At 29.2% G+C, this 57,671-nt stretch carries 58 protein-coding genes (1 of these 58 running past the window's edge); 23 read left to right on the forward strand and 35 right to left on the reverse strand.

Annotated features, from left to right (window positions below; all coding sequences use genetic code 11):
* Positions 1-186 precede the first annotated feature (186 nt).
* On the forward strand, positions 187-690 hold the full coding sequence (locus Q0997_RS15555) for a hypothetical protein (RefSeq protein ID WP_299890440.1): 504 nt from the start codon (positions 187-189) through the stop codon (positions 688-690).
* On the opposite strand, the gene Q0997_RS15560 is transcribed toward Q0997_RS15555, so the two are convergent.
* The 11 genes from Q0997_RS15560 to trmD all read right to left on the reverse strand — a co-directional run bounded on the left by Q0997_RS15560 (position 677) and on the right by trmD (position 12,320).
* Entirely contained in the window at positions 677-931 is a 255-nt protein-coding gene (locus Q0997_RS15560) for a DUF6095 family protein (RefSeq protein WP_299890442.1), read from the reverse strand. The genes Q0997_RS15555 and Q0997_RS15560 overlap by 14 nt on opposite strands.
* The gene (gene murQ / locus Q0997_RS15565) at positions 915-1,736 is read right to left on the reverse strand and encodes an N-acetylmuramic acid 6-phosphate etherase (protein ID WP_299890443.1); all 822 of its coding nucleotides are present in this window, start codon (positions 1,734-1,736) and stop codon (positions 915-917) included. Before murQ ends, Q0997_RS15560 begins: the two co-directional genes overlap by 17 nt.
* Before the next feature lie 101 nt (positions 1,737-1,837).
* Positions 1,838-2,650, reverse strand: coding sequence for a DUF4249 domain-containing protein (locus Q0997_RS15570; RefSeq protein ID WP_299890445.1), 813 nt, complete (start codon positions 2,648-2,650; stop codon positions 1,838-1,840).
* A gap of 4 nt (positions 2,651-2,654) precedes the next feature.
* The gene (locus tag Q0997_RS15575; RefSeq protein ID WP_299890447.1) at positions 2,655-5,030 is read right to left on the reverse strand and encodes a TonB-dependent receptor; all 2,376 of its coding nucleotides are present in this window, start codon (positions 5,028-5,030) and stop codon (positions 2,655-2,657) included.
* Positions 5,031-5,166: 136 nt separating this feature from the next.
* The gene (locus tag Q0997_RS15580; protein ID WP_299890450.1) at positions 5,167-7,392 is read right to left on the reverse strand and encodes an NADP-dependent isocitrate dehydrogenase; all 2,226 of its coding nucleotides are present in this window, start codon (positions 7,390-7,392) and stop codon (positions 5,167-5,169) included.
* A gap of 152 nt (positions 7,393-7,544) precedes the next feature.
* Entirely contained in the window at positions 7,545-8,117 is a 573-nt protein-coding gene (locus Q0997_RS15585) for a pentapeptide repeat-containing protein (RefSeq protein ID WP_299890452.1), read from the reverse strand.
* A 115-nt stretch (positions 8,118-8,232) separates the two neighbouring features.
* Entirely contained in the window at positions 8,233-9,306 is a 1,074-nt protein-coding gene (locus Q0997_RS15590; RefSeq protein WP_299890454.1) for a YncE family protein, read from the reverse strand.
* Between the two features lie 879 nt (positions 9,307-10,185).
* Entirely contained in the window at positions 10,186-10,398 is a 213-nt protein-coding gene (locus Q0997_RS15595) for a hypothetical protein (protein WP_299890456.1), read from the reverse strand.
* Positions 10,399-10,567: 169 nt separating this feature from the next.
* Entirely contained in the window at positions 10,568-10,921 is a 354-nt protein-coding gene (rplS, locus tag Q0997_RS15600; RefSeq protein WP_299890457.1) for a 50S ribosomal protein L19, read from the reverse strand.
* A gap of 232 nt (positions 10,922-11,153) precedes the next feature.
* Positions 11,154-11,639 carry a GyrI-like domain-containing protein gene (locus tag Q0997_RS15605; protein ID WP_299890459.1) on the reverse strand — a complete coding sequence of 162 codons (486 nt, stop codon included), beginning with the start codon at positions 11,637-11,639 and terminating at the stop codon, positions 11,154-11,156.
* Positions 11,640-11,642: 3 nt separating this feature from the next.
* On the reverse strand, positions 11,643-12,320 hold the full coding sequence (trmD, locus tag Q0997_RS15610; RefSeq protein ID WP_299890461.1) for a tRNA (guanosine(37)-N1)-methyltransferase TrmD: 678 nt from the start codon (positions 12,318-12,320) through the stop codon (positions 11,643-11,645).
* 227 nt (positions 12,321-12,547) lie between these two features.
* Here trmD and Q0997_RS15615 point away from each other — a divergent pair, with 227 nt between their 5' ends.
* Positions 12,548-12,760, forward strand: coding sequence for a hypothetical protein (locus Q0997_RS15615; RefSeq protein ID WP_299890463.1), 213 nt, complete (start codon positions 12,548-12,550; stop codon positions 12,758-12,760).
* Positions 12,761-12,899: 139 nt separating this feature from the next.
* On the forward strand, positions 12,900-13,577 hold the full coding sequence (locus Q0997_RS15620) for a class I SAM-dependent methyltransferase (RefSeq protein ID WP_299890465.1): 678 nt from the start codon (positions 12,900-12,902) through the stop codon (positions 13,575-13,577).
* Here Q0997_RS15620 and Q0997_RS15625 read toward each other — a convergent pair.
* From Q0997_RS15625 to aceB, 5 genes are all read right to left on the reverse strand, one after another.
* Positions 13,574-14,209 (reverse strand): HAD family hydrolase, encoded by a 636-nt coding sequence (locus Q0997_RS15625; RefSeq protein WP_299890467.1) that lies wholly within the window; start codon positions 14,207-14,209, stop codon positions 13,574-13,576. The genes Q0997_RS15620 and Q0997_RS15625 overlap by 4 nt on opposite strands.
* A 4-nt stretch (positions 14,210-14,213) precedes the next feature.
* Positions 14,214-14,711 (reverse strand): DinB family protein, encoded by a 498-nt coding sequence (locus Q0997_RS15630; RefSeq protein ID WP_299890469.1) that lies wholly within the window; start codon positions 14,709-14,711, stop codon positions 14,214-14,216.
* An 11-nt stretch (positions 14,712-14,722) separates the two neighbouring features.
* Positions 14,723-15,325 carry a hypothetical protein gene (locus Q0997_RS15635; protein ID WP_299890470.1) on the reverse strand — a complete coding sequence of 201 codons (603 nt, stop codon included), beginning with the start codon at positions 15,323-15,325 and terminating at the stop codon, positions 14,723-14,725.
* A 313-nt stretch (positions 15,326-15,638) separates the two neighbouring features.
* Entirely contained in the window at positions 15,639-17,249 is a 1,611-nt protein-coding gene (locus Q0997_RS15640; protein ID WP_299890472.1) for an isocitrate lyase, read from the reverse strand.
* A 72-nt stretch (positions 17,250-17,321) separates the two neighbouring features.
* On the reverse strand, positions 17,322-18,920 hold the full coding sequence (aceB, locus tag Q0997_RS15645) for a malate synthase A (protein WP_299890474.1): 1,599 nt from the start codon (positions 18,918-18,920) through the stop codon (positions 17,322-17,324).
* 124 nt (positions 18,921-19,044) lie between these two features.
* On the opposite strand from aceB, the gene Q0997_RS15650 reads away from it, so the two are divergent.
* The gene (locus Q0997_RS15650) at positions 19,045-20,520 is read left to right on the forward strand and encodes a helix-turn-helix domain-containing protein (protein WP_299890476.1); all 1,476 of its coding nucleotides are present in this window, start codon (positions 19,045-19,047) and stop codon (positions 20,518-20,520) included.
* Between the two features lie 29 nt (positions 20,521-20,549).
* Here Q0997_RS15650 and Q0997_RS15655 read toward each other — a convergent pair whose 3' ends face one another.
* Genes Q0997_RS15655 through Q0997_RS15665 form a run of 3 tightly spaced genes read right to left on the reverse strand, consistent with a single transcriptional unit; the run spans position 20,550 to position 22,365 of the window.
* Positions 20,550-20,990: a GNAT family N-acetyltransferase gene (locus tag Q0997_RS15655; protein ID WP_299890478.1), complete on the reverse strand. Its 441-nt coding sequence runs from the start codon at positions 20,988-20,990 to the stop codon at positions 20,550-20,552.
* Positions 20,991-21,000: 10 nt separating this feature from the next.
* A complete protein-coding gene (locus tag Q0997_RS15660; RefSeq protein ID WP_299890480.1) occupies positions 21,001-21,810 on the reverse strand; it encodes a hypothetical protein in 810 nt (269 codons plus the stop codon).
* A complete protein-coding gene (locus Q0997_RS15665) occupies positions 21,811-22,365 on the reverse strand; it encodes a sigma-70 family RNA polymerase sigma factor (protein ID WP_299890482.1) in 555 nt (184 codons plus the stop codon). It lies immediately after the preceding gene.
* A 517-nt stretch (positions 22,366-22,882) separates the two neighbouring features.
* On the opposite strand from Q0997_RS15665, the gene Q0997_RS15670 reads away from it, so the two are divergent.
* The 6 genes from Q0997_RS15670 to Q0997_RS15695 all read left to right on the forward strand — a co-directional run bounded on the left by Q0997_RS15670 (position 22,883) and on the right by Q0997_RS15695 (position 31,815).
* Positions 22,883-24,220: a S8 family serine peptidase gene (locus Q0997_RS15670; RefSeq protein WP_299890484.1), complete on the forward strand. Its 1,338-nt coding sequence runs from the start codon at positions 22,883-22,885 to the stop codon at positions 24,218-24,220.
* A 77-nt stretch (positions 24,221-24,297) separates the two neighbouring features.
* Positions 24,298-27,051, forward strand: a complete 2,754-nt coding sequence (locus Q0997_RS15675) for a CHAT domain-containing protein (protein ID WP_299890486.1) — start codon at positions 24,298-24,300, stop codon at positions 27,049-27,051.
* Between the two features lie 135 nt (positions 27,052-27,186).
* Positions 27,187-29,103 (forward strand): T9SS type A sorting domain-containing protein, encoded by a 1,917-nt coding sequence (locus Q0997_RS15680; protein ID WP_299890487.1) that lies wholly within the window; start codon positions 27,187-27,189, stop codon positions 29,101-29,103.
* 411 nt (positions 29,104-29,514) lie between these two features.
* Entirely contained in the window at positions 29,515-30,135 is a 621-nt protein-coding gene (locus Q0997_RS15685) for a hypothetical protein (RefSeq protein WP_299890488.1), read from the forward strand.
* A 79-nt stretch (positions 30,136-30,214) separates the two neighbouring features.
* Positions 30,215-30,658, forward strand: coding sequence for a hypothetical protein (locus Q0997_RS15690; protein ID WP_299890489.1), 444 nt, complete (start codon positions 30,215-30,217; stop codon positions 30,656-30,658).
* A 2-nt stretch (positions 30,659-30,660) separates the two neighbouring features.
* The gene (locus Q0997_RS15695) at positions 30,661-31,815 is read left to right on the forward strand and encodes a hypothetical protein (RefSeq protein ID WP_299890490.1); all 1,155 of its coding nucleotides are present in this window, start codon (positions 30,661-30,663) and stop codon (positions 31,813-31,815) included.
* Between the two features lie 6 nt (positions 31,816-31,821).
* Here the strand turns inward: Q0997_RS15695 and Q0997_RS15700 are convergent, their stop codons facing one another.
* The 4 genes from Q0997_RS15700 to Q0997_RS15715 all read right to left on the reverse strand — a co-directional run bounded on the left by Q0997_RS15700 (position 31,822) and on the right by Q0997_RS15715 (position 35,936).
* Positions 31,822-32,451, reverse strand: coding sequence for a tRNA (guanine-N1)-methyltransferase (locus Q0997_RS15700; RefSeq protein ID WP_299890492.1), 630 nt, complete (start codon positions 32,449-32,451; stop codon positions 31,822-31,824).
* Positions 32,452-32,582: 131 nt separating this feature from the next.
* The gene (locus tag Q0997_RS15705; protein ID WP_299890494.1) at positions 32,583-34,031 is read right to left on the reverse strand and encodes a glyceraldehyde-3-phosphate dehydrogenase; all 1,449 of its coding nucleotides are present in this window, start codon (positions 34,029-34,031) and stop codon (positions 32,583-32,585) included.
* Between the two features lie 173 nt (positions 34,032-34,204).
* A complete protein-coding gene (locus Q0997_RS15710) occupies positions 34,205-34,480 on the reverse strand; it encodes a hypothetical protein (RefSeq protein ID WP_299890496.1) in 276 nt (91 codons plus the stop codon).
* A 46-nt stretch (positions 34,481-34,526) separates the two neighbouring features.
* On the reverse strand, positions 34,527-35,936 hold the full coding sequence (locus Q0997_RS15715; protein WP_299890498.1) for a trypsin-like peptidase domain-containing protein: 1,410 nt from the start codon (positions 35,934-35,936) through the stop codon (positions 34,527-34,529).
* 135 nt (positions 35,937-36,071) lie between these two features.
* Here Q0997_RS15715 and dapF point away from each other — a divergent pair, with 135 nt between their 5' ends.
* The 5 genes from dapF to Q0997_RS15740 all read left to right on the forward strand — a co-directional run bounded on the left by dapF (position 36,072) and on the right by Q0997_RS15740 (position 40,098).
* Positions 36,072-36,851, forward strand: coding sequence for a diaminopimelate epimerase (gene dapF / locus Q0997_RS15720; RefSeq protein ID WP_299890500.1), 780 nt, complete (start codon positions 36,072-36,074; stop codon positions 36,849-36,851).
* Positions 36,845-37,375, forward strand: coding sequence for a GNAT family protein (locus Q0997_RS15725; RefSeq protein WP_299890502.1), 531 nt, complete (start codon positions 36,845-36,847; stop codon positions 37,373-37,375). Before dapF ends, Q0997_RS15725 begins: the two co-directional genes overlap by 7 nt.
* On the forward strand, positions 37,365-38,408 hold the full coding sequence (gene mltG, locus Q0997_RS15730; RefSeq protein WP_299890504.1) for an endolytic transglycosylase MltG: 1,044 nt from the start codon (positions 37,365-37,367) through the stop codon (positions 38,406-38,408). Before Q0997_RS15725 ends, mltG begins: the two co-directional genes overlap by 11 nt.
* Entirely contained in the window at positions 38,408-39,319 is a 912-nt protein-coding gene (locus Q0997_RS15735; RefSeq protein ID WP_299890506.1) for a DUF2279 domain-containing protein, read from the forward strand. Before mltG ends, Q0997_RS15735 begins: the two co-directional genes overlap by 1 nt.
* Positions 39,320-39,426: 107 nt before the next feature.
* A complete protein-coding gene (locus Q0997_RS15740; RefSeq protein ID WP_299890508.1) occupies positions 39,427-40,098 on the forward strand; it encodes a peptidoglycan-binding protein LysM in 672 nt (223 codons plus the stop codon).
* Positions 40,099-40,102: 4 nt separating this feature from the next.
* On the opposite strand, the gene Q0997_RS15745 is transcribed toward Q0997_RS15740, so the two are convergent.
* The 4 genes from Q0997_RS15745 to dnaA are packed head-to-tail and all read right to left on the reverse strand — an operon-like array spanning position 40,103 to position 44,158.
* On the reverse strand, positions 40,103-40,819 hold the full coding sequence (locus Q0997_RS15745; protein ID WP_299890510.1) for an SAM-dependent methyltransferase: 717 nt from the start codon (positions 40,817-40,819) through the stop codon (positions 40,103-40,105).
* The gene (locus Q0997_RS15750) at positions 40,820-42,208 is read right to left on the reverse strand and encodes a PQQ-dependent sugar dehydrogenase (RefSeq protein ID WP_299890511.1); all 1,389 of its coding nucleotides are present in this window, start codon (positions 42,206-42,208) and stop codon (positions 40,820-40,822) included.
* Between the two features lie 55 nt (positions 42,209-42,263).
* Positions 42,264-42,719 carry a low molecular weight protein-tyrosine-phosphatase gene (locus tag Q0997_RS15755; protein ID WP_299890514.1) on the reverse strand — a complete coding sequence of 152 codons (456 nt, stop codon included), beginning with the start codon at positions 42,717-42,719 and terminating at the stop codon, positions 42,264-42,266.
* Positions 42,720-42,730: 11 nt separating this feature from the next.
* The gene (dnaA, locus tag Q0997_RS15760; protein ID WP_299890516.1) at positions 42,731-44,158 is read right to left on the reverse strand and encodes a chromosomal replication initiator protein DnaA; all 1,428 of its coding nucleotides are present in this window, start codon (positions 44,156-44,158) and stop codon (positions 42,731-42,733) included.
* A gap of 192 nt (positions 44,159-44,350) precedes the next feature.
* Between dnaA and Q0997_RS15765 the strand changes: the two genes are divergently transcribed.
* A complete protein-coding gene (locus tag Q0997_RS15765) occupies positions 44,351-44,749 on the forward strand; it encodes a thioesterase family protein (protein WP_299890518.1) in 399 nt (132 codons plus the stop codon).
* On the opposite strand, the gene Q0997_RS15770 is transcribed toward Q0997_RS15765, so the two are convergent.
* Genes Q0997_RS15770 through Q0997_RS15790 form a run of 5 tightly spaced genes read right to left on the reverse strand, consistent with a single transcriptional unit; the run spans position 44,746 to position 48,301 of the window.
* Positions 44,746-45,360 carry a YigZ family protein gene (locus Q0997_RS15770; protein WP_299890520.1) on the reverse strand — a complete coding sequence of 205 codons (615 nt, stop codon included), beginning with the start codon at positions 45,358-45,360 and terminating at the stop codon, positions 44,746-44,748. The genes Q0997_RS15765 and Q0997_RS15770 overlap by 4 nt on opposite strands.
* 1 nt (position 45,361) lies before the next feature.
* Complete coding sequence (locus Q0997_RS15775; protein ID WP_299890522.1) at positions 45,362-46,219, reverse strand: EamA family transporter; 858 nt, start codon at positions 46,217-46,219, stop codon at positions 45,362-45,364.
* Positions 46,216-46,827 (reverse strand): HAD family phosphatase, encoded by a 612-nt coding sequence (locus Q0997_RS15780; protein WP_299890524.1) that lies wholly within the window; start codon positions 46,825-46,827, stop codon positions 46,216-46,218. Before Q0997_RS15780 ends, Q0997_RS15775 begins: the two co-directional genes overlap by 4 nt.
* Positions 46,828-46,859: 32 nt before the next feature.
* Positions 46,860-47,843 (reverse strand): bifunctional diaminohydroxyphosphoribosylaminopyrimidine deaminase/5-amino-6-(5-phosphoribosylamino)uracil reductase RibD, encoded by a 984-nt coding sequence (gene ribD, locus Q0997_RS15785; protein WP_299890525.1) that lies wholly within the window; start codon positions 47,841-47,843, stop codon positions 46,860-46,862.
* 2 nt (positions 47,844-47,845) lie between these two features.
* A complete protein-coding gene (locus tag Q0997_RS15790; protein WP_299890527.1) occupies positions 47,846-48,301 on the reverse strand; it encodes an LEA type 2 family protein in 456 nt (151 codons plus the stop codon).
* 65 nt (positions 48,302-48,366) lie between these two features.
* On the opposite strand from Q0997_RS15790, the gene Q0997_RS15795 reads away from it, so the two are divergent.
* The 6 genes from Q0997_RS15795 (at position 48,367) to Q0997_RS15820 (ending at position 55,394) form a co-directional block, all read left to right on the forward strand.
* Entirely contained in the window at positions 48,367-48,858 is a 492-nt protein-coding gene (locus Q0997_RS15795; RefSeq protein ID WP_299890529.1) for a GNAT family N-acetyltransferase, read from the forward strand.
* A gap of 17 nt (positions 48,859-48,875) precedes the next feature.
* Complete coding sequence (gene prmC, locus Q0997_RS15800; protein ID WP_299890531.1) at positions 48,876-49,739, forward strand: peptide chain release factor N(5)-glutamine methyltransferase; 864 nt, start codon at positions 48,876-48,878, stop codon at positions 49,737-49,739.
* The gene (locus tag Q0997_RS15805; protein WP_299890533.1) at positions 49,736-50,944 is read left to right on the forward strand and encodes a hypothetical protein; all 1,209 of its coding nucleotides are present in this window, start codon (positions 49,736-49,738) and stop codon (positions 50,942-50,944) included. Before prmC ends, Q0997_RS15805 begins: the two co-directional genes overlap by 4 nt.
* A gap of 5 nt (positions 50,945-50,949) precedes the next feature.
* Positions 50,950-52,947: an NAD-dependent DNA ligase LigA gene (gene ligA / locus Q0997_RS15810; RefSeq protein ID WP_299890535.1), complete on the forward strand. Its 1,998-nt coding sequence runs from the start codon at positions 50,950-50,952 to the stop codon at positions 52,945-52,947.
* A 61-nt stretch (positions 52,948-53,008) separates the two neighbouring features.
* Entirely contained in the window at positions 53,009-53,710 is a 702-nt protein-coding gene (locus Q0997_RS15815; RefSeq protein ID WP_299890537.1) for a hypothetical protein, read from the forward strand.
* 967 nt (positions 53,711-54,677) lie between these two features.
* Positions 54,678-55,394: a hypothetical protein gene (locus tag Q0997_RS15820; protein ID WP_299890539.1), complete on the forward strand. Its 717-nt coding sequence runs from the start codon at positions 54,678-54,680 to the stop codon at positions 55,392-55,394.
* Here Q0997_RS15820 and Q0997_RS15825 read toward each other — a convergent pair.
* A complete protein-coding gene (locus tag Q0997_RS15825; protein WP_299890541.1) occupies positions 55,386-55,760 on the reverse strand; it encodes a DoxX family membrane protein in 375 nt (124 codons plus the stop codon). The two genes, Q0997_RS15820 and Q0997_RS15825, sit on opposite strands and share 9 nt — an antisense overlap.
* Before the next feature lie 155 nt (positions 55,761-55,915).
* On the opposite strand from Q0997_RS15825, the gene Q0997_RS15830 reads away from it, so the two are divergent.
* Positions 55,916-56,626 (forward strand): hypothetical protein, encoded by a 711-nt coding sequence (locus tag Q0997_RS15830; protein ID WP_299890543.1) that lies wholly within the window; start codon positions 55,916-55,918, stop codon positions 56,624-56,626.
* Between the two features lie 10 nt (positions 56,627-56,636).
* Here Q0997_RS15830 and Q0997_RS15835 read toward each other — a convergent pair whose 3' ends face one another.
* Positions 56,637-57,554, reverse strand: coding sequence for a bifunctional UDP-sugar hydrolase/5'-nucleotidase (locus Q0997_RS15835; protein WP_299890544.1), 918 nt, complete (start codon positions 57,552-57,554; stop codon positions 56,637-56,639).
* 5 nt (positions 57,555-57,559) lie between these two features.
* On the reverse strand, positions 57,560-57,671 hold the 3' portion of the coding sequence (locus tag Q0997_RS15840; RefSeq protein WP_299890545.1) for a 5'-nucleotidase C-terminal domain-containing protein. 647 nt of this gene lie beyond the right edge of the window; only the last 112 of its 759 coding nucleotides appear in the window; the start codon falls outside the window, past its right edge — the gene reads right to left on this strand; the stop codon is at positions 57,560-57,562.

The raw sequence follows: 57,671 nt of genomic DNA on the forward strand, positions 1-57,671 counted from the left end.
GTAGGTCGTCGCCTTTTTTAATCCTCAACATGTATTTGTTGAGGATTTTTTTTGTTTAATACTTTTATAATCATAATGGGTGTTTTTAATTTAAAATCTACTTAAAATCTGTAAGGCATTTTTAATAATTAGACTAATAGAATGTTTAATTTTAATATTCAATTAATTCTATTTAAATTCGTTTACATGAACGACATTATACAATCAACCCTACAGACACTTCAAAAGTCAAATACACTATTAATTAAGCTTTCTGATGAAGAGTTAAGTAATGCTACAATATCTCCCTATTATTCTAGTATAGGTTCACACATTAGACATATATATGATTTTTATGATTGCTCTCTAGATATGGATAATGATGGCATAGTAGATTTAACTGCACGTAAAAGGAATCTTGATGTTGAAAGTTGTTGTGATTCAGCTATAGAATATTTAAATAGGATTGTAACCAAAATAAAGACTATTGATATAGAGAAGAAGAAAGAGGTTGTTGTGATAGATGATTTAGGTTCAGGTAAGATAAGAATCGATTATACTTTTGCTGCTTTATTAGCTCAAGCTAATAGTCATACAATTCACCACTATGCTATTATTAACTATATATTGGATAGATTAGGTATATCTATTGAAGATTCAAATTTTGGATATAACCCAACAACACCAAAGGGCGTTACTAATTTGAATTAGTTCGTGTACTTTTAAACATACTATCTAGAATTGTATTTATTCCTTTAAAAGCGAAAAATATAGCAGCAGAGCAAGCTAATATACCAAGTATTAATAATGGTATATATAATACTTTTTTTTGATTACTAAAAGCAATGTAGATTAGTGTTGGACCAGTAAACATTAAAGCTAAAGAAACTCCCATTTTTTTCAATCCTTTTACTAAGACTTCTTTATCTGTTCTTTTAGTTTCTGTTTTCATTATATGCTATTATTGATGCTCTAACATTATCGTGTTTTTCTAATAATGTTTTTGCAGAAATTTTATCAATTTTTAATTCAGACATTATCATTTTAACACCTCTATCTACTAATTTATTATTACTTAATTGCATATCTACCATTTTATTTCCTTTAACTCTATCAAGTTTTATCATAGTAGATGTGGTTAACATATTAAGAACTAATTTCTGAGCTGTTCCAGCCTTCATTCTCGAGCTTCCTGTAACAAATTCTGGACCAACAACAACTTCAATAGGAAATCTAGCAGTATTAGATAATGGGCTATTTTTATTGCAAGTAATACATCCTGTAATTATAGATTTTTTATTGCAGTTTTCTAAAGCATGAATTACATATGGAGTAGTACCAGATGCAGCTATACCTATAACAATATCATTGCTAGTAATATTATTTTTTAATAAATCATTCCAACCTTGAGTTTTAGAATCTTCAGCAAACTCTACAGCTTTTCTTATAGCTTTATCTCCACCAGCTATTAAACCAATAACCATATCATAAGGTACTCCAAATGTTGGAGGGCATTCTGAAGCATCAACGATGCCTAAACGGCCACTTGTTCCTGCTCCAATATAGAATAATCTCCCGCCAGATTTTAATTTAGAAACTATTTGCTGAACTAATTTTTCAATTTGAGGTAATGCTTTCTCAACTGCGCTGGGAACCGTTTTATCTTCTTTATTTATATTAATTAAAAGTTCATTTATAGTCATTTTTTCTAAATGATTATAATTAGAATCTTTCTCTGTAGTTTTAATAAATGTCATAATTCAAAAATACAATAATTGTGTCGAATTCTAACGGTATATTTTGTTAGCTATTGAATGATATTTTGAGCTTCTCCTGCAGAGAGAGTATGAAATCTCGTTTACATTGTATACATTAATTCGGTTGCTTGTGAAGCTCTAAAATAACCAAACGGATAATTATCTGGATTGGTTTGATTTATGCAATTACCTCGAACAGTAGCTGGTTGTACTTCGAATGGGCCACCGCCACCATCAGAAGTTTGTTGTAATAAAATGAACATAAATTCGTAAAATTGTTTAGATACGCCATAATTTTTTATGACGATGCCGTTTCCAATTTCGCTATCTGGATTGCTATAGAAAGCAAATATTTGATTACCGTCTGTAAATTTATCTTCATAGACTTGAAAGAATGGGCTAATTTCGTTTTCTTCTTGATATTCAAATAAATAATAATTTTCTTGATTAGCAGGATCTGTATAAAATATTTTTAATTCTATAATATCACCAGTGAAACCACCTTCGTTATTTTGCTCTACAAACTCCATTGGAGCTACGCTGGTCATAGTTTCAGAGCCAACATATACTTCGTTATTGTAGGTTATATTTAGAGTGTAGGTTTGATCTAGTTGAGGATTGAAATCGAAACATTCGTACAAACCATCATCATTACTGTCTGTAAAGTTATAAACAGTATCGTTTTGATCGGTTACAAATACAATAGCCCCAATTGCAGGCGGTACTTGATTATCAAAAAATGGAGCTGTACGCGTTAAACGAATGGTTTGATAACTACCATCTGTTCCATCAAACCAGTTTAATGAAGCATCTATTACCAATCTTTCTTGACCATTAGGCACATTAACTTCTATAACATCTTCACATGAAAAGTATAATAAAGTTAGTATTAATATATAGGTGATTTTTTTCATTTTATTAGAATTTAAAGTTATAAGAAATAGATGGGACTATGCCAAAGATGGCTAATCTAGTAGCTTCATTTTGTCCTGTATCACTATTTTCTGAAAAGGATATTGAAGCAGCATTTCTTCTGTTATAAAGATTGTAAATACCAAAAACCCAAGAGCTTTGCCATCCTTTTGTTTTTTCAGGTTTTGGTGTATAAGTAGCTGAAATATCCAAGCGATTATAACTTGGTAAACGAGTTGAATTTCTTTGACTATAATTCGGTACTACTATACCATTGTATATATATTGACTTTCTGGGTAGGTTGTTGGTTGCCCAGTTTGAAATATAAAATTAGCATTAAAGTCCCATTTTTTGCTTAGGTCATAACTTGCAGTTATAGATAAATCATGGGTCTTGTCGTAAGCTGTATTATACCAGTTGCCATTATTAATTCCTATTTCGTTTGGCGTGCGACCCTCAGTTTTTTGTTCCGATTTTGAAAGTGTGTATGCTATCCAGCCTTTAAGTTTACCTTCATTTTTCTTAAATAGTACTTCTAAACCATAAGCTCTAGCTTTTCCATTTAATATTACTCTTTCAATGGCATCATTGGCAATTAAATTAGCGCCGTCTATGTAATCAATTCTATTTCTTACATCTTTATAATAACTTTCTATTTCTAAAGAATAATCTCCATCTTTTATATTTTTAAAATAACCTATTGCATATTGATCTAATAATTGTGGTTTAACATACTTTCCACTTGGTGTCCAAACATCTAAAGGCGTTGGTGAACTTGTATTGGATAGTAAATGTAAATATTGAGACATGCGATTATAACTAGCTTTTATAGAAGCATTATTGTTAAGTTGGTACGCTAATGAAAATCTTGGCTCTAGATTTAAAAATGATTTTATGACTTTATTCCGGCTAAAAGATTCTGTACCAATTGCATCTTGACTTTCATATATTTGAAAATCGTCATTAAATGATACAGCTTGATTATTATCGTATATGTTTAATTCATTTTGACCTAAACGTAGAAATGAACTTAGTCTTAAACCATAGGAAAGTGTTAATTTATCTAGTAACTTATGTTCGGTATCAATATAAATAGCATTTTCAAAAGCATATTTATCTATAAGTTTATCTGCATTAACACCAGAAGTTGGAGTAGAAGGCCTTATTTCTCCAGGATTAAATTTATAATAAATACTATTTAAACCGTATTGTAATTTAAATTTGTCATTTATATAATGCTTTAAATCATATTTATAATTGAAATTTTGAATTCCAGAATCCCATTCAAATTCTACAAAATCTAGATTTAAACCATAATAATAATCAGAATAAATTAAAGACATGTTTGAGAATAATTTATTTGAAAATAAATGATTCCATCTAAAATTTAAAATGGTATTACCGTAAATGTTTTCAAAACTATCTGCTAAACTAAAAACATCTCTACCAAAATAACCAGACAAATAAATATTGTTATTATCATTAAGTTTGTAGCTTAACTTTGTATTTAAATCGTAAAAATAAGCGATATTATCAATATCAAAAAGTGGTAAAAATAAATGAGCATAAGAACTTCTTCCACCTAATAGGAATGAGCCTTTTTCTTTTTTAATTGGTCCTTCGGCTAGTAGTCTACTAGAAACAATACCAATTCCTCCATTGACATGAAATTTTTTACTGTTACCTTCTTTTTGGTATATATCTAAAACAGATGAAACCCTACCTCCATAACGTGCAGGAATACCACCTTTGTATAGTTTTAAATCTTTTATTGCATCTGGATTAAATACAGAAAATAGGCCAAATAGGTGAGAAGAATTAAAAACGGTGGCTTCGTCTAATAAAATTAAATTTTGATCCGCAGCACCACCACGAACATTAAAACCAGAAGATCCTTCTCCTGCATTAGTAACACCAGGTAATAATGTTATTGCTTTTAAGACGTCTGCTTCTCCAAGTACAACAGGAATTTGTTTTATCGTTTTTGAGGAGAGCACATTTACACTCATCTGAGGTTTTTTTATACTAAGTTTTTCTACATTTTCATTTAAAATAACTTCTTCTAAATTTTCGGCAGATTCAATTAAAGTGAAATTCTTTTTTGTGTTTTTATTAAGGATAATTGTTTCTATTTTTTCTGTATATCCAACATAACTTAAAACTAATCTATAGGTGCCTTCTGGTAAAGTAATGGAATAAAACCCATATTCATTAGTTATGGTTCCTGTGTTTTGGTCTGGAAATAAGATATTGACACCTATTAATGTTTCATTACTTTTCTCTTCATTTATGGTACCACTTAAGGTGAATTTTTCTTGTCCTAAAAGAAGTAATGGACATAATAAAATGAAATTAAAAACTCTTTTAAAAAATAATAGCATAAATTTTAAAATTTTTTGATGATGGTTTATTATTTAGACGATTAATTTTATAAAATGTTACCTAAATATATATATTAAAAATATAAAAAAAGCCCCCTAATTGGGAGCTTTTAACATAACCTTAATTTATAAAGGTTTAGTTGTTGTTTAAAATATTATTTAATGTTACACTTGGTCTCATTGCTGTATTAATAAGATCTTCTTTTGGTTCATAATAACCACCAATGTTAACAGGTTGTCCTTGAATATCATTAAGTTCACTTACAATAGAGTTCTCATTATCTGACAATTGTTTTGCAATAGAAGTAAACTCAGCTTTTAATTCTTTATCTACGTTTTGATTGGCTAGTTCTTGAGCCCAATACATAGCTAAATAAAAATGGCTTCCTCTATTATCTAACTCACCAGCTTTACGTGAAGGTCCTTTTTTATTTTCTAATAATGTTTCTGTAGCATTATCTAAAGCATCTCCTAAAATTTTTGCTTTAGGATTATTATTTACTTCACTAAAATGTTCTAATGATACAGCTAATGCTAAAAACTCTCCTAAAGAATCCCAACGTAAATGGTTTTCGCTAGTAAATTGTTGTACGTGTTTTGGAGCAGATCCACCAGCTCCAGTTTCAAATAAACCACCACCATTCATTAAAGGAACAATAGATAACATTTTAGCACTCGTTCCAACTTCTAAAATTGGAAATAAATCTGTTAAATAGTCACGTAATACATTTCCAGAAACTGAAATTGTATCTAGACCATCTTTAATTCTTTTACAAGTAAATATAGTTGCATTGATTGGAGATAAGATTCTTAGATCTAATCCATTAGTATCATGATCTTTTAAGTATAGATTTACTTTCTTTATTAATTCTGCATCATGTGCTCTGTTTTCGTCCAACCAAAAAACTGCTGGCGTTTGTGAAGCTCTAGCTCTTGTTACTGCTAGTTTTACCCAATCTTGAATTGGAGCATCTTTAACTTGGCACATTCTCCATATGTCTCCGGCTTCTACATTATGTTGTAATAAAGTAGTGCCATTTGCATCAATTACTTCAACTTTTCCAGTATTTTCTATTTCGAAAGTTTTATCGTGAGAACCATATTCTTCAGCTTTTTGTGCCATTAAGCCAACATTAGGAACTGTTCCCATTGTTGTAGGATCAAAAGCACCATGTTCTTTACAGAAGTTTATAGTTGCTGTGTAAATACCGGCATAACTACTGTCTGGAATTACTGCTTTGGTATCTTGAGATTTCCCTTCTGCATTCCACATTTGTCCTGAGTTACGTATCATCGCTGGCATAGAGGCATCAATAATGACATCACTAGGTACGTGTAAGTTTGTTATGCCTTTATCACTATTTACCATTGCTAATGATGGTCCGTTTTCTATAGCAGCTTTAATATCGTTTTCAATAATATTACGTTTAGCTTCAGGTAATTCGTTTAAGTTACTTAATAAGTTACCAAAACCATTATTTACATCTACACCAATCTCTTCAAATGTCTCACCATGTTTAGAAAAAACATCTTTAAAAAATACACGAACAGCATGACCAAAAATAATAGGGTCACTTACTTTCATCATCGTAGCTTTCATATGTAAAGAAAACAATACGTTTTTCTCTTTAGCATCTGCAACTTGCTCTTCTAAAAAGTCTAATAAAGCTTTTTTACTCATTACAGTGGCGTCAATAATTTCTCCCTGTAATAAATCAAGATTATCTTTTAAGGTTATTGTTTTTCCACTATTATCTGTATGTACGATTTTTACTGAAGTTGCATTAGTTATGGTTACAGATTGCTCATTATGGGCGAAGTCTCCTGCCGTCATAGTTGCTACATGAGATTTAGAATCTCCAGACCAAGCACCCATTGAATGTGGATTCTTCTTAGCGTAGTTTTTTACGGCTTTTGGAGCACGACGATCAGAATTTCCTTCACGAAGCACAGGATTTACAGCGCTTCCTTTAATTTTGTTATAACGTAATTTTATTTCCTTTTCGCTATCATTTTCTGGTTCATCAGGATAATTAGGAATACCGAAACCTTGTGACTGTAATTCACTAATTGCTGCTTTTAATTGTGGAATAGAAGCACTAATATTTGGTAATTTTATAATGTTTGCTTCTGGTTTTTTAGCTAACTCACCTAAAAATGCTAAATCGTCACTTACCTTTTGATCATCATTTAAAAAATCCGGAAATATTGCTAATATCCTTGCTGCCAATGAAATATCTTTAGTTTCTATATTAATCCCAGAAGATTCTACAAACTTTTTTACTATTGGTAAAAAAGAACGTGTTGCTAAAGCTGGAGCTTCATCGGTTTTTGTATAAATGATTTTTGGTATTGTAGACATATATATTAAGGGTGTTATTTTTTAAATTCGTGCTGCGAATATACGAAATTCAAACAGTATTTTAAAGCGCAAAAAAATGAGGCTTTTTGTTTTGAGATGCCTTTAAAATTCAATGTTATAAATTATCAAATTGATAAAAATTTATATAAAAATTATTCGATATGGATATTATAGTGAGATAATAAACCTAGAATACCATCTTTAGAGAATTTTGCACCTCTAACTCTATTGTTTTCTGCAGAAAAAGAATAGTTAAATGCATTACGGAAATCTGTATTTTCTAAAATTGTATTTTCAAAAACAGCTAAATTTAAATCACAATTGTTGAATTGTACCTGTGATAAATCTGCTTGAGCAAAATCTGTTTTTTCAAGTTTACAATCTTTAAATTGTGTGCTTTTAAGTTTTAAATTATAGAAAGAAGCTAAATTTAATTGGCATTTAATAAAAGACATAGCTAGTAAAAAAGTATTACATTCATTAAACGGAACGCCTAATAATTTACATTCATTAAAAACGACATCTTTAAAAGTAGTTGCTTTTAATTTTACAGAGCTAAAATTACAATTTATAAACTCACATTCTAAAAAAGAAATTGTAGATAAGTAAGATTTGCTAAAATCACAATCAATAAAAGTACAATTATCGTATTCGGCCTTAGGTAAGTGATTTGATGTATAATCAATACCTTTAAACGTTTTATCGGCTATAAATGATAAATTCATTATATATATTTGAGATAAATATATGAAAAACAAGAAAAGGTTTTAAAATAAAAAGATCATCTAAAATTTTAGATGATCTTTTATATTTAAGAATAAAAGCTATTTTAAAGTATTTTTAATATTCTAAAACCCCAAAAGGGTTTAATCCTGAATCATAATCAGACAATTTAATTAACGTTCCATTTCGTTTTATTTTATAGAATGCCACTTTAGTAGATGTACTACCAGAGAATGATACAAATAAAACATTACCTCTTCTATTTACTTCTACGTTATGTGGGATATTAAACTCGGTAGTAGTCTCTGAAACTACTTGGTTTGTAAACCTATTAATAACGCCTAGTTTATTTTCAGTAATTCCAGTTGTAAAGACATATTTTCCTTTTCTTGTTATTCCATGTGTTGCTTGAAATGGGATGGTTGTTTGTGGGTTTAGATTAAATCTATTAAGAACACTTATTTCATTTGCATTTTGAGTAGGTACATATAATTTTGTGCCTACTGGTAATATATGGGCGTCTCCGCCTACAACTTCATGCCTAATGTATTGTAATGTTTGTGTATTATACATTACTACATAACTAGTATTATTTCCATCTAAAATAGTAACATAGGCAGCATAACCACTAGGCGATATAGTTACATCGTGTTGCACAGCATTAGCTGTTAATTCTGGAATTTCATTAGTAGGTAATGGTAAATTTTGAATTAAAGTATTTGTAGATAAGTCAATAACAGATGTTGTTTTAGATACTATATTATTTACCCATAATTGACCAGCATAATCATTTATCCACATATGAAATGCTCCTTGTTCTATTGTTATTTCTCCTTGATAATCAAAGGTGTCTGCATCATAATATAAAACCTTACTATTTGCAAAGTCTCCAACATAAAAACTATTGTTCCATCTACTATATGCTAAGTAAGTTGGTTGTGCACCAGGATCTGGTAATGTAATGTCTTGAATAAAAGTTGTTGTTTTTGCATTAAAAATGCTAACAGTAGAGGCACCTCTATTTGCAACTAAGAAATAGTTTTTTCTATAATAATGACCATATCCTTTTTCTTGAATTTGATCTTCATTTTTCTCAATGTTTTCAATCTCTTTGTCTAATGTTTCTGTTTCGCAAGATGTAAAATAGAACGTTAGAGAGATTAGTGCTAAAAATAAAAATTGTTTTTTCATTTGTTTTACTTTTAAATTGGATTAGTAATTTTAAAAACAAATGTAGGTGCACTGGTATTTTAGGGACTTAAAATAAAATAGCTCTACTCTTTTTTAGGTTTGCGGAAAATAAACAAAAACGTTACATTTTTAGATGCTTGTTTTTTGGTAGGTTAAAAAGATAAAAGCCATAACACTATAGATTAAACTATTATTGTTATGGCTTTCTTTGAAATAACATCAACTGACCTATTTAGCTCTCACTAAATCAATCTAAAACTTTCGTTTTACATCTTTTAAATTCAAAATCTGTTAAATCAATGATACATTTGGGTAACTTTCAAAATGTATTGACTTGTTACTCCTTATGTATCTCTCAATTGTTTTTCTTGAAACTTAAAGCGTGTACTTCATTTTCATGTTGTATTTACTTTAAAGTCTTGTTTCTTTTTTTTCGTGCGCACTTTCGATTCTACTACTTCTTCTGAAACTTTCAATTTATTTAATTATAACCTGCCTAAACATACTATAATTAATAAACATCATGATTTTTAAATAATCATATCTACATATGGTATTTTCAAAACCTCAAAAAACAATTGATACTTAAAAATTTAACTAATTAAGTATATATTTTAAAGAATAAATCTTTAAAATCAATTAACACAAATTCGGATTTTACCTCGTAACCAACTAAAGTTGTTATTAATTGTTTTATAAAGTTACATTATAAGTTTTATAAAAACAATTTTTTTAACATCTTATTTATCAACTAGTTATAAACTTACTTTATTAACAATTGTTGATATCGTTCTATGTTTTTTTGAATTATATTTAATAAAGAGAAGTCTATAAATATTTAAAAGGCGAATATTAGTTCGCCTTTTAAATATTATTTTTTTAACAAATAATAGTAGCACATGGATGGCAACTACCCCAAGAATCAACATTAATAGGTTCTAATGGTTCGCATTCGCTTGAAAGTGGATCAATAGGACATATTTGTACAGTATAACATCCAGCGGTGCGAAAAACACCTCCTTTAAGCTGGTTGTTAATTTTTGAAATCACCTTTTTGTTTAAGGCTAACGATTTTAGATTTTTTTTCTTCATGATATACTATTTTATGATTTATAGTATTATATCAATAGCGTAAGGAAAATGTTACCCTAAAAAATAAAATACTATTAATTATAGTATATTATCTATCTCTTAATTGAGGTATACAAAAAAGCCTAACTTAAATAAGTTAGGCTTTTTTAATATTATAAAAGAAAAGAAATTATTTTCTTCTTGCTTCTTTAATTCTAGCTTTCTTACCAGTAAGACCTCTAAAGTAAAAGATTCTTGCTCTACGAACTTTACCTCTTTTATTTACTTCAACTTTCTGTAATGCAGGTAAATTAACTGGGAAGATACGCTCTACACCAACTGTTCCAGACATTTTTCTAATTGTAAAAGTCTCTGATGATCCAGATCCTCTTCTTTGTAGTACTACACCTCTAAAAAACTGTGTTCTACTTTTTTCACCTTCACGAATTTCGTAGTATACAGTAATTGTATCACCAGCAGAAAATTCTGGAAAGTCTTTTCTTGTTACAAACTCGTCTTGTACAAATTTTACTAAAGATTCCATCTTTATATTTTTTTAGTTTTTAATCCAGAACAACATTCACGTACTTCGCCAGAGGTTAACCCGAAATTGGCTGCAAAAATAAGTATTAATTACTAATCTGCAATAGATTATTTGTTTTTTTTAGGTGTTGCTTTTCACGCTTTAAAATGGCGTAAAAAGCCAGGCTTTCGCTAGTCGCTATCAAAGATGAGCTCCAACAATTGCTCAATCCTTAACACAGGCTTTTAAGGGTTTATTGTTTTTTTATAGGAATCCAAACCTCTTCTTCAGAGTCTGGAGAGCCTTTTGCATATTTTTCACCTAGAATATTAAAATGCGGTCTATTATCTAGTTTATAGTTTGAACTTGGTATCCATTGAGTTATTATATATGTCATAAGAGCTCCAAAACCTTGAGGTAAACCTTTGTAATGGAATACAGCATATAATCCAGTTTCTAGATTAAAGGTTCTCATATTATCTGGAATTGTTTCATTATTTGAAACTTCTAAAGCTGCCCATTTTTCGAATGTATGCGTTGGATTAAAATTTTTAAAATGTAAATCACTATAAATCATGACTTCATATATGTCCTTACTTATGGTATTTTTAATTGTTTTTCTATTAGGCATAAAACTAGAAAACAATTCGAATGTTTTATTATCTACTAGAGACATTGCTATACATTGACCTACAAGTTTTTTTTCTTTAAGTGTTTCTATTCTGGGTTCTTTATACATTACTCAATCTTCTAATAAATCTGGTCTACGCTTTTTTGTTCTTTGGTAAGCTTGTTCTTCACGCCATTTTTCAATATTTGCTGCATGTCCACTTAATAGTACTTCTGGAACATGATGCCCTTTATAATCTCTTGGTTTGGTATAAATTGGTGGAGCTAGTAAATTATCTTGAAACGAATCGGTTAGGGCAGAAGTTTCATTACCTAAAACACCAGGTATTAATCTAATAATTGAATCACATAGTACTGCAGCTCCTAATTCTCCTCCAGATAATACATAATCGCCTATAGATATTTCTTTAGTAATAAACATATCTCTTATACGTTGATCTACACCTTTGTAATGACCGCAAAGAATAATAATATTTTCTTTTAAAGATAATTTGTTAGCAATACCTTGATTTAAGGTGTTGCCATCTGGAGTCATATAAATAACCTCATCATAATTACGTTCTGCTTTTAATGCAGAAATACATTTATCTATAGGTTCGCACATCATTACCATGCCAGCGCCACCACCAAATTGTGTGTCGTCTATAGATTTATAATTGTCTGTTGTGTAGTCTCGTAAATTATGAAAGTGTACAGAAACCAATTTTGCTTCTATTGCTCTTTTTAAAATAGAAGCTTCAAAAGGGCTTTTTAATAATTCTGGTAAAACAGTAATAATATCAATTCTCATCAAACTCTCTTTATAAGAACGCAAAGATAATTGAAATGAAGATAAGATTTATGATTAGATTTATGTAACTAATTTAGTGAAGAATCAATAACAATATACAGTTATGTGTTTAGCAATTAAACAGACACTTTTGGCAAACGAATTTGTTGTTTCGGAAACTGATGTATATGTATAATTTGTTTTTTCTTTTACTTGTAATGGATTATTAATCTTTCAATATATAAACCATGAAGAAAAAAAAGATCACGCATTTGTCTTTAAAAAAAACAATTATCTCTAAAATAGGAATGACTAATATTTTAGGAGGTTCACCTACTACAGATCAATCTCAGTATTGTCCTAGCGATTTACCTATTAAATGGCCAACACCAGTTCCTCATACAGATGATGGTGCAATTTGTGTTACCCGTTCTTGTAATAGTATATGTGATATATGTTAATATTGCTAGCTTAATTTATAAAAAACGAGCAATTTTTGCTCGTTTTTTTCATGATATCACATTATTAGGCAATTTTTAATATTACATTTATGCACACATAGTTTTTGTTTTAGACTATAAGTGTAATAACTTAGTGTTAATGAAGAAGAATAGTAGTACAGCTCAAAAAATAAAGAAGCCATGGCCAACTAAAGATGCTATGGAACAGGTTTATAAAATGAAACTTTGGGGAGATAATGCATCTAGTTTTTATTCAGGTGATGGATCTCATGATCCAGAGATAATAAATCCATATATAAATATTGTAATTTCATTTTTAAGTTCTTTTAAAACGCCGCTTACAGTATGCGATTTAGGTTGTGGAGATTTTAATGTAGGAAAAACATTGGTAAAGCATACTAAGAAATATATTGCGGTAGATATAGTAAATGATCTTATAGAAGATAATAAAGAAAAGTTTAAAGCAGACAATTTAGAATTTCATTGTTTGGATATCGCGAAAAATGATTTACCTTCTGGAGATTGTGTTTTATTAAGACAAGTGTTACAGCATTTATCTAACGCAGAAGTGAAAAGTATAGTTAGAAAATTAACAGATTTTAAATACGTTATTTTAACTGAGCATTTACCTGAAGGCCATTTTTTACCTAATAAAGATATTATTTCTGGACAAGGTATTAGACTTAAAAAACAAAGTGGTATAAATTTATTAGAGTCTCCATTTAATTTTAAGGTAAAAGAAGAAAAAAAATTATTGTCTATTGTTTTAAATGATAGCAAAGGTATTATAGTTACTAAGCTTTATACTGTTTTTTAGCTTAATAATTTGTATAGCTTATTCATTTCAAAAAACACTTTAGCACCTTCTTTTGTAAATTCACTTTTATTGTTTTCGTTTGTAAATCCAAAGACATCAAATCCGCCTTTTCGTCCAGCTCTAATACCAGCTAAACTATCCTCAATTACAACGCATTCGCTAGGTTTAAATCCCATTTTTTTTGCTGCGTATTCAAATATTTCGGGATTGGGTTTCCAGCTGCCTATTTCATAAGAGCTAAACATTCTGTTTTCAAACTTATCAATTAGTTTAGTTGTAGTTAAGTTTAGCTTTATTTTTCCAATTGGTCCACTTGAGGCTACACAGAATGGTATTGAAATTTTATCGAGTAATTCGTGTATGCCTTTAATTGGTTTTAAGTCTTTTTTAAATGCTGCAAAAGTTCTATTTCTGTAATCTTTTTCAAAGCTATTAGGTAGCTCTTTTTCAATTAGTTTCTCAATATGTTTAAAACAACTTTGTAGCGATCTGCCTAAGAAGTTTTTGAAAGCATATTCCATGGTTATTTCTGCGCCAACTTCATTTGCCATTTGTATAAGCACAGCATTAGAAATTTCTTCACTATCGACGAGAACGCCATCACAATCAAAAATTATACATTTATATTTCACGAGACTATAACTGTTTATTGGAGTTTATTATAAGTTTGGCTTTTTCAATTTGTCTACGATGTCTTAGTGTATGTACTATGGCATGTTCAAATAATTGTTCTACATCGTATTTTTGTCCCCAACGTGTATTTATTTTTTTGTTAGAATCATATTCACAGAGTATTAAATTAGGGTAATCTTGAAATAACTGTTCATTGAATTTAAACATTTTTTTTAAGGCATTAATATATTCATCTGTAGAACTTAATAGTGCTTTATCTTTATACTCAATGTCTTCACCTAGCCATTTTCTAACTTCAACCACATAAGTATAGCCACTTTGAACAATGTGAGTTAAAATTGCTTGAATAGATGTACAGTCTTTGTCCTTTGTTTTGTTGTCAATAATTTTAATCAATTGACTGGAAGAAATGTTTTTGATTGTATTAATGAGTTCATTTAGAGATTTTTCATATTCATCTAGTAAAGCTCCAATTGCTCCGTTATTTCTATATCCTTTCATGCGCTATGATTCTATGAATTATTATTTAGTCTATATTCTACAGTAGCCTTTATTTCTGAGTTTCCATTTTGAGAACTTAAAGTAATTCCAGCTTTTTTGATTCTTTCATTTTTTTGAGGATCAAATTTAATTTTGGTATAAATTTCATTCTCTAGTTCTATTTCGGAATTTCCTATTAGTTTTTTTGATATAATATCTATTGGAGTAAAAGTATATTCTTTATCTCTTTTTAATTTTAGATTTTCTGTATATGCTTTAAAAGTTACTTTTTTGAATAAAAATGCTGATAGTAAAATTTGCTTTGTGAGTAGTAGTAATAGTATTTGAGCATTAATTCCAAAAGAAAGTGAACCAAATGTAATCGATAGATGAATATTTAAAAATTGTGAAAGGTCTAAAGTAAAGTTGTTAGTTACTAGATATGGAATTTGAACAATGATCCAAATAACAGCTAAAAAGTAGAAATTAGATTTTCTTGTAAAAAATGATATAGAAGATATGATTCCAATTAAACTAACAATAACTGTTAGGTTTAACAAGTTGTTCAAATTGTTGAAAATTGTGATGAGACTTGCAATTAAAACATAAATGTAAAAACCTTTTAATAATTTCATAGCTTTTGTTTAGTTAAAATATTATGGTATATGTGTTTGTTTAGTTGAGAGGATTTTACATAATAGTCAAGAATGTAAACCTAATGTATATGTGTTATGTTTTCATAATTATGCGAGTTATAAATAATATGTGTCTTATGATATATAAATGTTACATAATCTATTGTTTTTTACGATTGATAACTAGATAATGATTTAAAATTAGAGTGAAAACTAGTAATGGAGAATCCTAAACTCCTTAAGTTATATTAAAATATAAAAGACGATACTGCTAGGTATCGCCTTTATATAAATATTAACTAAAGATTCTTTTTTATTTACTTAAAACAGCTTCAAGTTCAACATTACTGTTTTTTACTTCAAATTGATTGCTAGTATTCTTTTCTCCGCTAGCTTTTAGCGCTTTATCGCCTGCAAAAAAAGTTTTATGGTCATCACCCAAGTCTGAACCAGCCATACGTTGGTGTTTTACACAAGATACACCTTTACGAATTTCTTGCCTTTGTACATCTCTTACATAAGCCAACATACCTTCTTTTCCAAAATAGCCTTCTGTTAAATTATTCATATGTAGTGCCGTAGTATGATATGTTGGTAAAGTTATTAAATGATGAAAAATACCAGCTTCTCTTGCTCCATCTACCTGAAAGGTTTTAATCTTTTCATCTGCACGATAACTTAATTCTGTAGAGTCGTATTCTACATTCATTAAATTATTCCTATCGTAAGCCGTCATGTTTTCTCCTTCCATGAGCATTTCTTCATATGCTTGATTACGAAAGTTTAATGTCCAATTAAAAGATGGTGAGTTATTATACACTAATTTTGCATTGGGAACGGTCTCTTTAATTCTGTTTACCATGTGTGCAATTTGGCCAACATGAGGTGTTGGTGTTTCTATCCAAAGTAAATCTGCTCCGTTTTGTAAGCTTGTTATACAATCTAGAACAACACGATCAATATTAGAACCTTCTTTAAATTTATATAAACCATTAGGCATGCGTACTGGACGTACTAATTTACCATTACGTTTAAATAATACATCATTATCTTTTACACTTTCTACAGTAACTTCTTCGGCTTCTATAAAGTCTATATATTGAGATGCTAAATCTCCTTTTTCTTGAGATACTGGAAGTTTTTGTGTTAAACCAGCTCCTTCAGAGTCTGTTCTAGCTACGATAATACCATCTTCTATACCAAGTTCTAAAAATGCATAACGAAGCGCATTAAGTTTGGCAATGAAATCTTCATGAGGTACTGTTACTTTTCCATCTTGATGACCACATTGTTTAGCATCAGATACTTGGTTCTCTATTTGTAATGCGCAAGCACCAGCTTCTATCATTTTTTTTGCAAGTAAAAAAGTAGCTTCTTCATTACCAAAACCAGCATCAATATCTGCAATAATAGGAACCACATGTGTTTCGAAATTATCAATATCTGCTTGTACATCTTCTCCTGCATCAAGACGTCGAAAAAGGTCATTTAATTCTACAGCATCTGCTTGACGTAAAAAAGTATATATTTCTTCAATTAGTTTAGGAACTGCTGTTTTTTCATGCATAGATTGATCTGGTAAAGGACCAAGTTCTGAACGTAATGCTGCTACCATCCAACCAGAAAGATATAAGTATTTTTTATTTGTAGTACCATGATGTTTTTTTACAGCAATCATTTTTTGTTGTGCTACAAAGCCATGCCAGCAACCTAATGATTGTGTATAGTTCATTGGATTTGCATCATACGCAGCCATATCTTTTCTCATAATTGCAGCGGTGTATTTAGCAATGTCTAATCCTGTTTTAAATCTATTTTGAACAGCAATTCGGGCTGCGTTTTCTGGTTTTATAGTAGCCCAATTGTTTCCGTGTTTAGCTTTTAATTTACGAACAATTTCGATAGCGGAATTATAATTTTTCATAATTTTGTAATACGTTATTTATTATTAATAATTAGATCCTGTTGATTGTTGCCGCAATCGCAGGATTGTTTTTTATAGGTATTGGTATGCCGGAAGCGTTAGAAATTCAATGAATTCTTCAGATAGCACTAGTTTGTCGAATAACTCAATAGCTAATTTAAACTTGCTATTTTTTAAGTGGTCTTCTCCAAATTCTGTAATAATTTTTTCTACTTCGCTATCTAATAAATCAATATATAGTTCAATGTTGAATGTTCTTCCATCTTCTAGTTTTACTTCGTTTTTTAACCATTGCCATACTTGTGTTCTAGAGATTTCTGCTGTCGCAGCATCTTCCATTAAATTATAAAGTGCAACGGCACCATGACCACGAAGCCAAGCTTCAGTATATAAAATGCCTACATTTATATTTTTTCTAATACCAGATTCGGTAACTGTGCCAAGGGGAAGTTCAACTAAATCAGCTTCGGTAATTTGTACATCATCTCTTGTAATGTGTAATTGATTTGCTTGTGGCATATGTATGTTAAACTCTGTCATAGCAATATCTACTAATGCCGGATGTGCAACCCAAGTGCCGTCATGTCCATTTTTAACTTCACGTTCTTTATCTTTTCTTACTTTTTCTAAAGCAATTTTATTGGCGACATCATTATTTTTAATTGGGATTTGTGCGGCCATTCCGCCAATAGCAAGAATACCACGTTTATGGCAACGTTGAATAACTAATTTTGAGTAAGCATCCATAAACGGTGTTGTCATGGTAACTTGATCACGATTTGGAACAATAAAGTTTGGATGGTTTCTAAATTTTTTAATATATGAGAATATATAATCCCAACGACCACAATTTAAACCTACAATATGATCTTTAAGTTCATAAATAATTTCATCTAATTGAAAACTCGCAGTAATAGTTTCTATTAAAACCGTTGCTTTAAATGTACCTACAGAAACATTTAAATAGTTTTCTGCAAATTCGAAAATTTCATTCCACCAACGTGCTTCTAAATAATGTTCTAATTTTGGTAAGTAGAAATAAGGAGCAGAACCATTTTCTATTAGTGTCTTGGCATTGTGAAATACATATAAACCAAAATCTACTAAGCTACCAGAGGTTTCTTCATTATTAATTATTATATGTCGTTCGTTTAAATGTAGACCTCTAGGTCTAACTAATAAAACTGCAGTATTTTCATTTAGTTTGTATGTCTTATTACGTTTAAGATCTACTAATGAGATGGTTTTTTTATTTGCATCTATAAGGTTTGCTTGGCCATCAATTGTATTTTTCCAACTAGGAGCATTGCTGTCTTCTAAATCGGCCATAAAGGTTTTGGCACCTGAATTTAAAGCATTAATTATCATCTTTCTATTTACAGGTCCAGTTATTTCTACACGTCTGTCTTGTAGGTCTTTAGGGATGTAATTCACTTTCCAATCGCTATTTCTAATAGCTTTAGTCTCTCTGGGGAACTCAGGGAATTTACCGCTATCAAAAATAGTTTGTTGTTCTTCTCTTCTTTTTAATAGTAATAATCGTTGATTATTAAATTTTTCATGAAGGGCAGTAATAAAGGCTAAAGCCTTATCTGTTAAAATTTCTGGATAGTAATTTTTAACATCTTTTGAGAACTGCATTTTTGGCAATTTTAATACTGTGTTTTCCATTGTTAAATATTTTATGACACAATATTAAATAAAACAATTATAAAAAACAAGCGAACGTTCGCTAAAAATGAATAATTCGTTTTTTTGATTGAATTCGCGAAAAAGTGTATTTTTGTTTTTAATTATGGAAGAAGAATATATTAAACTCATATTTGGGTTAAAATTGAAACAGATTAGAACAGATAAAAGTCTATCTCTTTTTGGCTTGTCTAAACTTACTGGATTATCAAAATCGTATTTAAACGAAATAGAAAAAGGGAAGAAGTACCCTAAACCAGATAAAATTGCAATACTTTCTGATAAGTTGGATGTACCATACGACCAAATGGTGTCTTTAAAACTAGATAAGAATTTAGCGCCAATTGGGGATTTATTACAGTCTAAAATTTTAAAAGAAATACCTTTAGATCTTTTTGGCATTAAAGAAAGTAATTTAATAGACATTGTTGCTAACGCACCAGCAAAAGTAAATGCTTTTATTAGTACTATTATTAAAATAGCACAGCATTATAATTTTAGTAGAGAGAGCTTTTTCTTGGCTTCGGTACGTTCTTTTCAAGAAGCAAATAATAATTATTTTGATGATTTAGAAAAAAGTGTTTTAAAGTTTGTAAAAGCGTATCAAATTGATTTAAGTCAACCTTTTTCCTTTAAAGAATTAGAAGATATCTTAATTGAAGAATATGGCTATGTTATTAAAGACAATGAATTAAGTAAGCATGAAGCTTTAGATAATTTGCGTTCTGTTTTTGTGCCAAAAACGAAAACATTATTGTTGGCAAATGAAATAGATGAGGCGCAGCGTACTTTTATTTATGCAAAAGAGTTAGCGTATAATTTTCTAGAGATTAAAGATCGATTATATACCTTTCCATGGATTAAATTTGATGCTTTTGATCAAGTGCTTAATAATTTTTATGCTTCTTATTTTGCTGGTGCTTTAATTTTGCCAAATGCAAAAATAACAACACAATTAAATGATGTGTTTGCAAAAGAGACTTTTGATAAAACGCTATTTTTAAAAGTATTAGGTAATTTTAATGCGTCTCCAGAATCTTTCTACCAGCGTTTAACTAACATTTTACCAAAATCTTTCAATATTCAAAATTTATTCTTTTTGAGGTTTACTCACAAAGCAGATACTAATAAGTTTTATTTAAAAAAAGAACTGCATCTATCGCATCAACACTCACCACATGCTAATGAAACCGATGAGCATTATTGTAGGCGTTGGGTGTCTTTAAAGGTCTTAAACGATATTAGTAAAAGTAAAAAAGAGCATGAATTTGATATTCAAATTTCTAATTATCAGCAAGATGGTATGCGGTATTTAATATTGTCTTCTGCAACAAAAGACCCCTTTAAAGAGAATCATTATCGTAGTATAAGTGTTGGTTTACTTATTAATAAGCAATTAAAACGTAAAATTAATTTTATAGAAGATGCTAATATTAAAACTGAAACTGTTGGTGTTACCTGCGAGCGCTGTACTATAAAAGATTGTAAAGTAAGACAAGCTCCTGCGGTTACTTTGGATAAGGCAGAAAAAAACAAAAAGATAGAAATGATAGTTGAAGAGTTAAATGATAAGTTTGCTTAGAAACATAATTAAATAAATAGTGAATTTATTTAATGTTCATTAGTCCAAAAATATTGTAAATCAGAATCTTTTTTCCAGCCTAAGCTTTCGTATAAATGTTGTGCAGGATTTGTTGTTTCTGTTTGTAAACCAATACCTTTATATTCTAATTCTTTACACAATATTTTTGCCTTGTTCATTAAGGCAACACCAACGCCTTTTTTGCGATAATTACTATCTACAAATAAATCGTTTAATATAAAAATTGGTTTCATTGCAACAGAAGAGAAACTATGAAATAACTGTGTGTAACCAACGGCTTTATCACCTATGTAAGCGATAAAAATAATAGTATCTCGCTTTTCTAATCGTTCTTTTAAAAAGGCTTTTACAGCGTCATTATTTGAGATTTGTCTATAGAAAATACGATATCCATCAAATAGTGGTACTAAATCGTTGAGGTGTTGTATTTCTGCTTTTATAATTAGCATTATATTGTTTTTACTTTATCTTATTAGATAATTCTTTTGCTTCTTCATACTTATAATTATTTTTATCTTGTAAAATAATATTTAATTGCTCTATCGCTTTTTCTTTATCTTCTATTTTTAAATAGACTAATAATTTATACCAATAACCTTTAGAGCTAGAAAGTTTTTTAGTAGCAATTAATTTATCAAATACTTCTATTGCTTTTTCTGTGAACCCAAGTTCTATATATATATGGCCAATTTTAATTAAGCTATAGTTGTTATAGTTATTAGTGTTGTTGGCTTCGTAAAGCTTTATTAAACTATTGTAATCTTTAGAAGTATATAATTCTTCTATTTTTTGAGATTCATTTTGCGACCCTTTTTCTATTAAAGAAGGTATGGTATCCCAATTTTGATAGTCGTTATAATAATCGTTTAGAGAATTAGTATTAAAAATAAAAGGTAAACCAATAGCTAGGAATAATATAATTGTAGCTGCTATACCTAATTTATAAAAAATTGAATTAGATTTTTTTTTGTTTTTATTACAATATAGGCTTTCTACGCTTTTAATGTTTTTAGAAATATCTTGATATTCTTTAGTCTTAAAACGGTTTTTAATGGATTTAAAATCTTCAATATTACTATTCTTATCTAGAGTGTGCCAATCATTTTCATTAAAAGACTCTTGTAAAGCTTTATAGATGAGTAACTCTTCTTTTAATGCTTGATCTGTATTTATTTGCTTTTCAAAAACTGCTTTCTGTTCTAATGATAGGGAGCCATTTAAATAGCCATCTATCATTTTTTGCATGTTGTCGTTGTGGTTAGAGTTCATCTATGCTAATGTTTTATAACGGGTATCCGCCTTTATTAATTGTACAATTTTGGCTCTACACTTAAAAACGCGTTGTCTCACTACATTAATAGAATTGTATGCTAGGTCAGTCATAATATCTTCATAACTCATACCATTAAAATAGTTACTTAATATTTCCTTACAATTATCAGATAATAACTGGAATTTTTCTTGGTAAAATTCTAAATGTTTTTGTTCTAAAGTAAAGTTCGCCAAATGATCTTCTTTTTCTACTAGTGGCAAAACTCCATCTTTCATTACCCATTCTTTTTTGTTTTTTATTGTACTTCTCCAGATATTTTTACAAATAGTAAACAAATAACCTTCAAAAGAGGCAAGAACTAAGTTTTTTTCTTTGTGCTTAGCTATTAAATACATAAGCGCATCATGAAACACGTCTTTAGCATCGTCTTCTTTTCCATTATTACGCATAATAAAAGAATTAATCTTAGGGAAGAATTTGTTATATATTTCTAGTATTGTCTTATTGTTTCCTTTAATAAGAGCTTGTAAATACTTTTCACTTTCTTGCATAGTTAATAACGTATGTCTCAAAAATAAATTAAAATAATTTAATTAGTAACTAATGTTTTAATATAATTAACAAATATATATTGTAATAAAAAAGCTACCATAATTTAAGGTAGCTTTATAATTATTGTAATAGATATTTACTAATCAAGATCGTCGTCATCTAAATCATTGTCAATGGATCCTTTTTTATGACACCAATAATCATTTTTGTGTTTTCAATTTTAAAAGATTCAAATTGTTCTAGTTGTGATGTTAAGTCTTTCATTTATTTTATATGATTTTAATATTTATAGTAATTAACGAAAATATTAAGAAGAAATTATAACTCATCGTTTTATAAAAAAAATATTGGGTAATGTTTTTTTGTTTTTTAATACTATAATAAAAATGAATTTAGTTGAAACGATAATTAAAACTAAAGTAGGGAATTCTTTACATTAATTGTTTAATTAAAAATGCTAGCACTTGTTTTAAAACTAAATTTTATCAATTAAAAAGTAATTAAAAAAATAAAATTATGAAAAAAGTATTTTTCCTTATTGTGTGTAGTTTATTAGTTTTATCTTCTTGTTCCAGAGATGAATTGTATGAAGAGAATAGTGACGAGATTGCTAATAACGTAGAATCTAGTTTTAATAAAGCTAATGTTAGAAATAACGTGAGAAATAATAAGCCTATATATTCTAGAAAAGAAATTATTATTCAGTATGAAAAAAGTGCAACAGACATTCAAAAAAATGCCTTTAGAAGTGCTCATGGTATTTATAATAGTAGTTATGGTAACAATAATGCGTTTACAATATTAGGGACCTATATACCTTGTGATCTATGTCCAGGTAGAACAATAGAAAAATGGACTTATTACCCAAACTCTAATATTAATATAGAGCATAAATTAGGTTCTATTAAAGATGATTTAGATGATGATGATTTAGACGGCGTAGTTTTAAATGTTGATCTTGAATTTGTTATTAATACAGATGCCTTGTCTAACACCTTTAGTGCAAATACTAATACCAGTTATTATTCAAATATAAAGTCTTCAAACTCTGGAGTTACTGTAGGTGTTTTCGATACAGGATTAAATGCTAATTTCCCAGATTTTTCTGGAACTTCATTTATGTATAATGCAACAGTAGAATCAGACCATATTTATGGTGTTAATTCTGGTTGGAACTTTGTAGAAAATAACCATAATACTTTTGATGATAATTTAGATGCTCATGGTTCTATTGTAACCTCTATAATAGTTAGAAAGCTAAATGCTTTAAATATCCCTTTTCAAATTATGCCATTAAAAGTTGCAGATAGTTATGGTCAGGTATCTTACTTTAAATTGGTATGTGCTCTTAATTATGGTTTACCAAGAATGGATATCGCTAATTTAAGTATAGGATGGAGTGAAGATTTAACAGTAGAATTAAGTAACTCTATTTTATCATATATAATAGCAGCAAATCCAAATACTTTAATTGTTGCTTCCGCAGGTAATAGTTATAATACAATAAATGATAATGATATTAACAATCATATTCCTTCTGGTTTACCATTCTCAAATATATTGTCTATAGGTTCTTCTAATTCTTCTAATCAGCTATCATATTTTTCTAATAAAGGCGCTACTACTGTAGATTTTTTAGCTCGTGGAGAAAACATTCCTTTTCAATACATTCCAATGACTGCCGTACCAGTATCTGGTACTTCTTTTTCTACACCATATGTTGCAGCTATAGCTTCAAAAATATTATATGAAAGTAATATGACCGCTACACCTAGTAATATTTTAGATGCTTTAATTGCTTCTGGAGTTGATTATCCTTATCCTATAATAAAACATCAGAAAATAATTAATTAATTAATTAATTAATTAATTTCTGATGATAATTTAGTACTTAGGTTTTCTATATCTTTATGTTATAACAATTGTTATTTATGAGATGTAATTTAAAACGCTTTTTTGTCTACGTATCGTTACTGTTGCCTGTTTTGTCCTTGGCTCAAAATGAGGAGTACATAAAGAAAAATGTGAATGCTATATATAAAAACAAAACAAAAGATGTAAAACAGAGAATTAATGCATTAAATAGTTTATTAAATACTCTAGATACTAAAAATATTAATGAAGGTCACGCTCTTATTTATCATAAAATAGGAGCGCTTTATTTTAAAAATAAAAACTACATATTAGCTATAGAAAGTACTAATAAAGCATTGTCTATTCGTGAGTCTTTAAACCCACAAAATTTCCATAATATAAATCATTCCCTTTATAATTTATCTAGGCTTTATAAGAAAACAGGAAACTGGTCTAAACGCTTTAAAGTATTAAAAGCTATTGAGGTAAATAGGATTGAAGATAATAAGTATTATAAAGCGCTAAATGCTTTAGGAGAAATCTATGGAGAAAAACACGATTATTATAAAGCTTTACAGTATTTTGAAGAAGTTATTATAGCGTTAGATATAAATGATGAAAATATTGATATAGCGACTTTATTAGATGCTCATGTACAATCTATTTGGGTATATAGTATACAGAAAAAAAATATAGATTTAACTAGATTAAATAGTCATATAACTAATATAGATTTAATATTAAATATAAAACCTAAGTTAAGAAAAAAAGTAAAAGGCTTAGACAATAATCTAGCTGTAATATATCAGTCTTTGGGTTTATATGATAAAGTAATAGCTCTTTATAAGAAAGCTCTTATTAATTCGAAAAAAGAAAAAGATTCTATTAGTTCAGGTATTCTATTATATAATTTAGGCGCTTTATATTCAAAAATGAATAAAAAAGGAGAAGGTGAGAAATATTTTAATGAATCTTTAAGAGCAACCAATAATATAAAAAACACTGCTGATGTCTATGATAATTTAGGATATTACTCCGATAATATCGTAGAAAAAATATCTTTTTTTGAGAAAGCGTTACATGTTATTACTCATAAAAATATTGCTTTGGAAGGGGAATTTGTACTTCCTACACTAAGTGAAATTAAAAACACTGAATATAAGTCTGACATATTACAATATTTAACAGATCTGGCTAGTGCTTTAGTTTTAAATTATGAGCAAACTAAAAATTTAGATAATTTAAAACGAGCAAAAAAAACATTAATTCTAATAGATGAATTGGTTTCAATAATACGTAATGACAGTTCTAACGAGAATTCTAAGTTGTTTTGGATTAGCAAAGGTGTAAACTCATATATATTAGCCGTTAAAGTATGTCACCTTTTAAATGACCCAGAAAGTGCATTTTATTTTATGGAAAAAAATAAAGCACTTTTATTACTAGAAAACATAAAACGAACGCAAGATAATATCAAGCTAAATATACCAGACAGCTTGTTAATAAAAGAAAACAGTTTACGGAATGCAGTTTCTGAAATTAAGCGCTTGTATAATGATAATCTAGAAGATAAGACTATAAAAAATGATTATGTTAAAAGAAAAAAAGAATATGATAATTTTTTAATAACTATAAAAGAAACGTACCCTAAATTTTTTAATACAAGTAAGGAGATAGAGATTTTAAATTTAAAAGAAGCTATAAATAAAAATGTTACTAAAGACACTAATTTTGTTGAGTATATATTAAATGATCAAGAAGGTTATGGTATTTTTTGTAGTCAAGGAAAGCGTCCAATTCTATTTGAAATAGAAGATGTACCAGCGCTAATAAATAATCTATACAAAATTAAAAAACAATTAAGTAAACCCTTTGAATTAGAAGAAGACTTTTCAAACTATAGAAAAAATTCCTATTCTATATTTAAAAAAATATTTCCATTTAATAATGCTAAAGCATTAATGGCTAACAAGAAATTGTCTGTAATACCAGATTATAAACTGCATAACTTACCATTTGAAGCTTTAGTAGATAATGATACATTAATTAATGATTATTTAATTAATAACGTTGAGGTTTCATATTATCAATCTGCATCTGTATACAATCAAATAGAAAAACAAGAACAAACAACAAAACATCAATTTGTTGGTTATGCACCTATATATTTTAATACATTCTCTTTACCTAGTTTATTAAAAAGTGAAGGCGATATGAATGCCATATCTAAGTTGTTTTCTTCTCCTAATGTATTATTTAAGGAAAAGGCTTCTAAAAAAGGCTTTATGTCTAATTTAAATAAGTTTAAGATTATACATATTAATTCTCATGCTGAAGTAGATGAGAATAATGAGCCATGGATAGCTTTTGCAGAAGAGAAACTTAAATTAGAAGAGTTATATGGTCTTAATAATCAAGCCGATTTAGTGGTTTTGGATGCTTGTAAAACAGATATAGGAAGTATAGAAAGAGGAGAAGGAGTCATGAGTTTGTCTAGAGGGTTTTTCTATAGTGGTACTAAAAGTATCATTGCTTCTCAATGGAATGTAAACGAGCAGTCCAATAATAAAATATTACAAGCATTTTATAAGAATATTAAATTAGGTCAAACAAAATCTAATGCCTTACATAATGCTAAATTAGACTATTTAAAAAATCATCAATTAGAGCTTAGTTCTCCTTATTATTGGGCCTCTTTAACACTTATGGGTAATTCTGAAGCTATAGAAATAACATCAAACACTTCAATTTGGGTAATCTCTTTGGTAATTATTTTTGGTTTAATTTTTCTCTTTTTAATTTTAAAAAAGAGAAAAACCTTTTCTCAATAATATCATTTTTTTGTTAACCTGTATAACATTTTTATTTGTTTTAGATTTTTCTTGATTTTTGTGGGTAATGAATTTTTCATTTGAATACTAGTTAGTAATTAATTCAAAAACATAATTAAAAACTAAAACGGTATTATGAAAAAATTACTCAATTCTAAAAAAAATTACTTTATTCTTTTTGTCGCTTTAATGTTGTTAACTTCATTTAACAATAAATCATTTGCGCAAAATAAATCAAAAACTATTGATCCAGCCGATGGCATAGAGGTATCAGAAACACTATTTAAAAAAATACAATCCTGGCAAGCTCTTGGAGAAAACCAAACAATACCATTAGATCAATATTTGTCTCAATCTGGCAATGTAGAAAAAGGTATGGAACCAAAAATATCTAAACTTATTAGTGAATTAAGAGGGAATACTAATAGTGCAGCTAGAGGGACAGAATGTAATTGTACTGTATTAACTGTAAACTCAACTTATGATGTTGCTCCAAGCTACTCAGACTTGTCACATCCAGGTGCTGACACGCAGCCTGGGCTTACAACTTGGTATAAAGAACAAATTTATGGAACCGCTACACGTCAACATTTAAAATTAAATTCACCTACAAAAAATAATGAATATGAATATGAGAAGTCAATTACAGGAGATGAAGTGTCTTCTAATAGTTATTCTCGCTTATCATTTAACTATATCTGTACAAACGGTTCATTATTACCAGAAGATTGCGGCTGTTCAAAAAACATGTATTTAAGAGCTTCTTATTATAATAAATCTAGTGTGAGTACATCTGCAACTGGAGGTTGGGGAACGCATTCATGTTTTGCAGCAGTAGAGGATGATGTTGTACTGTTTTCTATAGATCAATATGGGACAGATACAGATGTTACCGTATTAAAAGGAGGTCAATATCAATTATCTAGAGCTCAAGACGATACTTGGAATCCGGAGTTCTGGATGAATATTGTAGACTTAGCATCAGCTGTTGCTGGAGTTGTAGAAGATTTCGACGCCGGAATAGATTGGAGTGATACCATTGCAGATGTTGGTGGACAGATAGTAACTGTTTTCGATACGCCTGTAGATATTCATTTTCAAGAAGAGGAAGATGGTGAAGAACCTGGTAATTATACTATGAGTTATGATGGTGGCGTAACATTGCACCCAAATCATATTCTATCTGTTATTATGATTTCTAAAGGATATATTTATGGTAAAGGAAAAGGTAAATTTGTTAGTGAGTCATGGCATAAAAGCGATTATTTTATTTCTGCTGTATTACCTTTGGATAACTCTACACCAGAATGTTGTATGGAGAATTATGGGAAATGGGTTTCAGGATCTATGGGAGCTCAAGGATATACTGGTCTAAAAAATTCAATAGCTTCTCATGTAGGTTTATGGACGCCGTGGGATAATCTTTCAGACCCAGATGGAGATGGTAATGTTAATATAACAAACCATATTGGTTATGCTTATAGATCAGGTGATTGTGAAAGTTGTGGTCAAGATCCAATCACTGGATTAGGTATTAGCGCTAGTGGTATTAATATTGGTTCTGGTACTAGGCCAGTGCATTTTTCATGGGATGGACAGGCTTTAGTTGATAATTATATCATTAAAATATATAATTCTGATGGGGTTCTTATACATACTTTAAACACAAACGATACGACTATTATCGTTTCTTTAGTTCCGGGAGACTACAGTTTTACAGTACAAGGTTTATGCGAAAATGGAGAGTCTTCTGTATCTAGTTCTTATGGCTTTATTGTTAATTCTCTTTATGCAGATGCAGACACTAATAATCCTTTTGAAGTAGTATTGCATCCAAATCCTGCTCATGATGATTTTACAATAGCTTTAAACAGAAGAGATTTTAGATCGTTTACAGTACAAATAACAAATAGTCAAGGTCAAACTTTTCATGAGGCCTCGTTAAATACTAATACTCATACGGTGAATATTTCTAGATGGCCATTAGGACTTTATTTTTGTAAAGTTACAGTAGATAATCAAGTACAAATAAAAAAGTTAATTAAACAATAAATAAAATATAGTTTAAATAAGAAAGACTGCTTAAAGAGCAGTCTTTTTTGTTTAAAAACAGATGGTGTTATATATATAAAGATAAATAGTAATATTTTTTTAAAATTTATGGGTAATGAATTTTTAGTTTTAATACTAATAGATATAAACAATAAAAAAACATCAAAAAATCAATTAGAAACGACGGTTAGAAAAAAAGAGAAAGCCTCTACTAGGTAGAAGCTCTCGCAGTTTGTGAAAACGAAATAAACATGGTGAAATGCTTAAATCATCTTAAAGGCTAAGATACAAAATTTTAAATTTAAGATATAAGTAGTGTTTATTTTAAGAGTGTGATGCTTAATACACTTAAAATAAGACGCGGTTACCGAAAAGCGAATGAGTAGGTATTTATTATTAAAATTTAAAATTATGAGTTTAATAAAGAATTTAAAAAAAGTAAGTTTATTATTAATGTTATTCACAATGTTTACTACAAATGCAATGGCTAGTAGTAAAGTAAGTGATAAACCGATGGCTATTGAAATTGAACATTTAAATGCAGAGTTTGATAGTACAGATTATATTTTAGAGCATACATGTTCTGTTTTTTGTAAGGATGAACATTATGGACCTGGTTGGGATAAATTTAAAAAAGCTGTTAAAGATTTTTGGGAAGGCTTTTTGGATGGATTGGAAGACGGATTAGGTGGACAAATGAATAATAATGGTGGAAACATTACTAATCAAGATATGAATTATATAAAAAACTTTGCGACTAATTCAGTTGGTAATAAAGAAAACGCTATGGAAATGGTTTATCAAATGAATAAATTAATATTAGACACATCATCTAATGTTATTACTAAGCAGCAGTTGTTGAGAGTTTTTAAAAATGACGCACGAATATTAAGTATTGCTTTAGGAAATAATGATAGTATTTACCCTTTAGACAAAGGAGATGAAAGTCCGCAAATGAGAATAAACTGGAATAAGGTGGGGAGAATAGTAGGCCTTATACTTGGGAAAATAATTTCATCGAACATACCATAATTATAAATTGGTTAAGATTAGAGGTGTAATTACCTCTAATCTTAACCATTTTTTACATTAATCTAAAACCTTAATTAAAATGAAAATAATAAATTTTTTATTTCTATTCTATTCATTTTTTGCTTTCTCCCAAGGAGAAAAACTCACAGACAGTATTTCAGTTGTGACCTCTTTTAATGGTAGGCACTGTGATGGTAAACATGGTTTGTGTGATATAACTATTTCAGAGGAAGGGAAAAAAGAATCAGGAAATGCTTCATTATATAATAATAATGGGAAATTAAAGCTAGTAATTCATAGAAATAAGTTATCAAATACTGAAGAATATAAAGTGATGGGTAAGAGGATAAGCAAGTTTGTTCAGGAAAAGGAATCTATTTATACAATTGATTACGATTTTGAATTAGATAGTAATATCTCTAATCGCTTAAAATTAAAAAATAAAACATATACAATACTAAGAGGAAGATATCCATTAATAATTACTAATGATGCATTTATTATCACCTTTAAATTAGAATAACTATGGAACAAATTATAAAATATATAACAGTCTTAATTCTATTTTTCGTTAGCAATTATAACTATGCAAATACTACTAATGATATTAATGTAATAATAAATGAATTAACAATAGAAACAAAAACAATTGTTGATTTATATACTAAAGCTAATTTGAGTTTATATAAAGAATTAAATATTGTTAAAAAAGAATTATCAAAACCATTAAAAACTGAAGACCTAGTATCTTTTCTTATAAAAAAGGATGAAATAGAAGAACGTATTAAAGATAATATGTTATCTCAGGCTTCAGATGTAAGTAAGGTTCGTTATTTAAAAGGTTTAGAAATTATAAGAATATTATATGAAAAAGTATTGTCTTTAGATCATCATTTTGCTTCAGTAGCTACATTTAATGAGATTAACAATCTAAGCAATCCTAATCATTATCCTGAATTTCTTAAAATGAAGGATATAATCAATGATAAAAAAGATAGAAAAAAAGGATTTAATCTTTCAGGAATTTTAGGGGACAATATTTATACATCTGTATTATATTCTTTTGTGTCTTTATTTAATAATGAGAATGCTAGTAAGAAAGAGAAAGAGATGAATTTAAAAGAGGTAGAATGTATCTTGGATTTTACTTTAAGAATGCATAACGAATTAAATACTATTTATTTTGAAACAGCTTTTTTAAGAAAAAGTAACGACAATATTATGATTGAATTAGAGCAATTATTTGTTGATTTTACAAAGCCTATACAATATAAGGTGGCTTTAAAAGAGTGTAGAAATAGTGATGACTGGGATGCGGTAAGGCAAAACTTATCTAATTACTTAAAAGAGTTAGATAAGATAATAAATGATAATTCTCAACGCTTTAAAGCTCATAAAATGCAAGTTAATTTAGCATTTCCTATAGATAGATTAGTACAATATATAGCACAGTATAATTCACACATTGATCAAGGGGCTAAGTTTTATGAAAAATTTGGAATTATGTTAGATAGCTATGAAAATGAACAGCAGTGCTCTTCAAAAATACCAATTGAATACAATAAGTTAAAAACGAATATAAAAACCAGTATTGAAAAATTTAATACAGCATATAAACCAGTAGAAATTAATGGCAGTAAAATGAAACAAGTACTTTATGGTATGAATGAATATGATTGATTAAGACTAACTATTTTTATGTTTATTAATTTCGTCTTGCAATTGTCTACGTACTTTCTGTTCGCGTTCTAAGGCTACACGTCTGTGTTCTTCAAATTCATTTTCTGTCTCAGCTAAAGCTAGTTTGGCTTGTTTGGTTACAGAGTTACTATTTTTAAAACGATACATAAAAAATAAGGCTATAGCCAGTAAACCACCAATAATACTCCACATCAAACCATTATAACCACCTTTACTCATTTGGATGCCAAATAAAGCCATACTATCTTTTTCAGTATTAGTTTTATCTAGTGTACCTTGAGTTGTTGTTAAGCTAGTTTTTAATTTAGATATTTCTTGCTCTTGTTGTGTAACTACAGCTTTAGTTTCATTAAGTGTTTTGCGTACAGCTTTTAAAGAGTCTAAAGTATTACCCCTAAGTTTGGCTATCCAATTAATTCTAACGACTTCATAGTTTTGTCCGCGTTCATCTCTCCAATTTGTAGATTTTTTTGTAATATATTCAAATTGACTACTTATAGAACCGCTATCTAATGAGAGTTTGTCTTCTACTTCTGTTTTAGTGTTTGTTTGCGCTTGTAATTCAAACGAGAAAATGGTTAATAATAAAAGTAGAGTAGCTTTAGTAATTTTCATTTTTAAAAAATGGTTTGGTAAGTTAATTGCGAAAGTAAAAAATAATGTTCAGTTTAAGTAATTATATATAATAAAAGCCTCACGTATTGTAAGGCTTTTATATATACGTAATGTATTATGTGTTTGGATTACTAGTAATAAGTAAAACGTCTTACTTTAGCAATGTATTTAGCTAATCGTATTACTTGGTGACTATAACCATATTCATTGTCATACCATACATAAAGCACAGCATTTTTGCCATCTTTACGTACTATAGTTGCTTTGCTATCATAAATAGAAGGCGCAGAACTACCAACAATGTCACTAGATACTAGCTCATCACTCATTTCATATTTAATTTGCTCTACTAAATCTCCTTCTAAAGCGTATTTCTTTAATGTAGCGTTCATACTATCTACACTAGCTTCAGATTCTAATTCTAAATTTAAAATAGCTAAAGAACCATTTGGTACAGGAACACGAATAGCATTAGATGTTAATTTACCTTCAAAACTTGGTAAGGCTTTAGAAACGGCTTTTCCAGCTCCAGTTTCTGTAATAACCATGTTTAATGCTGCTGCACGACCGCGGCGGTATTTTTTATGGAAGTTATCTACTAAATTTTGATCGTTAGTATAAGCATGAATAGTTTCTAAATGACCACTTTTAACACCATAAGTGTCTTCTAAAGCTTTTAATACAGGAGTAATAGCATTTGTAGTACAAGACGCTGCAGAGAAAATATCTATTTCATCTGGATTGTTTTCTAAATGGTTTACACCATAAACAATATTAGGAATACCTTTTCCTGGAGCTGTTAATAAAACTTTATCTGCACCTTTAGACGATCTTAAACGTTCTAAAGCTTCTTTGTCTCTAAATGCTCCTGTATTGTCAATAATTAAAGCATCATTGATATCATATTTTGTATAATCTATATCTTCAGGTTGACTTGCAGAAATCATTCTAACAGTGGTGCCATTAATTAGCAATGCTTCATTTTCTATGTCTACACCAACAGTTCCAGAAAAATCACCATGTACAGAATCGTTACGTAATAAAGATGCTCTTTTTTCTAATACTACAGCATCATTTTTTCCACGTGTTACAATAGCACGTAAACGTAATTGACTTCCTTTACCTGTTCTTGTCATTAATTCACGAGCTACTAAACGCCCAATACGACCAAAACCATATAAAACAACGTCTTTAGGTTTTATTTCTTCGGTAGCACTAGCACCTTTTAATTTACTAGCAACAAAAGCCATAGCATTACTATGTTTTTGTTCTTCTAAATGATATTCGTAAGTTAATTTACCTATGTCTAATTTTGCAGGTGGAATATCTAACGTTTTAATGGCTTGAGCAATCTCTACAGAATCGAAAACAGAAATTGGTTTTTGTACAAACTCTCCAGCATATTCGTGAAGGTTTAAAATTTCACTAACATTTCTGTCTATTAATTGATTTCTAAAAATCACAAGTTCAATAGATTTGTCGTACCAAAGGTCACTAACAATTTTAATGAATTCTACTGTAGCACGACGTCTGTCTGCTTGAAATGCTAATTCGTTTTCGTAAGTTTCGTTAACTGGCATTTAATTAAGTATTTAGTGTGTTGTTAAATTATTATAACAATACAATTTAGTATCGTTAAATTTTTTGCAAAAGTAATTATTTCAAACGTTTTCGTGAAAGAATTTTTACTAAAAAGAGAAAAGCACCTTAGATTGCTCTAAAATGCTTTTTAGTAATGTTAATTAAAAAGAACTTAAGCTTCTTGAAAACCTTGATTTCCAGAGCAATCTGTGTAAGTAATACTGGCACCATAGCCTTGATTTATGGCGTTCATTGCAAAATTATTAGCATTTTGCATAGAATTAAATCCATAGCTATAATTATGTTTAGTTCCATCAGCCTCAATTACAGTAAATTCAACATGATAAGGCTCACATTTTAAAATGTTATAATCAATAGTTTTGTTTTCTATACTATTATAGTTTGAGAAGCTAAATAATAAAGATGTAAATAGAATTAAAATTTTCATTTGTATAAATTTGATTGTTATTATGTGGTATACACGTATAATGAAATTATCTTAACCCGTATCTATTAGTTTTTCCTTTTGAATTAACTAATTCAATACTAATTGGTTCATATTTATCTCTATTTTTTATTATTTCTTGAACATCTTCAACAGAATTTACTTTGATATTATTAATAGCAGTAATTATGTTACCTTCTTCTACACCTTCACGAGAAAAGTAGTCATAATATATACCTTTTAATTCAACAATTTTTACTCCATTTTTCACATTATACTTTTTTAAGTCTTTAGGCTTAGCATTTTTTAATATTCCTAAAATAGGAACTGTCAAAGTATTATTTTTTAATAGAGTAACAGAGGTTTCTTTTTGTACACCATTTCTAAAATAATAAACTGTAATAACATCATTAGGTCTCTTGGTGTCTAAATAGCCACGTAAATCTGAAAACTTATTAATTTCAATATTATCTATCTTTTTAATAATGTCTCCACTTTTTAAACCTGCTTTATCAGCACCAGTATCTTCCTCTACTTCATCAATATAAAAACCTTCAGTTTCTACAACACCAAGCTTTTCAGCTGCGGCACTATTTAAAGAACCACCACGAACTCCTAAAATTCCATTTTGAACATTACCAAATTCCATAATGTCTTCAATCACTTTTCTAGCAATGTTACTTGGTACTGCAAAAGAGTAACCAATGTATGATCCAGTCTGAGAGGTAATGGCTGTATTAATACCAATTAAATCACCATTAGTATTCACTAAAGCACCTCCAGAATTCCCAGGATTTACTGCGGCGTCAGTTTGTATAAACGATTGACTACTTTGCCCAGATAAATCTCTAGATTTAGCACTAATAATGCCTGCTGTTACAGTAGAGGTTAAGTTAAATGGATTTCCAACAGCTAATACCCATTCACCAATTTTTGCTTCATCACTATTTCCAAAAGTAGTGTAAGGTAAAGATTCATTACTTTCTATTTTTAATAAGGCAATATCTGTTTTTTCATCAGTACCAATAATTTCAGCATTATACGTCTTATTATCATTTAAAGTGACACTTAAATCTTGAGAGCCTTTAATTACATGATAATTTGTTACTATATAACCATCTGGTGAAATTATTACACCACTACCAGTACCTAATTGTGGGCGTTGTTGTACACGTCCCATAAATAAATCTTGTAATGTAGGTTGCGAAGAGCCAAGCGTTACATTTTTTACATGCACTACGGCATCTAATGTTTTTTCTGCAGCGTTTGTAAAATCAATACCTTCTACAGCTGCCATTGCAGTGTTAGTAGTTTTTAAATTTACTGGTGTAAAAACAGGTTGTGTTTCTTGTTCTGTGTAAACAATTTTTTCGTCTTTTTCTAAAAAGGTTTTATAAGTTCCTAAGGTAATTGCTCCTCCTAAAACTGAAACTAAAACCAGCGTTGCTATCTTTTTCATGTTATATTAGTTTAGAATTAATTGAATAACTATAAAATTAATTTTTTTATTGCTTTCAGAATTCAACTTTAACGACGATTTAACAACTAAATTAAATTGTGAAAACACTATATTTGTCGAAGTAATATTAAGTAAATGACACATACCTTTTACAAGTATCAAGGCACAGGAAATGACTTCGTTTTTATAGACAATCGTCAAGAAATATTCAACAAAAAAGATGCCAATTTAATTGCACATTTGTGCGATAGACGTTTTGGCATTGGAGCAGATGGATTGATTCTATTAGAAAATGATAAAGTTACAGATTTTAGAATGGTTTATTTTAATGCAGATGGAAAGGAAAGTAGCATGTGTGGTAATGGTGGTCGTTGTATAGTTGCCTTTGCTAAAATGCTAAACATTATAAAAGATAAAACAACTTTTGTCGCTATTGATGGTTTACATGAAGCAACTATAGAAGACGAGTTTGTGAAATTAAAAATGCAAGATGTTAACAGCATAGAGTTGTTTAGTGAGCATGTTTTTTTAAATACAGGATCGCCTCACCATGTAGCAATGGTTACTGATTTAAAAAACTATAATGTTAAGGATAATGGAGCTAGTATTCGCTATGGAGCATTATATGACGATGCGGGAAGTAATATAAATTTTGTTGAGCAAATAAGTGATGGTACTTTTGCTGTAAGAACCTATGAACGTGGAGTAGAAGATGAGACATTATCTTGCGGTACTGGAGTTACAGCCGTAGCTTTGGCTATGCATAAACTTAAAAAAGTGGATGTTAAAGAAGTTAGTTTAAATGTAGAAGGCGGACAGCTTAAAGTGTCGTTTGAAACTAATGCAGATAGTTATGACAATATTTGGCTTCAAGGACCAGCAAAGTTAGTTTTTAAAGGCGAAATAAAATGCTAACTTTAAAAGGAGAACATATATATTTACGCGCACTTGAACCTGAAGATATTGAGTTTATTTATGCTATAGAAAATGATGAGTCTATATGGGAATTAAGTAGTACAATAACGCCATATTCTAAATTTTTAATAAAGCAATATTTAGAAAACGCTCATGCCGATATATATGAAGTAAAACAATTACGATTGGTAATAAGTAATTATAATGACGATACATTAGGTTTGATTGATATTTTTGACTTTGATGTTAAAAATAAAAGAGCTGGTATTGGAATCTTAATTAAAGATAATGAAAACAGAAATAAAGGTATTGGTAAAGAGGCTTTACAACTATTAATCAATTATTGTTTTACACATTTAGATTTACATCAATTATATTGTAATATATCTGAAGAGAATACATCGAGTATAAAATTATTTTCTAGTCAGGGTTTTAAACAAATCGGGTTAAAAAAAGACTGGAATTTCAATAAAGGAAATTATAAAAACGAATATTTATTTCAACTAATTAATAATGTACATTAAAAAAATACTTTTTGCTATAGCAATTGTTGGATTAGCTATTGCTGCTTACTTTGCTTATTTTATATATGGAGCAATGTTAAAACCTAATACGGCTTTTAATAATGAAGAAGCTTATATTTTAGTACCTACAAATGCAAAATATGCTGAGGTACGTGAGCAGTTAGAACCTTTACTTATAGATATAGATAATTTTGATGCTTTAGCAGAGCAGAAAAAATACACCACTAATATTAAAGCTGGTCGTTTTGTGATTAAAAAAGGGATGAGCAATAATGATATTATTAATTCAATACGTAGTAATAACACGCCAATAAAAATTGCTTTCAATAATCAAGAACGTATAGAAGATTTAGCGGGGAGAATAGCTTTTCAAATTGAGGCAGATAGTTTAACGCTTTTAAATGCTATGAAAGATGAAGCGTTTTTGGGTAAGAATGGTTTTAACGAAAACTCTGCATTATCTATGTATATACCTAATAGCTATGAACTGTATTGGAATACATCTGCTGAAGGCTTTAGGTCTAAAATGCTAAAGGAGTATAAGAAATTTTGGAATACATCTCGCGAAACCAAAAGAAAAGCACTTAATTTATCTATTAACGAGGTAATGTCTATAGCTGCTATAGTTCATAAAGAAACAGCAAAAGTGGATGAGCGCCCTAGAGTAGCAGGAGTCTATTTAAACAGAATAAGAAAAGGAATGCCTTTACAAGCAGATCCTACAGTTATATACGCTCTTAAAAAAAGTACTGGAGACTTTAATCAAGTTATAAAAAGAGTACTGTATAAAGATTTAGAAATAAACTCTCCTTATAATACTTATAAAAATGCTGGTATACCGCCAGGGCCAATTTTTATGCCAGATGTCTCTGCTATTGATGCTGTATTAAATGCAGAAAAGCACAACTACTTATATTTTGTAGCTAATGTTAAGAATTTTGGTTATCACAAATTTGCAAAAACATTATCGCAACATAATGCTAATAAGCAGGAATATGTACGTTGGATTAATAGCCAAGGAGTAAATAGGTAATGTTAAAAAAGCAGCTTATATTTCTTTTCGTATTTGTATACTCAGTAAATGCAATAGCTCAACAACAAATTAATTTTTTTAAAAAAAGCGACACACTAAATCATAAAAGGCGAAATGCAGTAGTTATAACCGAGGTTGCTCTTGGAGGTCTTACACTTTTAGCTTTAAATCAATTGTGGTATGCAGATTATGAACGCTCTAAATTCCATACCATTAATGATAATAGCGAATGGTTACAAATGGATAAACTTGGGCACACGTTCTCTTCATATCAGTTAGGAAAAATAGGAGCACAAACATTAAGATGGAGTGGAGTAAGTGAAAAGAGTCAATTATTATATGGTGCTACTTTAGGTTTTTCTTTTTTAACTGCTGTTGAAATTTTAGATGGTTTTTCTCAAGAATGGGGTTTTAGCTGGGGAGATTTTGGTGCAAATGTAGCTGGAACAGGTCTCTATGTTGGACAAGAATTGCTTTGGAAAGAACAACGTGTGACAATGAAATACTCTTTTCATCGTACTCAATATGCAGCACAACGTCCAGAAAAACTAGGCAATGGATTTAGTGAAGAATTCTTAAAAGACTATAATGGGCAAACCTATTGGTTGTCTGCTAACATTCATTCATTCTTTAAAGATAGTAAAGTACCTAAATGGCTAAATGTTGCTTTTGGTTATGGTGTTGATGGTCTTTTGTCTGGTAATGAGGGACTTATTGTTAATAACGCGTTGATAAAACAAAATCGGGTACGTCAATTTTATTTAAGTTTAGATGTAGATTTGACAAAGATTAGAACAAATTCTAATGTATTGAAATCAATTTTTAGCGTTTTTAACACAATAAAAGTACCTTTTCCAACCGTGGAGTTCAACGGTAAAAACGGCATAAAGCTACACGCTATCTACTTTTAAGTGCAGTTAATCTATTGATTTTCAAGTTTTCAAAATAAGTTGTATATTTGCACCGCAAAATTTGAGGCATGCTTTTTGTTTTAAAAGCAGTTTTAAAAATCAATGTTATGAACAAAAAAAATATTGCAAAGTTAATTACGTTAGCGCTTACAATATGTATTTTAGTTTTTGTATCGCTATCTACAAAAAAGACTGAGAATAGCTACGCTTTTTTAAGTGAGTATTCTACTGAAGGATTAGATTTAGATTATTCTGTTTCTAACGACAACAATGATTTCACGTTTGAAAAAACTGAAAACATGTTTACACCTAAATTAGGTAAAACATTCACAGGTTTTAAGGAAGAATTAGGGTTTAAAGAATCTCAAAACAATTACTTTAGTGTGAATACCTTAGGATATTTAGGAAAGTACCAATTTGGAAAGAGTACTTTGTCTGTTATTGGTATTACTGATATAAAAAAGTTTTTAAATACACCTGAATTACAAGAAAAAGCATTTATAGCTAATGCAGAACGTAACAAATGGGTATTAAGAAGAGATATTAAACGTTTTTCTGGAAAATATATTAATGGTATTAAAATCACAGAATCTGGTATTTTGGCAGCTGCACATTTGGCTGGACCTGGAAGTGTGAAAAAATATTTAAGAAGTTATGGAGCCGTTGGATTCTCTGATGCTTACGGAACTTCAATTCGTTCTTATATGAAACGTTTTTCAGGTTATGATGTATCTCACATTAAACCTAATAAAAAACCTAAAGTATCTTTAGACGCATAACAAGTTAGCGTTTATGAATGATAAATAACGTTGGTCTTTTGTGAAGATCAACGTTATTTTTTTTCCATTCATTTACTGTCATCGTTTTTATATATTCCGTAGGAAGCGTAATATCACAAGCTACACAAATATTTGTATTGGCATTTAAAATATTACATAAGTCTTCTAATATTTTATTGTTTCTATATGGAGTTTCAATAAACAATTGCGATTGGTTGTGTTCGAACGATAATTTCTCTAAACGTTTTAATTCTTGTTTGCGTTCGTTTTTATCAATAGGTAAGTAGCCATTAAAAGCAAAACTTTGACCATTCATACCACTACTCATCATAGCCATTAATATTGATGAAGGACCAACCAATGGTACCACCTTAATGTTGTTTTCATGTGCTAATTTTACAACATCTGCACCAGGATCTGCTACACCAGGACAACCAGCTTCTGAAATTAAACCTACATCTATTCCTTTTTTACAAGGTTCTATATAGCTAGGTAATTCTAAAGCATTTGTAAATTTATTTAAAGGAAAAAGAGTTAAACTAGATTGTTGTTTCCCAGAGCTTATTTTTTTTATAAATCGTCTAGCTGTCTTTTCATTTTCAACAATATAAGTATCTATATTTTCTATTGCCTTTTTTACAGTTAATGGTAATACATTTAGCGGTTCTGTATCACCTAAAGTTGTTGGTATTAGGTATAGTTTCCCTGTTAGGTTTTCCATTTAGTTTACTATGAGTTTCTTTATCGTTTTTGACCCTTCATTATTATTAATTTCAACAAAATATAACCCATTTGATAGTGAGTTAGTTGAGAAATTAATACTTTCAGACTCTAGATTGTTTATGTTTTTTACAGCCTGTCCAAGGCTATTTATAATAGTTATAGATTTGGTACCTGTAAAATTTGATCCAAAATTAATGGTGACTTCACCGTTAGACGGGTTTGGATACATTTGAAAGTTTGTAAATTGCTCTTCTATAACGCTTAAGTTTGCATCTGCAATTTTATAAACCGTACTTCCTCCTAAAATATATAATTCACCATTTATATCTTCACCAAAACTTGTCCATGAAGATGTAATGTTAGGTAGCTGCCATGCAGTAGTCCAATTACTTCCTGTATTAGTTAATATGCCAATTTCTTGAGTACAATAATCTGCAAAAAAGTATTTTCCAGAAAAAGCAGGGAACATCGTTCCTCGGTAAACATATCCACCAGTTATTGAACATCTAAAACCATTAGCGGTATTTTGATGAACATATTCTGCTACAGGTAAAGTTGTATTGCTCATTGTTGGACAAGAGGCTTCATTATTATAATCGTTTGCTCCTTCAAAGCATCTCCATCCATAATTGTCTCCTGGTGTGCCCGAGCCATCAACTCTATTTATTTCTTCAAAAGCATTTTGGCCTACATCTGCAATCCATAAATCGTTATTCATTCTATCAAATGAAAATTTCCAAGCATTTCTAAGCCCAATAGCATAAATTTCTGGAGCACCACCACTAGTAGCGTATGGATTTGTAGCTGGAATTGTATAGGTGCTACCACTAACATCTATACGTAATAATTTACCTAGTAAATCGTTTGGGTTTTGAGAGCGATTATCTGGGTCTCCTCCAGCACCACCATCACCGGCAGATATGTATAAAAAACCATCAGTACCAAAAGCCATTTTACCACCATTATGATTTGTATAAGGTTGTGTTATAGTTAATAAAATTGTGCCACTAGGATTGGCGACATCTGGATTTGCACTTACTGTATAGCGAGAAATAACAGTATTTCCACTATTATTTATATAATTAACATAAAATCGACCAGTTGTAGAGTAGTCAGGAGCAAAAGCTAGGCCTAATAAACCACGTTCACCACCAGAAGTAACAATGCTATCTATATCAAGAAATGGTGTAGAGTTAACAGTGCCGTCGTCATTTAAAATTTTAATAACACCACCTTGCTCAACAACAAATAAACGACTGTCTCCAGCATGAGCCATTTCTATAGGGCTACTAAAACTGCCAGCAAAAGCTGTAAGTTCGACGGTTTGAGAATAAGATAAATAAGTGAAAATAAAGAATGAGAATAATAAAGAGTAAATTGTTTTCATGAGTTCTTTTTTAGTAAAGTTAATGAAAAATTGAATACTCTAGATACGATAGTAATTAGGTGTTTAGTTTTTTTGCTATAATTTCGCAAGCTTCTTCCAGCATTTTATATACATTATCAAAACCAGAATTCCCTCTATAATATGGGTCAGGGACTTCTAAGTTTTTATTTGGATGGCTTTCATTTAAAATGAGCTTTACCTTGGTGATATCTTCTGCATTTCTTGCTAGTTTTACAATATTTTGAAGATTTGATTCATCCATAACGTAGATAAGGTCAAAATAGTCAAAATCCTCTATTTGAAATTGTCTTCCACGTTGGTTCGTTATATTCAAGCCATTTTTTCTAGCAACTTCTATAGAACGTTTATCTGGTAAATCTCCTACATGATAGTTGCTAGTTCCTGCTGAATCTACTTGATGTTCTTTAGAAGTTAATTTTGAAGCTAAGATACCATGCGCCAATGGAGAGCGACAGATGTTTCCGAGGCAAACCATAAGTATTTTAGTCATTTTAAATGAATTTAAACTGAGAGTTTCTTTGTTAAATCTTCTACATATTTTCTAAACTGCTTATCTGTTGAAGATAAGTTGTCTACAGTTTTGCATGCATGTAAGACAGTTGCATGATCACGTTTACCAATTTGAGATCCAATACTTGCTAAAGAAGCTTTTGTGAATTTTTTAGCAAAGAACATGGCTAGTTGTCTAGCTTGAACGATATGACGTTTTCTTGTTTTAGATTGTAATGTATCTACATCCATTTGGAAATAATCTGATACAACTTTTTGTATATAATCTATAGAAACTTCACGTTTAGTGTTCTTGACAAATTTCTCAACAACCTGTTTAGCTAATTCAATATTGATTTCTTTTTTATTAAAAGAAGATTGGGCAATTAAAGAAATAATAGCGCCTTCAAGTTCTCTAATATTAGTTTTAATATTCTTAGCTACATATTCTACAATATCATTAGGCATTTCAACACCATCACGATATAATTTGTTTTTTAATATAGAAACACGTGTTTCAAAATCTGGTGTTTGTAATTCTGCGCTAAGTCCCCATTTAAAGCGAGATAGTAAACGCTGCTCAATATCTTGCATATCTACAGGGGCTTTATCACTTGTTAATATAACCTGTTTACCATTTTGATGCAAATGGTTAAATATATGAAAGAATACATCTTGAGTTCCAGATTTTCCTGATAAAAATTGTACATCATCAATAACTAAAACATCAATTAATTGATAAAAATGTATAAAATCATTTCTGTTGTTTTTCTTTACCGAGTCTATATATTGCTGCGTGAATTTTTCAGCAGAAATGTATAAAACTGTTTTTTCTGGATATTTATCTTTTATGTCAACACCAATAGCATGAGCTAAATGTGTTTTACCTAAACCAACACCACCAAAAATTAGTAATGGATTAAAAGAAGTACCTCCTGGTTTTGCAGATACAGCTAAACCTGCGCTACGTGCTAAACGGTTAGAGTCTCCTTCTAAGAAATTATCGAAATTATAGTTTGGATTAAGCTGAGATTCTATTTTTACATTACGAATTCCAGGAATAACAAATGGGTTACGTAATTCTCTATCCTTATTTTTTAATGGTACATCTACATCCTGAGCTTTAACAGCAGATCTATTAGAACTTGGAATTTTCTCAGTAAAAGGTTGTTTGTTACCATAAGTGTTTTCCATTTTTATAATGTAAACAAGTTTGGCAGTTTCTCCTAACTCTTTTGTAAGTGCAACCTTAAGGATCTTAACATAATGCTCTTCAAGCCACTCGTAGAAAAATTTACTAGGCACTTGTACACTTAAAGCATTATCAGTTAGCTTCACTGCTATAATTGGCTCAAACCATGTTTTATAAGCTTGAGGTTGGATGTTATCTTTTATAAAATTAAGACAGTTATTCCAGACCGATTGCGCAGTTATACTCATTGTTTAATTAAAGTGTTTCTTTATAGTTAGTTATAACAGTCATTTTTATAGTAATAGCAGGACTGTTTTAAAGCGAGACAAATATGTGAACAAAAAACTTAAAAAAAAAATCATTTGCTATTGAATATTTAGTTTTTTTTTCTCATACTTTACAACAAAACGAAACTACAAAAAAAAAATTATAATCTAGATATGAAAAGTGATAAAATTGAAATAAGAATTCGATATGCCGAAACTGACCAAATGGGAGTCGTTCATCACGGAAATTATGCATTATATCTGGAAATGGCACGTATTGAATGGTTGAGAAAACTCGGGATTTCTTACAAAAAAATGGAGGAAGAAGGAGTTGCCTTACCTGTTACGTCATTAAGTGTAAAATATAAGAAAACGATACATTATGATGATGTAATTACAGTGAAAACAACACTTAAAAAAAGACCTACTGCAAGCATAGAATTTGACTATGAAATATTGAATGATTCGTCAGAGGTTCTATCAACTGCAAATACAGTTTTAGTATTTGTAGATTTAAAGACAAATAGACCTACTAGGCCTCCAAAATATATTTTAGATGCTCTAGAAATTTAATTTCCAATCTTTTTTATAGCTACTTTATATATAGATTCAAATATTTCCTGAATTGTTTTTGCATCTTTTTTTCTTACCGAAATAGTAATTTGACAGTTTAACTCTAATTTTTGATTTATGATATTTAGATTTTTTTCTTTAATGACACGCATTACTTTATTCATTAAATCATATTCACATGTAACTAAAAAATCAATATTTATAGTTCGTTCTTCAATAATAGAAGTTTCTAAAGCCAATTGGGCTCCAGTTCTGTAGGCATTAATTAATCCTCCAACGCCTAATTTTACACCTCCAAAATAACGTACAACAACTATTAAAATATTTGTTAAACCAAAAGACTGTATTTGACCATATATTGGTGCACCAGCACTATTACTAGGTTCACCATCATCATTTGCTCTGTATTTTATTGTTTCGGTACCAATTTGATATGCATAACACCAATGACGCGCTTGGTGATGTTGTTTTTTTAATGTTTCAATATGAGATTTTATCTCTTCTTCTGAGATTACAGGGAAGGCATAGCCAAAAAATTTCGAATTTTTATCTTTAAAGAGAGCTTCTTCAGATGGTTTTGTAATTGTTTTATATGTGTCGTCTATTTCCAAATTATGTGCTTGCTACTAATATTATACTAAGAATTGCTAATCCAATACCTAGCCAGTTTTTTCTAATTAATCGTTCGTTAAATATAATTATTCCCAGTACAGTTGATATCATTACTATAGCTACATTATTAATTGTAAAGACTGTAGAACTGTTTAGGTCTTCATTTTGTAATGCTTTGAGTAGGTATACAATTGAAAAATAATTTGGAACACCTAAAAGAATACCACCTAAAACGTTTTTCCATTTAAAACTAAAATCTTTTTTTATTATTAAGGTCACAAAACCTATTAAGCCAGCGCAGCTAAATACAACAGCTGAAAAATAAGGAATCTCTTGTGTCGATACATAATTAGTTTCCATATACTTTATAAAAGTATCTATAATTCCAGACCCAATAAATAATAAAAGAGGGTAAATTAATGCTTTTTTGTTGAGGGCTGTTTTAGATTTTTCTTTAACTGAGGTGAAGTATACAGCTAAAAGTGCTATGATAATTCCTAATATTTTAAAAAGACTTAGTTGTTCTTTGTAAACACATACTGCAAATATTATAGGTACAACTACAGACATTTTTCCAGCGACTGAAGCGACTGATAATCCATTTTTTTGAGAAGTTAAAGCCATTAAGTTGAAAATAAATATAAATAGAAAACCTAATATAATAGCACCAACAAACCACTGTTTACTTGGGATTAGACTTAGGTTTACTTGGCCGTTGTACAGTAAAAAACCACAAGTACCAGCTACTATGTAATTAACAATTATAGCGTGAAGTGTATTGATGTCGTACTTCTCGAAATACTTAAAGAATACATATAATGAGCTGGAAAATAATATACTTAATACTAGGTTAATCAAAATAGGTTATTTTTAATTTTAAATAAATCTATAATATCTTCAGTTTTTGGGTTGTTGTTCCAAACGTTAATACCTAATAATGAAGCAGCATCTGTATTCTCTTTGGTATCATCAATAAACAAACACTCATTAGCTTTTAGTTTGTTTTCTTTTAAAACAAATTCAAAAATATTGGCATTGGGTTTTCTTAAATTGATTTCATGAGACAAATAGAACTTATCAAAAGCATTTTTGAAATCACTGTAAAATGGAATGTGCTTTATTATGCAATCTATATGTAATTCGTTTGTATTGCTTAACAAAATTAATGTATACTTTTTTTCTTTTGCTAATTGTTCAATAAAAGCTAGTCGTTTTGGAGGAAAGTCACATATTATATAATTCCAAGCCTCAATAATATTATCTTTTGAGAGTTTAGGGAAGTTATCACAATAAAACTCTAAAAACTCATCGGTTGAAAGTAGTCCTTGTTCATATAGTGTATTAATAGCTGTTAATTCTTCAGATAACTCGTCTATTTCAAATAACTCTAAAGCATTTTTCATTGCGCCTTCTTTATCTAAATTGATGAATACGTCACCGAAATCGAAAATTATTGTTTTAATCATGTATTTGTCTAAATTTTTACCAAGTCTATTCTTTAGCTATTCTTGTATATTCTTAGGGTGTCGTCTAATATTTTTTCTTCAGAAATTAAGGCTCCAAAAAAACGCGGTGCTTTTACTCCTTCTTTAAATTGAGTTGCTCCGGTAAAAACCCGTGCTTCATCCCAAAGATCTTCATCTATAAATAATTGTAATGTTTTTGTGCCGCCTTCAATAATAATAGAGTTGATATTCTGTTTGTATAGAATATTACATATCGCTTTAGCCGAATTATCTTTTAGGGTCAACGTTTCTGCTTCGGGATTAAAAACGGTATACTCATTAGATAATAAGTTGTTTTTATCTAAAACTATTCTAACAGGGTTTTCGCCAATCCAATCTCTAACGGTTAAACTGGGATTGTCTTTTATTACAGTATTGGTACCAACTAATATAGCTTGTTCTTCGGCTCTCCATTTATGTACTAATTGCCTTGAAAGTGTATTAGTAATCCAAACAGGTTTATGTTCTTCTTTTGTTTTGGGAGCTATAAAGCCATTATTGGTTTCTGCCCATTTTAGTATAATATACGGGCGTTTTTTATTATGAAAAGTAAAAAAACGTTTATGGTGTGCTTTACATTCATTTTCTAAAACCCCAATTGTAACTTTTATGCCATTATCCATGAGTTTTTTTATGCCTTTTCCAGCAACTTCTGGGTTGTCATCTACACAGCCAATAACAACATTTGGTATATTATGATGAATAATTAAATCGCTACACGGTGGTGTTTTTCCATAATGTGAGCATGGTTCTAAAGTAACATATAAAGTAGAAGCTTTTAAAATAGACTTATCCTTTACAGAGTTTATAGCATTAACTTCTGCATGACTACCACCATATTTACTAGTAAAACCTTCTCCTATAATTTCATTATTATGTACAATAATTGCACCTACCATAGGATTAGGTCTTGTAGTTCCTAAACCGCTTTTTGCAATTTGTATGCAACGCTTTATATAAGTTTCGTTTTTGGTCAATGCTAAAGTTTAATTTTTACATCTTCAGTTTTATCTATAGTGTAAGTATGAGAAAAACCAAGAACTTTATATTTTATATCTCCTATATACTGGACTTTCATCTTCTTATTTAAAATGCTATTTAAAATACCACTAAGGTTATTTATGTTTAAAATTTTCTTGGCAGGGATATTCGCAGTTAAGGGAATCGAAAATTCTTTTTTTGCTGGTACTTTAAAACTCTCAGAAGAAATAATGGCCATTTCAACATCATTAATAACAACGCGAATGCCTTCAGATTTTAATTCACCTCCAACATCATTAGGGTTGTTAAAAAAAGCATCTGCACTTAAACTTACAAATTCAGAATTAGAGTCTACAACCTTAATATTTTCTACTCTTAAAAACTCTGGTTTTTCGTTTACTTTACAGCTTAATATTGTGAGTATAATTGTTGATAAGATTATAAGCTTCTTCATCTTTGTTTTTTTAGAATTAATGTATCTTCATACCTTTAAATATGGCGTAAAAATACTATAATAAAGTGAGTAATAATAATATCATTATAAGGGAAATTGAACTGGGAGATAATGCACAAATAGAACAAGTAATACGTGGTTGTTTTCCAGAGTTTAAAATACCATTAGAAGGTACTGCATATACAGATCCTGAAACAAAACGTATGTTTGAGTCTTATCAAAATAATAATGATGTTTATTATGTGGTTGATTTAAAAGGTGAGATTTTAGGTGGTGGAGGTTTAAAGCCATTAAAAGGGTATGAAGCTACTGTTTGTGAGATTCAAAAAATGTATTTTTCCCCAAAAGTGAGAGGAAAAGGATATGGTAAGTTAATGTTTGAAAAATGTATGGAATCTGCCAAGGTATTAGGCTATAAACAGTGTTATTTAGAGTCTGCTCCACAATTAAAAGCCGCTATACATATTTACGAGCAATTTGGTTTTAAACATCTAGACGCTCCATTAGGAAGTACTGGGCATACAGCTTGTGCCGTGTGGATGATTAAAGATTTATAATTTTAGAGTAATAAAAAGTGCTGTTAAAAGATTTACAAAATATATTCCACAAGGAATTAGATGTTATATATGCTAAAGAAGAGGTTGCTAGTTTCTTTTATATGTTGGTTGAATCGTTTTATAATATTTCACGCTTGCAGTTAGCTCTTGATACAGGAATTACTATAACAAAAGTGGAGCAAGATATTGTTTTTCAGGCTTTAGATGAATTAAAAAGAGAAATCCCAATACAATATATTATTGGGGAAACTGAATTTTATGGATTACCCTTTAAAGTGAACACGCACACTTTAATACCTAGGCCTGAAACTGAAGAGTTAGTTGCTTTAATTGTTGGAAATTATAAAAATATAGAAAAACTAAATGTAATAGATATAGGTACAGGAAGTGGCTGTATAGCTGTTTCATTAGCTAAAAATATAGAGAATGCTAAGGTTTATGCGTTAGACATTTCTGAAGAAGCATTAAAAATTGCAAAGCAAAATGCAGAGTTAAATGCTGTTGATATTACTTTTATTGAGAATAGTATTTTAGATAGTCATGATTTTGAAATTGATCTTGTACATAAGTTTGATGTAATAGTCTCTAATCCACCATACGTTAGAAATCTTGAAAAAGAAGAGATTAAAAATAATGTGCTTAATAATGAACCACATTTAGCTTTATTTGTAGATGATAACAATCCATTAATTTTTTATAAAGCGATTACTGAATTTGCTATTGAAAAATTAAAACCAAGAGGGGAATTGTATTTTGAAATAAACGAATATCTAGGAAATGAAACTAAAACATTGGTAGAAAGCTATGGTTTTAATAATGTGAAAGTGATAAAAGATATGTTTGGAAGAGATAGAATGTTAATAGCAACGAAACCTAAATGAAAATAAATATTTACATATTAGTTTTAATTGTTTGTTTTAGTTGTAAAAAAAAACATGCAACAGCATTAGAAAAAGAAGAGATTAAAAAAGATTCAACGGTATCAGGTTCAAGTGAAGATACCTTAAGATCTACTAGTGATATAAAAAAAGATATAAAAAGAGGAGATTCCATTTATAAATGGTTTAAACCAGAAGAAATATCAAGTTTAGATAGAAGAACAGTTAAAGCAGAGAATGGACTTAATATTAGAGATTCACTAGGTAATAAAATTGGAAAATTAGTATTTGGACAGGACATTTATATATTGGATTATTCAAAAGAGGTTAAAGACATAAATGACAATGAGAAAACTATTACAGGAAGAACAGCCAAAATAGTAACTAAATGGAGTAATAAAAGTATAAAAACGAGTGAGAATTCATACAAACACAATTGGTACGTTTTAAAAGAAAATATAGGTTATGTTTTTGACGGTTTTTTATATAAAAATAATAAAGGTAATAATGAAGATTCATTGTATGACTACGGTTTTCTTGTTGTTGGAGAAAAAGGAGAAGATTCTAAAATAGATTTAAGTGAATTGTTAGATATAGAAGAGGTTAGCCTTAATAGATACAAAAACCGTATAATAAACGAATTAAAATTTAAACAACCAAAGACTTTTATAAAGGAGAATAAAACAATAGAGTTGCCTTTTAATAATGGTGAAAAATTAGTTTTAAAAGATTCAACTTATCAATCAGAATATAATCCAACAAAAAGTTATGGTGTGTTTTATCATAAAGACTTTCCTAATAGTTATATAGTTACAGAAAGCATGTTTTTTATGCCAAATATCCATACAGAGTTGAGTATTAAAACTGGTGATACTTTAAATAAATTTAATGGTTATCCATATATATCACCTAACAAAAAATATGCAGTATTGGTAACTCATGATTTAACCGAATGTTACCACGACACATATTTTGAAGTGCATAAAAAAGAATTAAATGGTATATATAAATCTATGTTGAGTTTCTATCCAACATCTTGGTCTTATCCTTTTAAAAAAAACAATCAAAGTAGTATGGATGATGTCTTTACTATTAATTGGTTAAGTGATAATGAGTTTATAATAAACGCTGTAGACTATATTGAAGATTGCTACGACCCAGAACAGCTTTCTAAACCTTACTATCTTAAATTTAAAATCAAAATATAATATTTGTGAATACTACGGAGCAAAAAATACAAACCTTAAGAGAAGAGTTACGTCAACATAATCATAATTATTATGTGCTTGATAATCCCACAATTAGTGATTATGAATTTGATATAAAATTAAAAGCGCTTCAGGCTTTAGAAGATGCACATCCAGAATTTTACGATGTTAATTCGCCAACGTTACGTGTTGGAGGTGAGGTGACTAAGAATTTTAATACGATTGTGCATAGTCATCGTATGTATTCATTAGATAATTCTTATTCATTAGAGGATTTACAAGATTGGGAAACTAGAATTAAAAAATTAGTAGATGGAGATATTCAATATACTTGTGAGTTAAAATATGATGGCGCATCTATTAGTTTAACTTACGAAAACGGAAGTTTGTTAAGAGCTGTAACGCGAGGCGATGGGGTTCAAGGAGATGAAGTTACAGCAAATATTAAAACAATAAATTCGGTACCACTACAATTAAAAGGAGAGTATCCAGCAAAATTTGATATTAGAGGAGAAATTGTTTTACCATTTGACGGTTTTAACAAAATGAATGAAGAGCGAATAGCAAATGGAGAAGAACCTTATAGAAATCCAAGAAATACAGCATCTGGAAGTCTAAAATTACAAGATAGTGCAGAAGTCGCTAAACGACCACTTGAATGCTTATTATATAACATAAAAGCAGATAAATTACCTTTTGAAACTCAATTTGAAGGTTTAGCGCTAGCAAGGCAAATGGGATTTAAAGTACCAGAAGCTGCTAAGCTAGTTGGTTCTATAGAAGATGTTTTTGAGTTTATAAATTATTGGGATGAAGCACGTCATGATTTGCCTTACGAAACAGATGGAGTAGTGGTTAAAGTGAATAACTTATTTCAACAAGACGAATTAGGGTTTACTTCCAAAGCACCACGTTGGGCAATGGCTTATAAGTTTAAAGCAGAACAAGTTTCTACTGTATTAAATGAAATAACCTATCAAGTTGGAAGAACTGGAGCTATTACACCTGTTGCTAATTTAGAACCTGTAGAACTAGCTGGAACAATTGTAAAAAGAGCATCATTACACAATGCAGATCAAATAGAGAAACTTGATATTCGTGTAAATGATACAGTTTTTGTTGAAAAAGGAGGAGAAATTATACCAAAAATTATAGCTGTAGATTTATCAAAACGCCCTAGTAGTTCTCGGTCAACTCTATACATTACAGAATGTCCTGAATGTAACACGGCTTTAGAGCGATTAGAAGGAGAGGCTAAGCATTTTTGTCCTAATTATAATGGTTGTAACCCTCAAGTGGTTGGCAGAATCCAGCATTATATTTCTCGTAAGGCTATGGATATTGAAGGGTTAGGAGGAGAAACAGTTGCGCTTTTAGTAAATGAAGGCTTGATAACTAATTATGCAGACTTATATACATTAACAAAAGAACAAGTAATGCCATTAGAACGAATGGCGGAAAAGAGTGCGGAGAATTTAGTTCAAGGCATAGCTGCTTCAAAGCAAATTCCTTTTGAGCGTGTATTGTTTGCTATAGGTATTCGTTTTGTGGGTGAAACCGTTGCTAAAAAATTAGCTAAACATTATAAGACTATAGATGATCTATCAAAAGCTGGTATTGAAGATTTAGAAAGAGTAGATGAAATTGGAATTAAAATAGCAGAAAGTGTGGTTGCCTTTTTTGCTTCAGAAGAGAATAGAACCATTATTCAGCGTTTAAAAGATAGTGGTGTTCAATTAGAAATTTCTGCAGAGAAATTAGCTAGCCAAACAAATAAACTTGAAGGTAAGTCATTTGTGGTTTCTGGTGTTTTTACAAGTGTTTCAAGAACAGAGCTTAAGAAACTTATAGAAGATAATGGTGGGAAAAATGTGTCTTCAATTTCTTCTAAAACGGATTTTGTAGTAGCTGGAGAGAAGATGGGACCTAGTAAAAAAGAAAAGGCAGAAAAACTTAATATTTCATTAATTAGTGAAGAAGAATTTTTGCAAATGATTACCTAGAAATGATTATTTAATATTTTTTTTTATTTTAGTAAAATCTACCATTTTCATTTAATTAAAAATGTATAATCTAAATAGTTACAAAAAGCCTATTGTTGTTTTACTTTTAATTTCTGGATTAACTTTTTTAATAGGAGCGAGTTTTTATATGGGTTTTATTACTCGTATAGCTAGGTCTGGGATAATAATGTTTACTTATATTTTATACTTATTGTATAAAAAACCAGGAGATATGTTTTTTGGTATATTTCTATTAAGCACTTTGTTGTTAGAGATACTGTTTTATTTTAGTTATTATTTTGATTTTTTTAGAAGTGAATCTTTAAATGGTATACTATGTTTGATTTCTTATATAAGTTTATTTAATCATTTAGCATTAGGAACTAAAATTTTAGTAGTTGCGAAAAAGTACTTTTATCATTTAATTATTTCCTTATTAATAGGTGTATTAGCATTTTTAAAGCTTAATGCTTTTCTGTCTTATCATTATACAGGATTTGCTAATTCTATACTTCACTTATCCTATAATATATTTGTTGTTCTTGCTTTGTTGTTTTCCTTTTTTAATTACCTAAGTAAAAAAGATAATAAAGCTATAATGTTATTTGTGGCATCTATTAGTTTGGTACTTTTAGAGTTTTTAGACTTAGCTTCATATTATAATAATGGCAATTCTATTCTTCGCTTTTTTAGAGCATCTTTCTTTTTGTTAGGTTTTTATTTTTTATATAGATATATAACAAATATTAAGGTTTCTGTCTAAAATTATAATCTACTGTTTCTTAGTTGGTTATAATTAAATAAAGGTTTTTCTTACATGTATTTTGACGATTAAATGCATATTTTATCGATTATTCGTGTGATAGTTATATATTTACCCCAGATTTAGATTTAATAATGAGTAGAAAAAGATATTTAGATATTGTTTTTTTAGCGTTTTCGCTAATGTTTTTAGTTACAATATTTTCAGATTATAATTTTGCTTATAAAATTTTAAGGGTTGCAATAGTACCATTAATCATGTTGTTTTGCTTTATGAGTTTGATTAATAAGAAGAATATTTTTTTTGTTCTTTTTTTAATCACTTTTTTTATTGCAGAGTTTGTCTATGTTTTTCGTTTTAATAATCATAGTTTAAGTTATTATTTGTCTAATATAAATTATGCTTTGTCTTATATTTTTTTGTTTGTTCATATTGTACTAAATATTAATTTTAGGACGCTTTTGAAACAATTTGTATTTCATTTAATAATTTTAATAGCTTTAGGAGGTTATATTTTTTATGCACTAGATAATATGATGAGTTATCATGAGCATAATGTTATACCTACATCGTATTATGTTATAGAGTCTGTCTATAATCTGTTTGTGATTTTAGTTTTTGTATTTTCGTTTTTACAATACATCCATGATATGAATAAGAGATCTCTTTTGTTATTTCTAGCGTCTTTATTCTTGTGTTTTTCTGAACTTACTCAGGTTGCTTATTTTTACATTAAAGCAGAAAAAATGATTAACATTGTATATTCAGTATTTTTAATTATTGGATTTTGTTTTGCTTATTGCTATATCAATAGCGAGAAATCTTATAATTAAAATCTTGTTTTTTAAGGGGGATATTCACCAGTTTTTTACTTTCTTTTTGAAAACCTTTAAACGATTAAATACGCTTTTTATCGTTAAATAGCATTTTTATTGTATATTTGCAGTCCCAATGTCTATTACTAAAAATGAAAATTAACAAACTACAAGTTGTAAGTGGTTGTATTATTGTGCTTGCCTGTGTGTTTTTAACAGGTGTGCTTTTTAATATAGAAATACTTTCAAATTATTCACGAGCAGTTATATTGCCCTTTTTTGTGTACCTCTATTTCTTAGAATCTGAAACAAAAAGTCCTTATTTTGCTACTTTTTTAATAGCATGCTCAGTAGCTGAACTTTCTAAAATGTTTTGGAATTTTGATTATGTTTTATTCTCTAAAGTAAGTAACCTGTGTTATGTAGTTGCTTATATTAATTTATTGATATATATAACAAGGAGTATAAATTTTGAAATTCTATTTAAAAAGTTTAAAACACATATTACTGTGCTGCTTGTTTTTAACACGTACATTATATTCACATTAAATAATATGATAGCCGCCGATAGTGGTATAGAAGTATATACATTTAATTTTTTAATTGAATGCATCTACAATGTCTGCGTATTATTAATTCTTTCATTTTCATTGTTAAACTATTTATATCATGATTCTAAAAGAGGACTGCTACTTTTTCTAGCAAGTGTTTGTATTGTTTTTTCAGAAATGATGCAGGTAGCTTATCTTTTTGTTTCAGCAAAATACGCTCTAAACTTGGCTTATTCTATTTTATTAATAGCAGGTTTTTATTTAGTGTATGTATATATTACTTCAAAAATTAACAAATATTACGACGTGTTACTTTAAAAAGGGGATTTGTTTTTTGTATAGAAAAAGCACTATAGCTGCTAATATAAAAGTTACTATAGCTGTAGTAAAAAGTACGCCGCTATCTCCATTTATTTCTATACCTAACTTGGTTAAATGCATAAAAATAGCGCCTCCAATAACTCCAATTGTTAATGAAGCACCAATCCATATTGTTTTTGGAATTAAAATAAGAATACCAGCAATTAGTTCTAAAACACCAATACCTATTCTTCCGTATGGTTCTAGTCCAACTTGTTGAAAAATATAAACACTATCTGGATGTGCAGTAAATTTGAATCTTAATGTTTGTATTAAAATAATAGCTATTATTAATCTAATAGTAAAAAGGATTTTAGTCTTCATGATTTGTTTGGTTTTTAATTTTGTTGAATAATAGGAGGATTCCTTACATAGTAATTTACTAATATCAAAATAGTATTTAATTGATTAAAAGTAAGTAAAACAGCTATAAAACCTGTTTTTGGTATATTTAGCAGACTTTATTTGAGAGTACTATTATGATTGAAAGGTATAAAACAGTTAAAGACTGGTTCTTTTTATACGCATTGATAGGTTTATTGTTACTTGGATGTTTTATTCAACTTAATAATTACACACAAATTGCTCAATTAATATTGGCAGCCTGTATTCCTCTTTTTGTGCTCCATTATTTAGTGTTGAAAGTAGATTTCTCTCTTTTGTATATAGCTATTATTGTGTTACTTTTTATTGCTATTGTTATTGGGGCTTGCAGAAATAAACATTATGTTTTTGATAAAATATCTCCGATAATTACACAATTAGGGTATCTGTGTTTTGTTTTTTTGTCTTTAAAAAGTTATAAAAGCCTAGATGTTAAAGGTTTTACTGGGTTTTATTTTTTGTTTGTTTTTCTAGTGAACTTAATATTAACCTTATTGTTTTTCACGTATTTAAGTGCAAATATGTCTAAAGTGTATGATATTGTAGTATTAGGATCTGGCTGTGTTATTTTTATCTTATTAGGTTTTTTGTCTTATTCTAATTATTTAAAAGATGGAGAAAAAAAATCTCTTTTATTTGTTTTTATGGTGCTAAGTTTTGCTGCTGCTGAGATTAATTTTCATATAGATAGGCATTATTTATCTAATATTATGTTTAAATGTCTTGACTATCTTTTTTATATATCCGGTATCTATTTTATGTTTGCTTATATGAAAGAGACTAGTGATATTAATAAAAAAATCTAATTATAGAATATTAAACTATTATAGAGGTGCCATTAGCAGTCTTGTTTTTGTTTGAATCAAGATAAAAATCTATTCTCCCTAGGTTTATTCCGTAACATCCAACTTGATTTACTAGTACATTTTTACCTTCATTGTTTTTTGCAACAGTTGGTTTTGGTAAAAAAGTATGTGTATGTCCTCCAATAATCAAGTCAATATCTTTTGTTGATTTTGCTAATTCTAAATCACAAATTTTTTCAGGCTTTTTTGAGTAGTGATAACCTAAATGCGATAAGCAAATTATTAGATCGCATTGTTCTTCTTCTTTAAGTATTCTGGTGATGTCTTGTGTTATTTCAATTGGATCTAAATATTCTGTTTCCTTGTACATGTCTTTGTTTACTAAACCTTTTAGTTTTATTCCAATACCAAAAACGCCAATTTTTATATTGTCCTTAATAAATACATGGTATGGTTTTACATGGGTATCCATAACAGTGTTTTTAAAATTGTAATTAGCAGATAAAAACTTAAACTTAGCATAAGGTAATTGAGCATAAAGCCCATCAATACCATTGTCAAAATCATGATTTCCTATTGTGGCAGCATCATATTTCATTTTGGACATTAGTTTGAATTCTAACTCTCCACCGTAATAGTTGAAGTACGGTGTACCTTGAAAAATATCACCAGCATCTAAAAGTAATGTATTAGGATTTTCATTTCTTATAGACTCAACTAATGAAGCACGTCTAGCTACGCCACCTTTATTAGCATTATGGCCATCATTTGGTCCAAAAGGATCAATATGACTATGTACGTCGTTAGTATGCAGAATTGTTATTTTTTTAGTTTTTGATGTTGCTTCGCAAGATTGAAAACCAAAGCCACCCAAAGTTACTAATGCTGTTGCAGCACTAGACTGTTGTATAAATTGTCTTCTCTTCATTAATCTTATTTTGTTTGAGTAAATCGGTTATCGATTTTAGGTCTAATAGTATCAGTTTTTTTAAAATAGTCAATCATAGCGTTTCTTATTTTGTAATTTAAGTAATACACGCTATCG

The sequence above is a fragment of the uncultured Lacinutrix sp. genome (assembly GCF_947500325.1).
GTDB lineage: Bacteria > Bacteroidota > Bacteroidia > Flavobacteriales > Flavobacteriaceae > Lacinutrix.

What these genes read in the sequence shown, in the direction of transcription:
- Q0997_RS15705 (WP_299890494.1), bottom strand. Translation starts at nt 34,031, where the DNA reads ATGCCAGTTAACGAAACTTACGAAAACGAATTAGCATTTCAAGCAGAC.
- Q0997_RS15675 (WP_299890486.1), top strand. Translation starts at nt 24,298, where the DNA reads ATGAGATGTAATTTAAAACGCTTTTTTGTCTACGTATCGTTACTGTTG.
- Q0997_RS15750 (WP_299890511.1), bottom strand. Translation starts at nt 42,208, where the DNA reads ATGAAAACAATTTACTCTTTATTATTCTCATTCTTTATTTTCACTTAT.
- Q0997_RS15690 (WP_299890489.1), top strand. Translation starts at nt 30,215, where the DNA reads ATGAAAATAATAAATTTTTTATTTCTATTCTATTCATTTTTTGCTTTC.
- Q0997_RS15790 (WP_299890527.1), bottom strand. Translation starts at nt 48,301, where the DNA reads ATGAAGAAGCTTATAATCTTATCAACAATTATACTCACAATATTAAGC.
- Q0997_RS15630 (WP_299890469.1), bottom strand. Translation starts at nt 14,711, where the DNA reads ATGAAAGGATATAGAAATAACGGAGCAATTGGAGCTTTACTAGATGAA.
- Q0997_RS15635 (WP_299890470.1), bottom strand. Translation starts at nt 15,325, where the DNA reads ATGAAATTATTAAAAGGTTTTTACATTTATGTTTTAATTGCAAGTCTC.
- mltG (WP_299890504.1), top strand. Translation starts at nt 37,365, where the DNA reads ATGTACATTAAAAAAATACTTTTTGCTATAGCAATTGTTGGATTAGCT.
- trmD (WP_299890461.1), bottom strand. Translation starts at nt 12,320, where the DNA reads ATGAGAATTGATATTATTACTGTTTTACCAGAATTATTAAAAAGCCCT.
- Q0997_RS15620 (WP_299890465.1), top strand. Translation starts at nt 12,900, where the DNA reads ATGAAGAAGAATAGTAGTACAGCTCAAAAAATAAAGAAGCCATGGCCA.
- Q0997_RS15605 (WP_299890459.1), bottom strand. Translation starts at nt 11,639, where the DNA reads ATGTATAAAGAACCCAGAATAGAAACACTTAAAGAAAAAAAACTTGTA.
- Q0997_RS15815 (WP_299890537.1), top strand. Translation starts at nt 53,009, where the DNA reads ATGTATAATCTAAATAGTTACAAAAAGCCTATTGTTGTTTTACTTTTA.
- Q0997_RS15725 (WP_299890502.1), top strand. Translation starts at nt 36,845, where the DNA reads ATGCTAACTTTAAAAGGAGAACATATATATTTACGCGCACTTGAACCT.
- Q0997_RS15805 (WP_299890533.1), top strand. Translation starts at nt 49,736, where the DNA reads ATGAAAATAAATATTTACATATTAGTTTTAATTGTTTGTTTTAGTTGT.
- Q0997_RS15695 (WP_299890490.1), top strand. Translation starts at nt 30,661, where the DNA reads ATGGAACAAATTATAAAATATATAACAGTCTTAATTCTATTTTTCGTT.
- Q0997_RS15680 (WP_299890487.1), top strand. Translation starts at nt 27,187, where the DNA reads ATGAAAAAATTACTCAATTCTAAAAAAAATTACTTTATTCTTTTTGTC.
- murQ (WP_299890443.1), bottom strand. Translation starts at nt 1,736, where the DNA reads ATGACATTTATTAAAACTACAGAGAAAGATTCTAATTATAATCATTTA.
- Q0997_RS15665 (WP_299890482.1), bottom strand. Translation starts at nt 22,365, where the DNA reads ATGCAAGAAAGTGAAAAGTATTTACAAGCTCTTATTAAAGGAAACAAT.
- Q0997_RS15670 (WP_299890484.1), top strand. Translation starts at nt 22,883, where the DNA reads ATGAAAAAAGTATTTTTCCTTATTGTGTGTAGTTTATTAGTTTTATCT.
- Q0997_RS15575 (WP_299890447.1), bottom strand. Translation starts at nt 5,030, where the DNA reads ATGCTATTATTTTTTAAAAGAGTTTTTAATTTCATTTTATTATGTCCA.
- rplS (WP_299890457.1), bottom strand. Translation starts at nt 10,921, where the DNA reads ATGGAATCTTTAGTAAAATTTGTACAAGACGAGTTTGTAACAAGAAAA.
- Q0997_RS15765 (WP_299890518.1), top strand. Translation starts at nt 44,351, where the DNA reads ATGAAAAGTGATAAAATTGAAATAAGAATTCGATATGCCGAAACTGAC.
- dnaA (WP_299890516.1), bottom strand. Translation starts at nt 44,158, where the DNA reads ATGAGTATAACTGCGCAATCGGTCTGGAATAACTGTCTTAATTTTATA.
- Q0997_RS15640 (WP_299890472.1), bottom strand. Translation starts at nt 17,249, where the DNA reads ATGAAAAATTATAATTCCGCTATCGAAATTGTTCGTAAATTAAAAGCT.
- Q0997_RS15650 (WP_299890476.1), top strand. Translation starts at nt 19,045, where the DNA reads ATGGAAGAAGAATATATTAAACTCATATTTGGGTTAAAATTGAAACAG.
- Q0997_RS15585 (WP_299890452.1), bottom strand. Translation starts at nt 8,117, where the DNA reads ATGAATTTATCATTTATAGCCGATAAAACGTTTAAAGGTATTGATTAT.
- Q0997_RS15740 (WP_299890508.1), top strand. Translation starts at nt 39,427, where the DNA reads ATGAACAAAAAAAATATTGCAAAGTTAATTACGTTAGCGCTTACAATA.
- Q0997_RS15710 (WP_299890496.1), bottom strand. Translation starts at nt 34,480, where the DNA reads ATGAAAATTTTAATTCTATTTACATCTTTATTATTTAGCTTCTCAAAC.
- Q0997_RS15825 (WP_299890541.1), bottom strand. Translation starts at nt 55,760, where the DNA reads ATGAAGACTAAAATCCTTTTTACTATTAGATTAATAATAGCTATTATT.
- Q0997_RS15735 (WP_299890506.1), top strand. Translation starts at nt 38,408, where the DNA reads ATGTTAAAAAAGCAGCTTATATTTCTTTTCGTATTTGTATACTCAGTA.
- Q0997_RS15715 (WP_299890498.1), bottom strand. Translation starts at nt 35,936, where the DNA reads ATGAAAAAGATAGCAACGCTGGTTTTAGTTTCAGTTTTAGGAGGAGCA.
- Q0997_RS15700 (WP_299890492.1), bottom strand. Translation starts at nt 32,451, where the DNA reads ATGAAAATTACTAAAGCTACTCTACTTTTATTATTAACCATTTTCTCG.
- Q0997_RS15595 (WP_299890456.1), bottom strand. Translation starts at nt 10,398, where the DNA reads ATGAAGAAAAAAAATCTAAAATCGTTAGCCTTAAACAAAAAGGTGATT.
- Q0997_RS15685 (WP_299890488.1), top strand. Translation starts at nt 29,515, where the DNA reads ATGAGTTTAATAAAGAATTTAAAAAAAGTAAGTTTATTATTAATGTTA.
- Q0997_RS15660 (WP_299890480.1), bottom strand. Translation starts at nt 21,810, where the DNA reads ATGAACTCTAACCACAACGACAACATGCAAAAAATGATAGATGGCTAT.
- Q0997_RS15615 (WP_299890463.1), top strand. Translation starts at nt 12,548, where the DNA reads ATGAAGAAAAAAAAGATCACGCATTTGTCTTTAAAAAAAACAATTATC.
- dapF (WP_299890500.1), top strand. Translation starts at nt 36,072, where the DNA reads ATGACACATACCTTTTACAAGTATCAAGGCACAGGAAATGACTTCGTT.
- Q0997_RS15745 (WP_299890510.1), bottom strand. Translation starts at nt 40,819, where the DNA reads ATGGAAAACCTAACAGGGAAACTATACCTAATACCAACAACTTTAGGT.
- Q0997_RS15755 (WP_299890514.1), bottom strand. Translation starts at nt 42,719, where the DNA reads ATGACTAAAATACTTATGGTTTGCCTCGGAAACATCTGTCGCTCTCCA.
- Q0997_RS15830 (WP_299890543.1), top strand. Translation starts at nt 55,916, where the DNA reads ATGATTGAAAGGTATAAAACAGTTAAAGACTGGTTCTTTTTATACGCA.
- Q0997_RS15590 (WP_299890454.1), bottom strand. Translation starts at nt 9,306, where the DNA reads ATGAAAAAACAATTTTTATTTTTAGCACTAATCTCTCTAACGTTCTAT.
- Q0997_RS15580 (WP_299890450.1), bottom strand. Translation starts at nt 7,392, where the DNA reads ATGTCTACAATACCAAAAATCATTTATACAAAAACCGATGAAGCTCCA.
- Q0997_RS15570 (WP_299890445.1), bottom strand. Translation starts at nt 2,650, where the DNA reads ATGAAAAAAATCACCTATATATTAATACTAACTTTATTATACTTTTCA.
- Q0997_RS15820 (WP_299890539.1), top strand. Translation starts at nt 54,678, where the DNA reads ATGAAAATTAACAAACTACAAGTTGTAAGTGGTTGTATTATTGTGCTT.
- Q0997_RS15655 (WP_299890478.1), bottom strand. Translation starts at nt 20,990, where the DNA reads ATGCTAATTATAAAAGCAGAAATACAACACCTCAACGATTTAGTACCA.
- Q0997_RS15835 (WP_299890544.1), bottom strand. Translation starts at nt 57,554, where the DNA reads ATGAAGAGAAGACAATTTATACAACAGTCTAGTGCTGCAACAGCATTA.
- Q0997_RS15555 (WP_299890440.1), top strand. Translation starts at nt 187, where the DNA reads ATGAACGACATTATACAATCAACCCTACAGACACTTCAAAAGTCAAAT.
- Q0997_RS15560 (WP_299890442.1), bottom strand. Translation starts at nt 931, where the DNA reads ATGAAAACAGAAACTAAAAGAACAGATAAAGAAGTCTTAGTAAAAGGA.
- Q0997_RS15780 (WP_299890524.1), bottom strand. Translation starts at nt 46,827, where the DNA reads ATGATTAAAACAATAATTTTCGATTTCGGTGACGTATTCATCAATTTA.
- aceB (WP_299890474.1), bottom strand. Translation starts at nt 18,920, where the DNA reads ATGGAAAACACAGTATTAAAATTGCCAAAAATGCAGTTCTCAAAAGAT.